The following is a 57671-nucleotide window of genomic DNA, read 5'->3' as shown; positions in this document are numbered from 1 at the left end:
GCGGGTAATACCGCGAAAAGTTTTGTTTGTCACTGGCGTTGTAGTCGTTGGGCAGGGCACTGAGCTGATAGGTTTTGGAACGACAGATCGTCCGGACCAGCCCTTTCAGATCGAAATCAGATTCGATGAATTGCTTCGCCAGTGCGTCCAGCAATTCCGGATTGGATGGTGGATTCGTTGCCCGCATATCGTCTTCGGGCTCTACGATGCCGCGATTAAAAAAGTGTTTCCAGTATCGATTGACCAGTGACTTTGCGAAAAACGGATTTCCGGGGTCGCTCATCCAGTCGGCCAGTTTCACGCGAGGGTCACTGTCTGCAGCGATGTCATAAGGTGCTTCAGCCCCAAGGCCAGTTGGCTTCAATGCCTTTCCGGATCGGGGATTCGAAGCGGTCGCGATGCCTTCGTTATGAAAGACGCGACGATCGCGCATGTTGCCCGCCGCGTTAGGAATCACTTTCTTGCCCACGCGGTTGTAGAACGCGGCCAGTCCGTAGTAATCGTCCTGGCTCCATTTTTCGAAGGGATGGTGATGACACCTTGCACACTGGATACGAATTCCCAGGAACAGTTGAGCAGTGTCTTCAACCTGTTCTTCGACACTGTCGACGTCGCGATACCAGACAACCGCCGGATTGATCATGGGATCGCCGGATGCCGATACAATCTCGCGCACAAGCTGATCATACGGCTTGTTGTCATACAGGCTGCTCCACAGCCACCGATGAAACAGCATTGTACCAGGTGTGTCTTCGCCACGTTCCTTCTTGTTTCTCAGGATAAAATTCCATTTGTTGGCGAAGTGGTCGGCATATTGGGGACTGTCGAGCAAACGATCAATCAGCCTGTCTCGTTTATCCGGAGAGGTGTCTGCAAGGAATTCCTTGACTTCAGCCTCTCCAGGAATATGGCCGGCGATATCCAGTGATGCTCGTCGCAGGAACGTCGCATCGTCGCAGATTTCTGAGGCTGGTATGCCCAGCAGGCGAAGTTTGTCGAAGACAGCAGCGTCCACGATATTTGTTGGTTCGGGCAGGGTTGAAGTATCTGCTCCCATGGGAATCGTTGCTCGGAAGGTCGCGACCTGCCCCTGATATCGCGCCATGATGGCCACTTCGCCCGCCAGATCGTTGGTGCGAATCAGTCCTGTGATGGAGGATTCGGCCATCTCAGCGTCGTTGGGCTCAAACAACGCCATGCGGGTCACATCTTCTTCGGTACCATTGCTGTAGGTTGCCAGCACCGCCACCTGCTGCTCGGTGTTGCGTTGCATCACACGAGCATCCGGCACGCAGCGAATTGAAGTCACATAAGGATCACTTTCCGTGCCGTACGGCATTCCCTGTTCGATCCAGCGAACAAGCAGGTCATATTCGTAACTGTTTTGCTCCATGCGTTTGCCGCCACCGTGAGGAGATCGGCCGATGGCCTTCTTCAGCAGAAGACTCTCACCGGGTACGCCAGGAAAGATCCGGCGGCCGCGCGATTCCTTCTTCAGGAACTCGTAATCGTCTTCCGGATAGAAGCCCAGCAGAGACAATTTGAAACCGTTCTGCCCGCCGGACTTACCGTGGCAACCGCCGCCGTTGCAGCTGAGTTTCGTAAAAACGGGAACCACCTGATTGCGGAAGTTGATGGGTAACGGATGAGCGAACCCGGTGATCACGACTCGAACTTCTGCTGACTTGCCGTTCAGCGTAGCAGTCACTGTGACATCACCATCCGCGACAGGGACTGCCAAACCCGTGTCATCGATCTTCAGGATGTTGTCAGCTGAAACAGAAATTCGGGCTTTGCGAGTGACATCCTCCTGTCTGCCATCATCATGAATTCCCGTCACTACCAGTTGCTGCCGGGCATCACGACTGAGAATGCGTATGGTTTGGTCTTCACCAGTTGGCGCGATCTCCAGTTTTGTGATTTCAGCGTTAACCGCCGTCGTCAGACTCAGGGCGAACATCGCTGCAACGATGCGTGCAGCAGGCAACAACCTGCGCGACGCGGGCATCCAGAGACGATTTGGGTTCAGCGACATAGAAGCTCTCCGATGCAATTGGCGCTGGCGTCGTGCCAGTGAAAGGCGGGAACCTCAGGAGATACCTGAAGCTGGTGGATGGTCGAACTCGCAGAAATTGTGACAGGCCAGGGAATCAGCGCCTGTACACTAAACGCAGACTAAACCGCAAACCGCTGGAGTCAAGTTCGGAATGCCACACTGGCAGATAATCCTGAGCGATGACCGCACGGGTGTGCAGTCCTACGGTGGAGCGGGCACGCAGGGCGACATCAGAATTCGCCGGGAGATTTTTGGGCTACGATCCCGGTCGAGTGCGATCGTGCCGGTGAGATCGGAAGTTTCTGAAGATTTGTCTGCCGCGGGAATGGAGCTGAATCCGCCTCACTTCTGCTGAGCCGAATTCCCGAGTTCGGGCTGAACGGTTTCGTTCGGGACAACAACGGTCCGTCTTCCATCTGTTTGAAGGACCAGGACGGGGTTGGAATCCTGAGTCAATGCGAGAATGGCTGCCGGATCGCCCTGGGTCGTGGTCGTGGACGTGGACGTCGACATGGAGTGCCCCGACTTTTCCGGATGCGCAAAGACGTGCACAGCGCGGGTATTTTCCGGTCACAGGACCGTCGGAGATACCCGTTTCTTCAATCGCTGGATTTGTGGGGGCGGGAACTGTGCCGTCTGCTGGAAAGGGGATGTTCAGAACGCAGGGGTTCAGCAGGCCTCAGGTAGAGCGAGACAGGAACACAGCGGCGGCCGGGTATCAGATGATCGAACGTCCCGTGTCTGCTGAGGTTTTGGTGGGCTGAACATCGATGATTTGGCACTTATGCCGGCTGAACTGGTAAGTGATGCCCCGCCAGGTAATTTGACGAATCAAGAGTGTGTTCAGCGTGGATGCGAGGTTCAGATGATTCGGCAGGAAAACGGCAACGGGAAACAGAAGCCATTGCTTCCAGGAGATTCGGGGCACTTCTTCGCCTCGGGCTCGCAGAGTCCTGCAGACTCGCACGTGTCCAATTGGAATTGCTGTCAACGAAAGCCCTGAAAGCAGCAGGTACGCCAGCCATACTTCTTTCCACCAGGGAAGCCATGGCATCGACATGGGGATCAGCATCAAAAGAATCGTGAGGTTCAGGGTGAGCATGTGGGCGGCAAGCAGCCACCATCGTGAGTTGTCGATGCGAACGGTCAGCAGCTGGCGGGTCGCGAACTGGTAGTAATCTTTCAGCGTGATCGTTTCTCGATTCAGCAACAGGGCCGAAGCGACGAGACGGGTGGTTCTGCCTGTGGATCGAACGTAGGTACAAATCGCGGAATCTTCGACGAAAGAATGGGTGAGCCGATTTCGGAATTCGGGGCATCGAAAGTCGGTGGCCCGAATTGCCATACATCCCCCCCACAGAATGCCCAGCATATTCATCGATGGGACAGCAAATGCATTCCAGAACATACGCGTGATTCCGGACAGGCTGGCTTCCGGTGGCAGGTACCAGCGATTCCCCGATACCGCGCCGATTCGGGGATCACGCAATCCGTTGGCGAGTTCTCGCAACGCTGAGCGGTGCAGCAGTGAATCGCCATCGATCCAGGCGATGACTTCACAGTCCTGCGGAATGGATTCCGTCGCCTCCAGAAGGCCGCTCACCTTTCCGCTGCAAGTGGTCAGGCGGTTCTGAAGAATGAATCGTTCTACCCTCGCGTCGTTGCGTTCGAGCAGAAAGGCGTCAACAACGTCCAGCGCAGGGTCTTCAGCGGAATCGATCACGATTCGAAAACGGGCGGCGGGATAGTCTGACTCCAGCATCCGTGCCAGGCTGTCTCGCAGAAACGGATCCGCTCCTCGCAGACATAATACGATCAGCATTGGTGGAAACGGATCATCGCCGAGTGGTTCATCCGCACTCCGGAGAGTGCGAACATAAACTGACAGCATCAGACCCTGAACAATGCACAGCACTAACATCCAGAGGATCAGGAGTGGACCAGAATAGGACATGACGGATCTTTAATGAACGTGTCGATCTGACCGGGAGTGTCGGCCTGACACATCGGTGGCACCGAATCGAATTGTCATCAGGACAGGGATTGCGTTTTTTCGAGATCTCTGACATTGAAATCGTCCGTCATGCGGTCTTGTCGCCAGTCGCCAGGACTCGTTCGTTCAACGTCGCAGGCTACGGACGGTCCAACAACACTGAACAACACAAATTCCGTGTCAGGACACTGCACTGCTGCATTGTCAGGATCACCGTTTGCGCAAACCCAGAGCCCGGGGGAGTCTGGCAATTAGGTTTTTCAGTGTCAAACAGAGTCCGGTGGATGGGGTGAATGGGAAAACATGAACTACTTCGTGCGGAAGTGCCGCAATGCGTTCAGACCCCGAGGCTTGCCAATCTGTCTGTTCGGCGGGATCATTTCGCGTCGCTGTCACTGAATCGTGTCAGACGCTCTTATGATCGCACAGGATCATGCCTGCAACTCGTCAAACGATTCGCACGAGTTTCGGACAGTTTCACTCTGTAAAAGCCAATCGCAAATGAGCAATCCTGAACACGAAGCAGAAATTACCCGGCAACTGGAAGAACTCCAGGATCAGGCCGGGGCTCTCATCAAGCCATGCCGATTTGCATCGTCATCACGACTCTATGGAGAACTGCGACGAAAATCGCGGTCCGAACAACGGGCCTATCATTATGTGATGGGGACATTCTTCCAGATGGACCAGGCCCAATACCTGCTCGACTTTCAGCTGATGCGGGAACGTGCCATCGAACTCATTGCACTGCTGGAAGATGAAGAACGGATTCGCCAGATTCAGGCGGACTTTCCCATTGAGCAGTACGAGAACCTTGTCTATTCAATGAGCTCCTGTGCGTATGAAAACCTGGCGGAAGCGACCGGTCATCTGGAGGGCTACAATTCCCAGGGAATGCACGCCTGCATCGCTGATGGCATTCAGATATGTCGCAGAACCGGGAAACTCGGCTGCATCGGCTGCTTTCGGGAATATGCCTGCGATGTCTATCTGGCGGCAGATGACGCCGAAATCGCGATGCATCAGTGTCGGCAGGTTACAGAACATGAAGGCGCGTGGTCTGACCGAGGCGATCGTCGCTGGGTCGCATCCGGCAAAGCCGCATGGCTGGACGCTCTGTATGGCCGATTCGATGAATCGATCGCTCAGTACGAGCAAGCTCTGGAATTTGCTCAGTCCGAACTGGTGAGCCTGAAAACCGAAGCCCGCATTCGTACGCTGCTTGAACTGGATAACGTGCTGATTGCTGCGGGCAGAGAACCTGTACTTGAAAAGGACAGCGTTTTCAGTGAGATGCCATCTGCTGATGAGTGTCCTTTCTTCGAACATTCGATGGATCTGAATCGAGCTTTGGCTGCAGTACAGCGGCACGAATGGTCAACTGCGACGGAGATACTGACTCGCTGGGACCAGCGTTTGCAAAAGTCCGGTGGAACACACCTCTGGTTTGAAACGCGTTTACGACTGGTTGCGGCCAAACGGCTGGAGGGACAGCAGAAGCAGGCCGAAGCATTGGCCAGACAACTGGAACAACGAGCCCGCGTAGCGAATGACTGGCTTACAATCCGGCGACTGGATGTGCTGATGTCATCCAGCAAGCCTTCACCCATTGCAATTCTTGTGGATCTGGAAAAACAGATTGCCGAAGCCAGCGATGCCACCGGTACACAAGCTCCAAAGATCAGCGAAACCCCTTCCGAGAGCATCAAGAATGATGGTTTCGGCGAATCGGAGGGTGCTGCTGTCGATCTGGAGTCCGGCGATGAAACGAGCCATGAAGCCGGCGATACTGAGAATGCGACGCCACTTGCAGCCGAACTGACGAAGCTTCGGGAGCAAATGAATGGACTGATGTCGGATCCGACGGAGGAAAGCTTTCAGGCTATCCGGGATGAGGTACTGGGCTACACCACCACACAGGCGACCCATTACGACGATGTCGCGGGTTTGATCCACATTATGGGCTGGCTGGTTGGTTCGGCGAGCGATGGAGACGAGATCTGGAGGTGGGCGAACTCCATCGCCGCGCCACACCGCGATCGTGGCATCGTTCTGTCGGTACTTGGGGCACTGGGCGACGCTCTTCGAAACAGCTCGAATAAGTCCATGGCTGAGAAAATCACGGCTGAACGAACGGAACAACTGCATTTGAAAGCGCTGGCGCTGGATGGCAATCGAGCCCGCAATCATATGCGCGCGGGTGACCACTATCTTCGGGAAAACAATTCAGGCGAAGCCGAGCGATGTTTTGCCAGAGCCTTCCGGCTGGACCGAACCTTGCCGGACGTCGTCGAACGGCTGGCAGACTTGTATACGGAAACAGACCGACCTCGAGACGCGCTTCACGTACTGGACCTGAGCCTTCGTGAAGGCGCAGACGACTATCGCATTGCATTTAATGCCGCCATGTTGTCATTTCGCCTGCAACAATTTGATTCGACGCTGACATACCTGGATCGTTTTGAAACTCTGGGAGGAGAAAATCGAGCCTGGGTTTGTTATTACCGGGCGGTCTGTCAGTACGAACTGCAACGATACGAAGAAAGCCTGATGCTGCTTGACCTTGCTGAAGAGGCAGCTCATGGAACTGGATGGCATCTTGAGGTGATGCGGGCTGTGACACTGGTTCAGATGGATCGAATTGAACGAGCGAAACCGCATATCAATTTTGTCATGCAGACTCCGCTTCATCAGGTTGATTTTCTAAGCGGCAATGGAATTGCGTCGCTGTTCGAACGGCTGTTAGACGTTGCGACAAACGTACTCCGGGATGCAGACCTGCAGAACAGGATTGAAGAGCGGCTGCTTCGGTCTGCCCTGATGCCGGACTGGTGGTTTCAGCCGCTGCGGGAAGACACGCCCCAGCAGGAAGGCGTGCATTTGTACCGATGTTTGCTCTATCAACCGGTAGATGATCAGTGGAACTCGGATCATGACCGGCTCGACGCCGAAGCGGACTGGACGGCCTATGGGATTGAATGGGGGATTCTGGCTACCAGCGAAGACGAAGCGGTTGAAACCGCGCTGCGCTGGCAGTCCCGCTGCCACAGCCTGCCGGCACAGGTGGAGGAAACGCTGATCAGCAACGAGTCCTACACCGATTCACCAGGCGCGGTCTGGCAGAGCGCGCGATTTCCGATTAGTGATGACGACGATGACCTGGAGCTTGATGATTCGGACTTCGATGATCTGGATGACGACAACATGGACGATTCCGACGAATTCGATGACCTGGATTCTGATGAGGATGACGAGTTTCATCCGGGCCACTAAGAATCAACGCCGAGTGGATTGAACTGCGCAGTCATGATTCAGCAGTCATAATCCAACAGTCATAATTCAGCAGACATCAGACTATGTTCCGGCTTCATCCGGAGCAGGATCGGAATCGGTATTTGCATCCGGAGCACTGGTCGCATCAGGTGCGTCTTCTGCCTCGGAGTCCTTTGTCTTTTGAGTAAACGGCGCAGGGCCCAGAATGGCCGTGATCTCATCCACCTCCAGGTTTTCCCGCTCCAGGAGCGCTTCTGCCAAAGCATCCAGCTGATCACGTCGTTCGGTCAGCATTTGCATGGCTGTTGCGTTGGCTTCGTGCATGATGCGTTGAACTTCGATGTCGATCAGGCGTGCTGTTTCCTCGCTGAATTCTCGGTATGAATGCATTTCTTTGCCGAGGAACGGGTGTTCTTCAGACTGTTTGAATGAAACAGGTCCAATCTCGTCAGACATACCCCAGCTGGCAACCATCTTCCGCGCCAACTGAGTTGCTCTTTCAATGTCGTTTTGCGCACCCACAGAGTATTCATCAACGATGAGTTTTTCTGCTGCACGCCCTCCCATCATCATGATCAGACGGGCACGCAGAGCTTTCTCGCCCACGTTGTGGAACTCTTTCTCCGGTGCAAACAGAGTAACGCCCAGTGCCCGACCGCGAGGAATAATGGAAACCTTGTGCACAGGATCCACGCCATCCTGAAACCAGCCCAGAATGGCATGTCCGGCTTCGTGAAACGCAGTCAGTCGTTTCTGCTCGTCATCCATCACTTCGTCCCGTGGCGCTCCCATGACGATCAGGTCATGAGCGAACAGAAAATCTTCCATTTCAACGGTGCGTTTTTCTTCTCTGGCTGCTTTGATGGCCGCTTCGTTGACGAGCTTTTCCAGTTCCGCTCCACTATAGCCAATGGTTGCCTTCGCCATCGCCTCCAAATCCACATCGCTGGACAAGGGCACTTTCCGCGTATGGACTTTCAGGATCCCCAGACGCCCGTCGCGTGCGGGGCGATCAACGGTTACGTGCCGATCGAAACGGCCGGGACGCAGTAACGCAGGGTCGAGAACATCGTTTCGGTTGGTTGCCGCCAGAACAATGACGGTGTCTGACTGCTGGAACCCGTCCATTTCGCTGAGGATCTGATTCAGCGTTTGTTCACGTTCGTCATGTCCACCACCGACGCCGGCACCGCGAACGCGACCGACGGCATCAATTTCGTCGATGAAGACAATGCAGGGCGCATTCTCTCGAGCGGTCTTGAACAAGTCTCGAACCCGCGTGGCCCCAACGCCAACGAACATCTGGATAAATTCGGATCCATTGATTGAAAAGAAAGGCACCCCCGCTTCGCCGGCGGTTGCCCGCGCCAATAATGTCTTGCCTGTCCCCGGAGGTCCCAGCAGCAGGACACCCTTTGGAATCTTTGCCCCCAGCCGAGTAAAACGTTTGGGGTTGCGAAGAAATTCCACAACTTCCTGCAAATCCTGCTTCGCGGTCTTCAGACCGGCCACATCATCAAAGCTGGCCGATTTATCGGACTTTTCGAACCGCTTCACCGGGCTTCGAATGAAGCCACCCATCATTCCGCCGCCACCGAACGGATCGGATGTACGCCGCATCATGAAAAACAAGACCAGCAGGAAAACCCCTGAGATCGCGAGCCAGACCATGATTTGCTGACCAACGGTCCAGTTCATTCGTTCCGCACTGATCCGGACATTGTGCTTCTTGAGTAACGGAAGCAGTTCTGTATCTTCTGCCGGGCGCATTGGCAGGGTGGTGTGAAACTCTGTGGTCAACTGGCCCTTGAAGCCCTCGGGCAATTCCGCGGGAATTTGTTTCCATTCGCCAGCCAGCACTTCTCCATACTGGCGGACCAGGACGACGTTTCCGGCTTCGACTTGTTTCACAAAGTAGCCGTACGGAACTTCAACGCCTTTGTTCATCCCGGAGCTGACCATGTAATACGCGGTCAGCAGAAACAACGCAATGATCACCAGGACCATTGGTCCCAGGGGACGTTGCGGGGACTCTTCCGGGCGCTGTGACGAGGGTGGTGAGCCTTCTGGCGACTTTTTTTCCGGTGACGACGGTGACTCGCCGTTTGGGTTTGTCATTTTGGCTGATGCACCTGCGAATAGTGAGATGCCCGGCATCTCAGATAACCATCAAATAAAAAACAGCTGCCCTTGAGACAGCCGGACAAGAGTATCCACCCCTGATCCCGAGTCGCCATTCGGGAAAGCCTGGCGGCTTCCGTCGATGGGCCCCCCGGAAGATACACAATCCTCGCGCATAATCCTGACCAGCTGCGGAAGGTAGCCAACTCTGCCGAAGTTCGCAATTGGCTTCTCAACCGGCGTTTTCCGCGATTTGGATCAGAATCTTGCCCCTGGCGGATTCTTCGCCGCTTCGTTCCGCCAGCATGACCGCATCTCTGACATCGCACAGGGGAACAACTTGCTGAATCGGTGAATCCAGCGTGCCCTCTCGGACCAGTCGAGCCAGTCGACGCACCAGCCCAAGCTTGAAGAACAAGCCCTTCGAGGCCATGAAGTTGCCGAGCCAGAACCCTTCCACGCGGCTGCCGGTATTCATCAGCGCTCGTGGAGAAAAATTCAGTGGCTGACCGCTCAGGGTACCATAGACCAGCAGATGCCCATTCGGCCCGAGACTTCGAACAATAGCCGATCCGGTCAACCCACCGACGGGGTCAATGGCGAAAGAAACGCCCCGCCCCTTCATGATGTCCGCGATTCCTGCCTGAAAATCGGCTTCATTTTCTTCGCGACCATCGAACACCACGACTTCTGTAGCGCCGATTTTCCTGAGAGCCGCGACCTGCGATTCGCGCCGGACGATACAAAGAGTCCTGAAGCCCAAAGCCACACCAAGGCGGATAATCATTGAACCCAGTGCAGAGGACGCTGCGCTGAGCAACAGCCATTCATTTGGCGGAATTCTCAGCACTTCCTGCGTCATGACCCATGCTGTCGCCGGATTGACGAAGAACGTGGCAGCCTGAGCGTTGGTCAGTCGACTGTCGAGCGGGATCACCTGGTCTGCAGGAGCGACGGCGTATTCGCCCCAGCTTCCAGCCTCTTTGCTGAGCACGGCGACTCGTTTTCCCGTGAAGATTCTGCCCCTCAGTCCTCCGCCGGATTGTTCGACAACACCGACGCCTTCAAAACCGGGTATCGCCGGGCACCGGGCCTGCACGGTGTACTGGCCGCGAATATACATCAGATCTGACGGATTGACCGGAGCCGTCAACATTCGCACCAGGACCTGACCATGAGCCGGAACCGGCTTCGGAACCTCTTCGAGCTGAAGAACCGATGAGGGCTCACCATGCGAGTGAAATCTGACAGCTCGCATTTTGGCGGAAGCGGACATGGGATGGTACAGTCATATTCTGGCAAGCAAGAGCTGAAGTGGGGCCGCTCGGACTTGAACCGAGAACCAACGGATTATGAGTCCGCTGCTCTAACCGATTGAGCTACGGCCCCCTGGTGCCGGAATATCTCGAACTCTTTCACCTGTTGCAAGCCGATGAACAAACCCCCGACAGAAATCCCTGAACCCGACACGTCAAAGGCGGATCGGTTCGCTCTCGACTTCCCCGGGAACTAATCGCGTGGTTAGACTGCTCAGGGAATTGAAATCGGCGTCATCTGATTGCAGATGAATTCTCTTACGCTCCTTAACGATCGCTGGTGAGGCCGTTCGGAACTTCAGGATGCTCTCAAAAATCATCAACGTATTCCCGATACCGGCCTGCATTACCGATTCTGAATCCAATGTCGTGGCCTGCAATGAGGCGTGGTTGCTCCTTGCCAGGCCGAATTCAGCGAACCTGCCTGAAAAGCTGAGTCTGCAGGTCGAATGGGTATCTGAATTCGACGGATCGAATTCTCAACAGACGACGCCACTTGCCATCACGACGATAAACGCGTTTCATTTGCAGTGTCTTGGTACTCGCAAAGCGAGGATTCGGAACAGCGATGCGACGTCTCCAGTGATTACTGGTCGCTGTTACGAAATCGTCTCACAGGATGCGGCACCCTCAGCACAACAGAGTTCCCATTCACGCCTCTGGATCTGGGACAGCGTCCCCGTCAGTGACAGTCCGGAAAGCCAGCAGCCGTGCTGGCAGACAGAAGCTTTGACACAACGTCGCAAACTGCAGACGATTCTGGACACGGTCCCGGCATCGATATTTGTGAAGGATGCAGACCATCGCTATCGTCGTGTCAACCGCGAAATGACCAGGTTGCTCGGACTCACAGCCGACCAGATCATCGGACACACGGATCAGGAACTGGGACTGACTCGAAGCCAGAATCCCAGTGCCGCGGAAATCACCGTAATGCGGCATGGTATTCAGGTCAACGGTTCGGTCGAAGCCGTTGAAACCGCGTCGGGATTGCGGTGGTTACAGATCAACCGCCTGCCATCGTATGAAAACGAGAGCATCGTCGGCGTCATCGGACTTGCCGTCGATGTTACCGACCGTATTCACGCGGAACAAGCAGTCAGACAGTCTGAATCCCGACTGATCGAAGCCCAGGAGATTGGCAACATGGGAAGCTTCCACTGGGATGCCTGCACCGATCGCGTTTCGTGGTCTGAAAGTTTGGTCCGGATTTTCGGTCTGAATGAGGATGAAGTCCCGAAGGACTTCGCGTCCTACTTAAATCTTATTCACCCGGAAGATCGGCAACTGGTAGCAAGTCGTCTTTCGGAATCCATGCGGGCGGGAACGCCTTTCGATCACATTTATCGAATCACCCGCAGGAATGGGGATACGCGATGGCTGCGAGCTCGTGGCCGAATCATCCATGGACACGACAAGAAGGTCGTCGCAGTTTCCGGCACATGTCAGGATGTCTCAGAACAACGCCTGATCGAAGATGCCCTTCGAGTGAGCGACGAAAGACATCGCGCGCTACTGAATGCCGTCCCGGATGCTGTCATTATTCATTCGAATGGCAGTGTCCGTTTCTGCAACAGCGCCGCACAAATTCTGATCAGAGCAGAGAAGCCTTCCCATGTTGTAGGGCTGCCGCTGGATTCCCTCATTCGAAGTCGAGCACCGCTTCCGGACTTCGACGTGCAACAGGATCGCAATCGATGGGTACTGAATTTACAGAATAATCGCGTCAGCAATGATATTGTGCTGCGTTGCCTGGATGGCACGACCAAGCCGGTCGAAATTACTGCGAGTGGACTGGTTTTTCAGGGTGAGCAGGTCACGCTGATCAGCATCCATGACCTGACTGAACGACGACGAATCGAAGCAGAGTTGCGGCATGCACAAAAGCTGGAAGCGGTTGGTCGACTCGCAGGAGGCATTGCGCATGATTTCAATAATCTGCTGACGGTCATTATGGGGTACAGTGAGCTGCTGCTGACATCATTGCCACCATCGGATCCGTCAGCGAAGCTGATCGCCGAAATCAGCAAAGCCGGCAATCGAGCCACTCAATTGACTCGTCAACTGCTCACCTTCAGCCGACGTCAGAATTTTGAACCTATCGAAACAGACATTAACTGGTGTCTGGTAAGCACGCTTCCCGTTCTGGAACGAATGCTTGGTGAGAATGTTCGGATTACCACGGACCTCTATCCGGAACCACTCCGAATTCGTATCGACCCCCTGCAGTTCGAACAGGTCGTGATCAATCTGTGTCTGAATTCACAGGATGCCATGCCCAAAGGCGGGCGAATTCTTCTTCGGACAATGCCGCCTGATGTCGGCTCCGTCGATAACACTCAGGACACCAGATTGTTTGCGCGATTACAGATTTGCGATTCGGGATCCGGCATTCCGGCAGGCATAAGAGACCGCGTCTTTGACCCATTCTTTACAACCAAAGAAGCGGGGCATGGAATTGGTCTTGGGTTGTCGGTCGTTCATGGAATCGTTGAGGAAGCGGGCGGAGACATCAGCATCGAAAGCTCTTCCACCGAAGGAACGACTGTGACAGTTCATTTGCCGCTTGCCCCGCAAAGTACAGTTGCTCACAGCCTTCCGGAATCATTTCGGGCACGACCAAACGAGACGATTCTGATTGTGGAAGACGACGATTCAGTCCGTGACCTTGCCGTCATTTCACTTCGCACCTGTGGATACAACGTACTCGCTGCCAGAAACGGTCAGGAAGCACTCGATGCCATTCACAATAATGCAACGGTCTTAAGTCTGGTTGCTACGGATGTTGTCCTGCCCGATATTGGTGCCGATGCAATCACCCAGGCCATTCGAGCCAGGGCACCGGGAATTCGGATCCTCTTGATGAGTGGTTATACGGAGGACGCGGTCAGTCTTTACGGAATCGATGCCACTGAGGCTGCCTTCATTCAAAAGCCATTTACGCCTGAGTCCTTCTGCCGCATCGTGCGAGCGATTCTGGATAACCGTGATGATACGGATTTATGACCAGCGGTACCGGCATCCGATCGTTCGGAAGAATTAGCTCAGAACAGCGTCGATCACATTGCCATGAACGTCCGTCAGTCGGAAGTCTCGACCCGCATAACGAAACGTTAGTTGTCGGTGGTCGAAACCAAGGCAATGCAGCATGGTCGCGTGCAGGTCATGAATGCTGACGGGGTTCTCTGCTGCCCGGAACCCCAGTTCGTCCGTCGTCCCGTAAACCGTACCGCCTTTAATACCGCCCCCTGCCAGCCAGACACTGAAGCCCCAGTGATTGTGGTCTCGACCATCCTGTGGCTTGCCGTCGCCCGACAGTTCAACTGTTGGTGTTCGGCCAAACTCTCCTCCCCAAAGGATGAGAGTGTCATCGAACATGCCTCGCTGTTTCAGATCCGTCAGCAATGCTGCAATCGGACCGTCAATTTGTGCCGCGAGATTTCGATGGGCTCCTTCGATACCAGCATGATTGTCCCACGGTTGTCCGGCGCCGTGCCAAAGCTGCACATATCGGACGCCTCTTTCCAGCAACCGTCTCGCAATCAGCGTTTGTCGACCATGGACTCCGTCGCCGTACATCTGCTGAATATGGGGAGGTTCACGAGTGATATCGAAGGCTTCGGCCGCATCTCGCTGCATTCGAAACGCCAGCTCAAACGACTGAATTCGTGCCTCCAGGCGCTCGTCGAGCCTTCCCTTTCGGTGACGAGCATTTATGCCGGCAAGCAGGTTCAGCTGACGACGCTGCGCTGGCGTCGCAATCTGCGGATGCTCGATGTTCTCAATCAAACGACTCAGTTCACGATGTTGCGAATCGATGTAAGTGCCCTGAAACGCTCCCGGCAGAAACGCCGACTGCCAGTTTTCAGAATCTTTGATTGGCAGACCGCCGGGGCACATTGCAATAAACCCCGGCAGATTCTGATTCTCTGTACCCAGACCATACATCACCCAGGAACCCATGCTGGGACGAGGCTGAACAGAGTCGCCACAATTCATCAGCATCAGGGACGGTTCATGGTTTGGCACCTGGGCATACATCGAACGAATCACCGCTATGTCATCGATATGAGCCGCCGTTTTTGAAAAAATCTCACTCACTTCAATTCCGGATTGGCCATACTTTCGAAAACGAAATGGTGATGGCAGGGCGGCACCCGTCTTTCGTTCTGTCAGTAGATTGTCCGAAACTGTCCGACTGACGAAGCGAGCCAGTTGTGGTTTGGGATCAAACGTATCGACATGTGACGGCCCGCCATTCAGAAAAAAATGGATGACTCTCTTGGCCTTGCCTGCAAAGTGAGGCGACCGCGAATGCTGGAGTCCCCCGACTGCTTCCGGGGCAGCTATCAATCTTCCTTCGTTGGCAAGCAGACTTGCCAGCCCCAGCGATCCAAGTCCGAGTGCCGATTGCTGCAGGACCCGGCGCCGGCTGAAGTTTTCATCTGACATTCGAATCATGCCCTCGATCCTCTATCGAATTCTCAGCGACCATTCCCCGAAGCAGACTTACTCCGATGGTTGAACCAGCTGATCGACTTCCCACCGCGACGGCATTGCTGGTTGAGCCCCCGCGCGTGATGCCGCCAGTCCTCCAGCCGCACACGCGAAACGAACAGCATCCGCGAATGTTGCCCCTTCGGCAAGCCGAATTCCCAGCGCACCGGCAAATGCGTCACCGGCAGCGGTCGTATCAACTGCCTGAACCGGAAACGCAGGGACATGGTGCCACTGATTCCGCTGTGCCTCACTGACAACACGCTCGCACCAAACTACTCCCTGATGTCCCATCGTCACCACCGCATACCTTGCGCCCATTCCGCATAGGCGGCTGGCTGCCAGTGCGGCATCTTCAGTGGATTTGATCGTGATACCGGTAAGTATCTCCGCCTCGGATTCGTTCGGGCAAATGACATCCGCCAGGAAAATCGCTTCAGGAAGCGATTGTTGCGCCGGGGCAGGATCGAAGATCACTGTTACCCCATGTTGCCGAGCGAGCTCTGAAGCAGCAGCGACCGCGGGTACAGGCACCTCCAGTTGCAGGAGAAGAACATCAGCTTCAGCGATCAATTCAACCGATTGCTGAATTTGTTCGGGAGTTACAAGACCGTTTGCCCCCGGAACAACCGTAATGCAGTTTTGACCACTGTCGTCCACACCAATCACCGCGACGCCGCTGTAACAATCTCGCTTTGTGGTGACAAACCGAACGTCTACGCCGCTCTTCTTCAGTCCGCTTCGTAATCGATCTGCAAAGGCATCTTCTCCCAAAGCGCCAATCATGGAAACCTGTGCACCGAGGCGTGAGGCTGCAACAGCCTGGTTCGCGCCTTTTCCTCCGGGAATTTCTTCAAAGGAACGTCCCATCAGTGTTTCACCCGGACGAGGCAAAGTCTGCGAACGAACCACCAGATCAAGATTGATGGAGCCAACGACGACGATACGGGCTGAATTTTTCTGATGGTCGGCCAACATCCTGACTCACAAACAAAGGACCCACAAAGGCGAAACAAAGGACCCACAAAGGCGAAACGAGGACCTCAAAGCGTATCGGGGACCATCGGCTATTGACAGCCAATCCGACTTCAGCAGTCGGGAATCGTCATCTGTCACCGTCAGGCCAGACTCAACAGAGCTTGACACAAAGCTGCACATGGTCCAAAGCGGCACATCGCGCAACATTCCGCACGAACCCACTGTGCATACAGGCGCAATCGTGCGAATCCGGGCTCTTCACCGACTCAGCCAACCCGAATTCCTGAAAACGCCTTCGGCGCTTTGTATTCCGCCGCGGCATATGAAACGCACACGAAATGCCATACCGGACCAGCAATGAACGCTTTCAATTGATTCCCTGATGGTTGCAGCACGCAAGCTGCCTCGGAACGTTACTGATCGTCTGATCCTCGGGCTCCGTATTCGGAACGATTTATGCTTCTCCATGGGATTGTGAACGGTATCTGTGAATTCTGCAGTGAATCGTTTTCAGGTGACGAAGCTTTTCAGGCGACTCTGTACGAAAGTAGTAGACAATGCGGAAGAATGATCCTATCTCCCACGTGATGACCAAAGACGTGACTACCCTCGATTTGAGTGATCCTCTTTCGAAGGCGCGCAAGCTGTTTGAAGAGAAACAGATTCATCACCTTCCTGTGGTCAGCGGGACCGAACTGGTCGGCATTCTGAGTTGGTCGGATTTTCTGCGAGTCAGTTTCGGTGAGTTTGGGAACCAGGATGCACGCGGACTCGATACGGTCCTTGATCACACTTACAAGCTTGCCGACGTCATGCAGAAATCCCCGGTTTCGATTGCATCTTCATCGACGGTACGTGATGCGGCCCAGCTATTGTCGACCAGTAGTTTCCATAGTCTGCCTGTTGTCGATGGGACACAGCTTGTCGGCCTCGTGACGTCCACCGATTTGATTCGATACCTGGTGGAACAGTATTGAGTGGTGGTGCTCTCAATTTCAGCCAGCCGGGATCATGGTGGGTCCATTGGATTCAAATGGATGAACCTTCTGCGTAACCGAATTCGTAAGAATTCGGTTGCGTGGAGAATTGTCGCAGATCCCGCTTCGGCTCAGTCGACTCCGGCTGAATTCTCTGGCCGCGCCGCGCAGACGGCCCGTTGCTGACGTTCCGCCGCCGTTAGGAGTTCAGGCTCCTGATCTCAGGCTCCTGATCTCAGGCATTTGATCGCTGCATGCTGCGGCTTCCCGAACGCGGAGAAGTCTTCATTCTACCGAGCCTGCCCTTCGGCAAATGCGTTGGTTACAATCCCGACTCTTCACAGCTACCTCCAATCGGGTCGGGTTCATTCATGCATTTCCAAACGAAAAGTGTCCACGGCGGCGTTCATAAAGATCAGCAGTACAACAGCGTCACAACGCCCATATATCCATCCTCAACATTTTACTGGACCGGATTGGAAACGAACTCCGGATACGACTACACGCGTTCGAGTAACCCAACACGGACGGCCTTGGAAGAGAATCTGGCGGCGCTGGAAGGAGGCGTGGGATGTGCGGCGACGTCGTCAGGCATGTCGGCGATCTACTGCGCGATTTCGCTGTTCTCCCCGGGTGATCATCTTGTTGTCCCGAAAGATGTCTACGGTGGCACATTTCGACTATTTGAAAAGTACCTTTCCGGCAAGGGACTTTCCTTCAGCTTTGTCGACATGACCAATCTGGATGAAACTCGCGAAGCGATCACGCCCAGCACAAAGTGCATCTGGATTGAAACACCAAGTAATCCGCTTCTTAAAGTCGTTGATCTTGCTGCGATTGTCGAACTGGCACAACAACACGGCGCCGTCACAATTGCGGACAACACGTTTCTTTCTCCTTACCTGCAACGTCCCCTGGAATACGGGGTTGATATCGTTATTCATTCCACGACGAAATACATCAACGGCCATTCTGACGTCATCGGCGGTTGTGTCATCAGCCGCACAGAATCTCATGCGCGCAGGATCGCCTGGCTTTGTAACGCGATGGGCTTAGCATGTTCTCCTTTTGATGCCTGGCTCGTACTTCGCGGTGTCAAGACACTGGCCGTTCGAATGGAGGCACAACAGGCCAGTGCGATGAAAATTGCAGAGTTTCTGGAAGGGCATCCCAAAGTCAGTCGAGTGCATTACCCGGGGCTGGAATCACATCCTCAGCACCAAATCGCTGCACGACAACAGAAAGGGTTTGGAGCTATGATGAGCTTCGAAGTGAATGGGGATCGCAGTCTGACCGAACAGGTTTGCGTCAGGACAAAGCTCTTTGACATGGCGATCAGTATTGGTGGCATCGAATCTCTGATTTCGTTCCCGACAACCATGAGCCACGCCGCAATGACTTCAAGAGCCCGTGCGGCCGCTGGAATCACCGATCAGCTTGTGCGAGTCTCCGTGGGACTCGAACATGCTGACGATCTCATCGAAGACCTGGACCAGGCGCTCAACGGGTAGCGGCCGTCATGTGTTTCATCGGATACGAAACCTGAGGTCAGCATTCGGCCAGTGTCCCGTTGGTCCTGCGGGGCGCGGCTACTGTGATACACGGAAGGTGTGACTCACAATTTTCAGTGCCGAACTCATCTCCCGTGCAGGTGTCGATCAGCAAATCCATGTGATCTTAAAGGAACTCTGACTTTCCTTCTTCGCTGAGCTTCGCCAGGACCTCTTTGATACGTTCGGATTGTTCAACGTCGGCAACCAGCGTTGCGTCAGGTGTATGGACAATGATCAGGTTCTTTGCGCCAAGCGTTGCAATCAGATGGTCGTCCGTTGATCGAACGATGCAGTTGTGTGTGTCGATCCCGCAGAAGGGTCCGTCGACCGCATTGCCGTGAGCATCCACTCCAATTAAACGAGGAACCGCAAGCCAGCTCCCGACGTCATCCCACTGGAACGGGGCCTCGATTACGGTTACGCCTTTCGCGCGTTCGAGAACCGCGTAATCGATGGAAATGCTTTTCATCTGAGGAAACTCATCAGCAATAACCTGCTCCGAGTTTCCATTCCTGAGTGACTCGGCAATTCGCTGAAGCCGGTCATGAACTTCCGGTTCGAACTCCGCCAGGCAATCGACAATCGTCTGGGCTTTCCAGCAGAAAATTCCGCAGTTCCAGTAGAAGGTGCCTGCCCGAAGGTAGTCTTCAGCAGTTTCCAGCTGCGGTTTTTCTCGGAAGGATTTGACATCAAAAACCGGAGGACTGGACCCTGGTATCATGGACGATCGTTCGATGTAACCGTATCCGGTCGATGGAAATGTCGGTGCTACTCCAAACAGGACCAGCCGATCCGGCTGTGATTCGACGATCTGAATGGCTTGTCTCGCCGCAGCGTCAAAGGCTTCTGCCGGTTGAATCACGTGATCTGCCGGCATCACGAACATGATGCCCTCAGGGTCGTTGTGCAGAATCTGAATGGCCGCCAGTCCTACGCATGGAGCTGTATTCCGTGCCGCAGGCTCGACCAGAATATTGCCAATCGGCAGTTCCGGAAGCTGCTCGGCCGTCTTCGCTGCCTGAAGGTGGTTGGTCACAATCCAGGTGCATTCGGGAGATGCCCAGCCGGTGCTGCGATCCACTGTCTGCTGGATCATCGTTCGATCCCCTGCAAGACGCAGCAGTTGCTTAGGCATCTGATGTCGACTCTGTGGCCAAAAACGTGTCCCGCTACCACCAGCCATCACCACTGCATGCAACATCGATCAGCCGTTCTGAATAAACCACGTGATTGGGTTTTGCGCAATTTGTCGCCGTCCGACCGCTCACCATCCAGCGGGCAGACCATTCTTCTCGCAACTGTAAGTCATGACGGGTAAATGAAAAACGCCCGAGTCCGGGACTCGGGCGCTTTTCGAAGTTTTCAGCGGATACTCGATTCAACCAGAACAGATGAGAGTGGTCAAATTCGAATGGTCCATTGGATCACAAAACAGATCACCAGACGTGGTCAGGAATATTGATATCACCGGAATGAGCTGGAAGTGGCACGGTTTGGGAACAGCATTCCCCACTCAAAACAGCCTCATGCACCACTCCGGAGTGGCTGATGACTTCAGAGTGAACTCCGAATCCTGGAGTCCCTTCAGGAACCGGGATCAGGCTGCCATTTGGCAGTGGTGCAGAATGCGAATGAGTCCGGGCTGACGGCCATTCAGAAACCTTCATTTTCGGAACGCCAGCGTCGATACATCGTGCCTTTCCAGCACCTGAACCAACCTGTCCGGAACCGCAACTTCCGTGACAGCCAACGGTCCCACAACCGCCACAGGGCGCAGAACTGCAGGATCCACAGCCAGCTCCACCACACGCTTCGCACGTGCTGCAGCCCGTAGAGATGACAGCTGTTTCGCAGCATGCACCGCCGACAATATCACCGTGGCATTTGTCCTTCTCTTCGCAATTGTGAAACGAAGATCCGGCAGTCCATGCGCAGCATTTTCCGTTTGTTGGGGGCTTGTAATGACCTGCGAACGAATAAGACTGGTCCAGAGAGCCTACTGCATTCCCGAGATCTCGCAATTCGGCATTGACAGATTTCTGAAGACAGCTGAGGCCGGTGATCAACCCGATCACCAGCACACTGCCAACAATGACGATTTCCGTCGACAGGATCACTCCGTATTCGTCCCGCCGAAGTTGCTTCAGCAGATTTAACATTTCATTCTCCAAATCACACTAAGAGGGAATTTGTTACCGCATCAGCGCGATGGGCCTTCAGGGCCAATCACTCCATGCGGCATCCGTTGGCAGACAAAACAGGTCTGCCAGCTGGTCCGATTCCAACAAACGCCGCTACGGCGCCAAAATGGCGTTGTCGAAGGGTCGCGCAGGTTCGCAGCGGTTCGACAGACGCAACTGAGATGTGTCTGCATTGATGTTCTGGACTGGAGGCAGGTGTCACCCGATGCGAGGAAGGGGCCTGCGAATGCGAGGTCTGCGAATTGCTTTCAGCCTGTCTCTCACGCAGGCTGCCGCAATACTCGAAGACATTCACACGCAGTTCGATACCCCTCCCCGCGTCGGACAAACAACGCTGTCAGGCAGGCTGCCAGCGGACGGTATGAAGAGACCGTCAACTCCCTCTCTCTCGCTATGAACCGAGCCCGGTTGTTGGCCTGAAGAATGTCTCTCTCGAATGTCGCTTCGCTGGCTCTTTGGAAATGCAGCCGAAACAACGCTCTCTCATTCGTCAAATCTGTAACAACCGTTTTCGTCACAACGCTCAGACTAACAGGCAAAGGTCGTGCCATCCGCGCAATTGCTACAATCGGCACAGGCTGACCCTGGTCGCAAGCGTATTGACAGCAAGGTGTTACGGAGAGAGCCGGCGATTTCCCTGGGTTGGGTCGCAACAGTTGCGCGCAAAGAAGTGTTTGCAACAATGTTAAGGGTTCTGCTAATTGCGCGAGTCATACCGGTCATGACGGCGAGTGTTGTGTTGCCCTTGTTCGGAAATCACGGGCTTGAAGGACAGGGCTGCGTCGAATCCGGTTCCATTCGGTGATATCGTCCGGGTTCCTGAAGAACGCCGACTCGATCGGCTCGACATTCAACACCTCCATCGTGGGAACATCGATTCATGGCGAAGTGCCTGGTCACCGGCGGCGCTGGGTTCATTGGTAGTCACCTGACTGAGCTACTGCTGAGTCAGGGGCATACCGTTGTGGTACTGGATAACCTGTCAACGGGGCGCGAGTGCAATCTCGAAGAAGTCAGACATAACAGTCGGCTGGAAATTCGAAATGGATCCATCACTGACCCAGTTGCGCTTGCCGAAGCGGTTCACGGTGTGGATGCCATCTACCACATGGCGGCAGCTGTTGGAGTCAAGCTGGTTGCAGATGACCCGGTACGCACGATCGAGACGAATATCTATCCCACGGACCATCTGCTTCGTCTGGCCGTTCAAAGTAACGTGAAAAAGTTCTTTCTTGCCTCGACCAGTGAAGTCTATGGAAAGCATCCCGGGGATGCGTGGGTCGAAGACGATGACCTGCACCTTGGCCCGACGAGTCGCCCGCGGTGGGCCTATGGCTGTTCGAAAGCCATCGACGAATTTCTCGCTCTGGCGTACCATCGCAAATACAAGCTTGGGGTCACCGTTGGCAGATTCTTTAACGTCGTTGGACCGCGACAGGTCGGCAATTACGGGATGGTGGTTCCACGTTTTGTGGAAGCAGCTTTGCGTGGCGGCCCTGTGGTCGTCTATGACGATGGTTCACAGGTACGATGCTTTGCGCATGTGCACGAGGTGACTCGGTGTCTTGTCCGGCTGATGGAGACGCCGGCAGCTGAAGGGCGAGTTTTCAATATCGGAAGCGACCAACCGGTTTCCATCCTGCAGCTCGCAGAACGAGTCATTGCCAAAACAGATCCTTCCGTCAAAATTGAATTCCTGCCCTACGCCAAGGCATACAGCGAAGACTTCGAAGATGTTCAGCGACGTGTGCCGAACGTCGATCGGCTGTTCCAGACAATTGCCACAAAACCTGTCATGACACTGGATGAAATTCTGGACGACATTGTCTCCTGGAAACGTGAATCACTGGCGGCACAGGAATAACAGGCAGTTCAAACAGAGTGTTCGTCGTTTTTGGAGACGCCACTGCCAACAGCCTTCAGGCAATTCCTGTCAGAGATGTGCGTCAAACAGAACAAAGGATGAGACATGAGGTCTCCTTTCCGTACTGCTAAACGTTTGCTTCAGGCGATTCGTCTGCGCGAACGGGTGATGACGGCAAGGACCCGCCTCTCTCTGGAATTACAAAAGAGCGTCCGGCTCGAACGAACCACAAACGGCGGTGGACAGGACCTGATTCTTTCCGCATTTGATGCCGACCGGGTGGCAGCAAAAAACCCCATCGCCAGCGTTCGCATCATTGACCACAAACGCCGCCCCATCCCTGATGAACCACAACTCCCACGACAACTCCTGAGTCCGCTCGATCGGCTTCAGACGGAAGTCGCTGCTTACCAACTGCTTTCGCCGGCAGCTGTTTGCCCAGGGATCATTTGCTACGAGAACCACTTCATTGCCAGTCACTGGATTCAGGGCCAGCGTCTCAGTGACAGCTTACGCACGCGATCGGACAGCCTTTGGGAATATCTGCCAGCCTGCCTTCGCGCGATACGGTGCATGCACAACCACAACATTGTTCATATGGACCTGAACTGCGGCAACTTTCTGATACCGTGGCCAATGGATGAGAATTCGGCGACGGAATCTTCAGGTGCTGTCATCATTGATTTCGAATTCGCTCCGGCACCGGAACTTCAGTCCCCGCAGCAGCGAGGATTCGACTACCTCAGATTTGCTCACAGTCTGCTGAAACCGCGGCGAGGTCTGGAGGCCGTTGTGAAGAACCCCGGGCACTTCGTCAGCCTGTTTGAGGAAGCGGTCTCCGGACTCTCTGTTTCCGTAGAAGGATTGCCGGAGTACTGCTACCTTCGCCTGAAGGAATTCCCCATGATCACTACCGGACTTCGAAGAGTACTGACAACACCATGAGCGAAAACCCAAGACAGTTTCTTTGTATGAACTGGGGCGACGCCTACGGAGCTGACTATGTGAATCGGTTGTATTCCATGGTCAGCCGACATGTTTCAAACCCATTTCGATTCGTCTGTTACACGGACAATCGGGAGGGAATTCGTGATGAAGTCGAGTGCTTCGATTGCCCGGAAGTGGACATCCCTTCTCCCAAGCGAAATCGAGGGTGGCGTAAGATTTCGTTGTGGGCTCGCGAACTCCCCGGACTATCCGGCACCGTTTTGTTTCTGGACCTGGACATTGTTGTCACCGGATCGCTTGATGACTTCTTTCTTTACAAACCTGAAAGCGAGTTTTGCGTCATTCACAACTGGACCCAGCCGGATCGAAGAATTGGCAACACATCAGCCTATCGATTTGAAGTCGGCAGTCACCCGGAAATCCTGCAGCGCCTGTTAACCAGTCATCAGACTGTTCTTGCTGAATTTCCGAACTCGCAGACGTACGTTTCGTCGTGCCTGGCGTCCAGCATTCAGTTCTGGCCGGAAACCTGGTGTCGCAGTTTCAAGCGGCACTGTGTGCCTAACAAGTTGCTTCGCTGGTGGATAGCGCCGCACTTGCCATCGGACGCGCGTCTGGTCGCCTTTCCCGGAAGGCCAAACCCCCACGAAGCTGCAGCAGGTATCTGGCCAGCGCCGTGGTACAAGAAAATCTACAAGCACATCAGGCCCGCAGTCTGGGTTCAGCAGCACTGGCGATAGGCACAGCAGCACTTGCCTGACGCGCATTCACCGGGTTGACTTACGTCACAAGGTGTCCCGCGCGTGAATTTTTTCCTGCTGGAATTTGCTATTAGAAAAAAATCGCCACATTTTTCGGAGGATGGCGGAGTGCGGCAACACACTTTCCGGCGGCTGCTTTTTGCCGCGAATGGAGTGAGGACGCTGATCAGTCTTTTTGCAGATTGGCAGACTTCGAACCATATTCATCAATTCAGGAAAGGACTACGCCATGATTATCCGAAACTGGCTCATTGCTGCCGGCGGTTCCCTGTGCCTGCTTGGAATGGGCGCCTTGTTCACACTTTCACCTTCTTCGTCAGCACATGCTGCATTCTCTGAAAGCGACACACTACCGGCTGAGGCCGTTGCAAGAGTGGATGAACTTTCAAACGTATTCCGGAGCGTCAGCAGAAAGACTTTGCCCGCCGTCGTTTCGATCGAGACATCGGGAAGAATGCCAACACGCCGAATGGTCCAGTTTGGAGGCGATCCGGACGGCACTGACCCTTTTGATGATCCATTCTTTCGGCGCTTCTTCGGCGACATTCGGCCCAATGTGCCACGAGGGGACAACAGCGGCTCAGAAGAACGAAGATCATTAGGGCAGGGTTCAGGCTTCATTATTGATCCGTCAGGTATCATCATGACCAATGCACACGTGGTGGATGGTGCTGATGAAGTCATCGTTCAACTCAGCGACGGACGTAAGTTCAAGGCCAGAGACGTCCGCAAGGACGCAAGAGCAGACGTTGCGATTCTTCAGATCGATGTTCCTGAGAAGTTGCCGGCACTCAGTATCGGCGACGACAAGAAAATGGAGATTGGCGACTGGGTACTCGCTTTCGGCAGCCCGTTCGGACTGCACCGCACTGTGACGCAGGGAATCATTAGTGCGAAGGCTCGCGGGCTGAACGACCCACGAATGCGGCAGGAACTGCTTCAGACAGACGCTGCCATTAATCCCGGAAACAGTGGCGGACCACTCGTTAACCTGCGAGGCGAAGTGATAGGCATCAACACGGCCATCTCCACAAGCAGCGGTGGTTATGATGGCGTCGGCTTTGCTGTTCCGGTCAGTCTTGCAAAATGGGTTGGTGACCAACTGATCAAAGATGGTCGCGTGCGCCGGGCGTACCTGGGAGTCGTGCCTCAGGATATCGACGCTGATATTGCGGAAGCGCTGCACCTGAGCACACCGCACGGAGTGCTTATCGCCGAAGTCACGGAAGGGAGTCCCGCGGATCAGGCAGGTCTTCAGATTCAGGATGCGATTCTGGAAGTCGACGGGCAGAAAATCACCAATGCTCGCAAGCTGATGGCCATTGCTGAAAAGCTGACCATCGGGCAAACATACCCCGTCGTGATCCTGCGCGATGGCAAAGAAAAGGAGCTAAGCATCAAAGTGGCTGAGTTTCCTCAGGAGATCGCACTTTCCGCCCGGGAACAATCAACAGCCGACGTCGATGGAAAGGGCATCATGATCGACGAGCTGGGAGTTGAAGTACAGTGGGTCCAGCAGGACACCGCAAATCAACTGGGACTGGATATCGGTGCAGGTCTTGTGGTAACAAATGTTCAGAAGGGTGGGCTCGGCGCTCGAATTGGGCTCCAGCCGGGAACAGCCATCCTTCGAATCGGAAGTACTGAACTGAGAACAGGTTCCGACCTGGAAAAGGCCTTGCAGGAAGCCCGAAAACAACAACAGGTTCTGTTATTTCTGAAAACGCCCAACGGCACACAGTTCATCAGCGTACCTTTCAACAGCAGAGACTGACGAACTCTGCAACCTCCTGAAAGACGAGAACGGACAGGCAGATTTGAGTAACGGCAGGTCTGCTTACAAAATCGGGCCGGTGGTTTACCACCGGCCCTTTTTGTTTTTGTTGTCCCGGCGAAAAGGGGACACGTTCAGTTCAGGCTGGCAGCCTTATTTACTGTCCGTAGAATCTGCAGGCGCTGCATCCACCGCCTCGCTACCTTTGGGGGGGCGAATCAGTGTTACGGATTCGCGAGTAAATGAATTCTCAAGCGCTCCTGGTCGACAAACAGACAACTGTTGATCAACGAAGTCGAGTTTTCCGACAATGCGACCCACGGATGGCAGGAGTCCCGCAATGTCCTGAACAACGCTGAGATCGGGTCCATTCGGTTGGCCGCCTGCCATGCCGATGAACATAGGCAGCATCATTCCCGCCTGCTGCAGACCGGAGGACATCTGACGAATGGACTCACCCACATTCTTGTAAGTCACAGAATGGACAGGACCATCTACTGCGAGGTTGAAGGCCGCGTAAGCCTCCGAATCCGCAAATGACCCGGTTTCACCATTCTGCACCGCCAGCGCGGCGCGAACGGAGTCCGGACTCGTCGCGACGACCATCCAGCCGTTATGGAAGCCAAAGACCGGACGAGCACCCGTCATGGCAAGCAGATTGGCTGAGACCTCCTGGAATCCTTCCATTCCTGCCACTGGTTTCAGAGATAATCCCTGAGCACGAACCTGAGGGATTTCTGTGAGAGTGTTGAATCCTCGATCGATCAACTCCTGAATTCGTTCCGGCTTGTTGCATCGGGCAAACAGGACTCCATCTGACGATTGCCCCATGCCGGTCCTTCGACCAGGAAAAGACAGCGAAACGAATTCTCCGCCGAACCCCTGCAGAATGTCCTCATCCAGATACAGGTCATGTTCCTGCTGCAGCGCATCGAAACGATCCAAACCGCGTTGCATTTCAGGAAAGATCTTTGGCATTTCGGTTACGATCCACGCGTACAGGGGATGCAGATTACATCCGTCCGTCATGCTGAACCCAACGACATTTTCAGGAACCCACTTCTTCCAGTCCTCAAATTTCTGTTGGTTTTGTACCATCTGCCCGAGCACTTTTTCGCCCATGCCCGACTGGTACCGACCGAACGAGGCGCTGCGATTCTGGAAGCCTTCTGTGTATTCCACCGTCACTTCGTAGTCGACTCCGTCCATCTCATAAATCAGCTGTTCCACCATCGCGGCAACTTGATTGGCCTTTTCATTTCCGCCAGCAGTGTTGCGAATGAAGGAGCCAAACTGGCTCATCTGCTGCATCATTTGACGGCCATCATAAAAGACAAGCGTGTCTTCTGCCTCAGGCAAATGTTCCAAAGCTTCGCGGCAACGTTCGTTGTCGAACGCTGAGATGCTGTCGGGATTCTGCAACAGCTCTAGGCCGCTCTTTGCAAAATCACGCGACGTAGAAAACACAAACAGGTCGTCGGACGCCCCCACGATCAGTTGCAGGGGTACCTGAGGTGGCAGATTCAGCACCGACACTTCAACGCCACCGAGTGTCTCCGTGGTGACGGTCAACTTTCCTTTTGAGGCCTGCACGGCCAGGTCCAGCAGATTCTGAATTCCCTGCTTCAGAGACGCAGCGCCGCCATCAGGAATTCGAGCCAGCACCAATTGCTGAGAGGTTGGAATGTTCATGCGCTGTGCGAACAGGAATTCCTGTACGTCCATCAGCTTCTCCCATTCCACCGGCGCAAATGCGTTGGTCAGGGTGTCCCGGATTTCAATGAACTTCTGAGCATCTGCCTCTCCCGCTCGACTTTGAACGATCTGAAGGATGCGGTCCATGATTTTTGTTTGCTGGACGGTTTCCCAAACTTCCTTGTAGTACTGCTTTTGGTAGTCTCGTTCCGGATTGTGCTTTGCGTAGACGGAGATAAAGGAATCCGGAGGCGCGGCCTCTTTCAGGTCTGCGGCGTGTATTCCCGTTACTGACCCGCCGAGAAACGCAACCCCGGCTGACAACGCGACAAATTTTCTACAACACCAATTCTTCATGATCCACTCCCAAATAGAAAAACAGGCCCAATAACCTCCGGCAACAGCCCGCATCGCCTGTGCACTCCGGGAACTGCGATTGAAGGGACTATCATGACCGGAGGCGCATTCAAATGAAACCGTGGGCTGTATGGCTCTGGCAATAATGCTCGCTGGCAGCCCTTCATTCGGCTGAACGCCCAAAATGTTGGCGCTGATCAGTCGAAAAGGTGATTTCTTTGGCCGTCGCGAAAAACATGAAGGCCAGCGTCTGCGAAGAGGCGACCCGATGAAGACATCGCGCCTGCGAATGACCGCCTGGTGGAAACGTCGCAACGTTTGGTTTTGAATAGAGTTAAGGCTAATTGCCTGCCAGAAGTTTCCACCCGATAATGGCGACAACCAGACTGGCCACAACGCACCCAATTACGGGCACGAGGTCGTTCAGCAAGAACCAGACCGGCACAGCGGCGAGCAATATGAGGAGTGCCAGGCCGTAGAAAATAAGCTGAGCTTTCGATGCTTTGACCGTTCGAGAGGCTGCCACGATTTGCTGAAGCGTGTCGTCTTTGGCACTTTGGTGTTCAGAAATCACAAGCTGGGTCGCAGGATCAACTTCTGCAATGGCCTGCAGCCGCTGATATTGCAGAGCCGCGTCGCGAACGCCTGTTGTTTCAGCCTCTTTCCGAAGTTCATTCATCTTTGCGAGACACCAGTTCGTGACAATCGAACGATGTGAGAAAACTCTCGGCACAACGGCCCCTGATGCTGACGCACTATCTGATTCAACGGTATCCCAAAGCGTTCGGTAGCGACGTTTACCGATGGAGTAAACGACACTCCGAGTTGAATGTTGTTCCAGATCGATTTTCCATGCGGTGGTCCGTTTTCGCGATTCCGCCCCGAGTGCTGTTCTGAGGAGACCGTCATTCAGAAACGTCTTCGCTGATGCAGCCAGTCCCTCAGATTCCACTGCGGATTCATCCAGAGACGATGCAAGGCGATCCGTTCCAGCTCCCCCCCAATGATGCAACTGCTGATGTCCAATGGTGAATGGCTTTTGACAAGAGCGGGATAACATTTCCTGCGAATAGCTTCCGACCAGTTCTGTGGAGACGCTTTCGACTTCGAAGACACGTTTCACTTCCAGATAGGTGACCAGTATCTTGCTGCCCTGGCATTGTCGACACTGTTTCGCTCCGCGACCGCTGCAGTCCCGGCAGGCCATTGCCCGTTTTCCTCGACAGACCGGGCATACCGCTTTGCCAGTGTTCTTACAGGCGTCGCAGGCAACTGCAAAGTTCTGATTCTCGACAAAGCTCTCGCGACCTGATCCCGCGCACTTGGCACAGGTGCGTGTCTTCGGAGCGCCCTCGGGATCGTCTGCCGGTATATACTGCTGAGTTCCAGCTCCGCCGCACGTTGTGCATCGTCGAGATCCCCGGACTTTCTGCACTCGGGTTTTCTGACCAGTCCCCGCGCATTCCATGCATGATGTCACGCCTGTCATCGTACACGCAGAACATCCCAGCTTCCCTTTTCCCTGACACTTTTTGCAACTGGTCTCGCCCGTCTGAGCGCAGCGAGTGCAACCATGGAGTTCCTGTGAATCCGATACGATCTTGGTTTCTTCTTCAGTTGAAGGCTCTTTCGGTGGCTTCCAACTGATATCCCACGCTCGAGTATTTGTTTCGTCTCGCTTCTTCTCGGGGACGCTCCAGCCCTTGTAGGCAACGGTTCGCTTGACCAGCGATCGCTTTTCGTGAAAAACGTTTAATGTCAGTCGGCCCGACTGCAAATCGATGATTTTGTCGATAGCCGCCTTGTCTGCTTTGCTGGCCAGATTGTGATTGGGCAACCCATCAAAATAGGTTCTGAGGGCCGTGCGGAAGTCCGCTTCGTCTTCACTCACATGCGAGATCGCACTGGTTTCGCTGTTCAGCAACTCGAATAACTCGCCGAGCGGATTCTTTGACTTTGGCTTCGCACCCGACTTGGCAGCGCGCGCGACGGCGGCCGCAGCGACGGCAGGGGGAATAATGCTGGAACGCGGAGAGGTCGCCACCGGTGGTGCGACATCCTCCGGAGCATCTTCGAGCGACTCGAAGAAGAACATCAGGTCGCCGCCAATCACCGTGTCTGCATCCGCAGGTGGTGCGTCCGTTTCGACGACCGGATCATCGCCTGTCAGTTCAGATTCATGATTCACACCTGTTTCGGCCGCAATCGTTTCTGGTGATTCGTGTACAGCGTCGCCGGCGTCTGTTAGCAACGGAGACTGCGACTGGACAGGAATCGGAAATCCATCCTGTGCGGACGGCCCCGTGAGTGCATCCTGCCGCAGGTTCCGGTCCGAAGCAGACATTTCTGACTCGGTCCCCGACGGTACAGAAGGGCGTTCAGGTGCAGACTTCGCCGATGTGCTTTCGTCAGGATCCAACCTGTCCGACATGGACTCGACGGCACTTGTCGTATCCTTCAGGGAATGTTTTGCATCGGTCACATTCAAATCAAAGTCGCCGATCTCCGAATCAGACGGTTCTGCTTCAGTTGGACTTTGACTGAGCTCATGGTCAGACGGCTCAGCACCTGAACTGTCAATCCCACCTGGTGCTGACAAAGGCAACGACGAAAACACCGGAGTAGGCAGGGTGGGTGTCGGCAGAAGTGGTTCTGGCCGTGGCAGTGACTCATCCAGCGATGAAACCGGTGTTACCAACGGAGATTCGGGAACCACACCTGAATGGTCCGGGATGTCGAGTTCCGGGGCAGGCGGCCCCGGGGCAATGTCGTCTGCAAGCTCAAAGTCTGCTTCCGGCTGAGAACTCTCCGCTGGCAGATGAGTCGGTATGGGATCGACAGAGGCTCGAGTGCTTCCCTCAGGAGCAGTCGAATCCTCCAGTTCGAAGTCTGCCTCATCGCTCGCGTAGGGTTCAGCGTCTTCCAGTCCGGAAAGATCCAGATCGAGGTCAGCCATGCCACCTGCGGGAATCACGCTGAGCGTGCCACAGTTGTCGCAGTGCACCACGTTGCTCTCATCAGAAAGGTCTGCTATCAGCGGCGCATTGCAGCCCAAACACCGGATTTCAGTTTGTCCAGACATAACAGAAACCACCGACCAACTGTGTCATCAGACAAGATTTACGTATAACGCGACTCTGGCTTAACCTGAGAATATTAACCTATTCAAAAACAGAACGATTCGCCTGCTTGCTCTGCCTCACATCATTTTCCGCATTCGTGCGTCGAGTGCCATTCAGAACGAATATCGTGCCGGATTCAGCGCTGACTTGGCCGAGGCGGCCATGCGAAGTAATAAAACCATACCAATCGACACGAGCGTCAACATCCTTTCTTTCGGGATCACTTATCATTTCCACCCCTAAATAGCCATCGCAGGGACTTCCGATGTCACCTCAACCCATTCATTCCGTTCGTGAAAAAGATCTGCTGTGTCGGGGACGGCGGAATCGCAGACTGTCAGAATTCCTGTTCGTGAGTTTAGCCGTTTTACTAACGTTGGAAGTGAGCGCTGCCGCCACCCCCGCAGGCAGGCAAGCTCCGGGATGGTTTGAGGAAAACATTGCACCTCTGCTCGTGCGGCGATGTATCGAATGCCATAAGCCTCCCGCCGCCGCTGGCGGTCTGGATTTGACCACACGCGAAGGATTGCTGTCGGGTGGCGACAGTGGGGACGCCATCAACGAATTCGCTCCGTCCGAGAGCTACTTTCTTGAGCGAATCCGTTCCGGAGAAATGCCTCCACCAGTTAAAGGCGTTCCACACCCTCTCAATGAAACGGAGACGTTGACGCTTTCGAAATGGATTCAGCAGGGAGCCAACTGGCCCGACGGTCGGACGCTCGACCTGTTCGAGCGGACAACATCGTCGCGTGCTGGTCGCGACTGGTGGTCGCTGCAGCCAATTCGTCGATTCGAATGGTCACCTGCAGCAAAGAACCCCATTGATGCCTTCATCCAGCGAGGCCTTGAAGACAACAAACTAACATCTGCCCGGGCAGCGGATCCCGCAACGATTCTTCGTCGCATGTCGATCGACACAACGGGACTCCTGCCCAATGCCGATCAGATCGCTCAATTCGCTGACGCATACACCGCTGGTGACGGCGGTTCAGCAGACCGCGACCCGGCAGATGAGGCGGTCCGTGAGGCTGCCGATCGATTGCTTCAGTCTCCGAAGTTTGGTGAGCGCTGGGCGAGGCACTGGCTGAATGTTGTTCGATTTGCCGAAACCAGCGGATATGAAAGAGACCAGCCAAAGCCTTTCGCATGGAAATACAGAGACTGGGTTGTCGACGCCTTGAACAGCGATTTGCCCTATGACCAGTTTGTGCTGCAGCAACTGGCCGGTGACGAGATTGAGGATCGAACGGAACGGTCTGTCATTGCAACGGGCTTCCTTCGACTTGGGACATGGAATGATGAACCCAATGATCCGGAAGATTACGTTTACGATCGACTCGAAGATCTTGTTCATAGTACGTCAACCGCATTCCTTGGGATCACCGTCAAATGCGCTCGGTGCCATGACCACAAGTTCGATCCAATTCCGCAGACAGACTATTACCGGATGGCTTCCGCGTTCTGGCCCGGTCCGATTGCCGCACGAGACCGGAATCTTCTCGGCGGACCGGGTGAGAAGGAACTGGGATATGCCGATGTGCTCGGATGGACCGACGTGACAGCTGATCCTGAGCCGCTTTATGTGCTCAGAAACGGCGAACGACACAGCCCACTTTTTCCTGTAAAGCCGGCTTCGCTCAGCGTGCGTCCGGATTTGTTTCGTGAATTTAAAACGCAGTCCATCGCTACACAGCACCACTCAGTGACTGGTCGCAGAAGGCAACTGGCCGAATGGATGATCAGTCCGGATAACCCGCTGGTTGCTCGAGTCATCGTCAATCGCATCTGGCAACATTATTTTGGTGAAGGCCTGGTTCGTTCACCCGACAACTTTGGATTTACCGGCGAACGACCCACGCACCCGGAGCTACTTGACTGGCTGGCCAGCGAACTTATCCGCAACGACTGGCACATGAAGCCCATTCATCGCCTCATCCTGAATTCACGTACCTATCGGCAGTCTTCTATCCATGATCGCGATGAGGAATTCAGCCTGATTGATGCCGCCAATCGATATCTCTGGCGAGCCAACAGGCGGCGAATGGATGCTGAATCTCTTCGTGACAACATTCTGCTGAGCAGCGGATCGCTGGATACTCGAATGGGCGGGCCGGGATTCTTTCCTGCCGTCAGTCCTGAGGCGCTTGAAGGCCTTTCCCGCAAAGCGGCTGCGTGGACAGCATCGGCAGAATCAGAACAGCTCCGACGCAGTCTTTATATGTTCAGCCAGCGCAGTCTGCTGCCGCCAATGATGACGACGTTCGATTTCTGCGACACAACGCTGCCGTGTGGGCAACGCGATGTTTCGATCGTTGCGCCCCAGGCACTCACTCTGCTGAACAATCAGTTCCTGCATCAACAGGCGGAACATCTGGCTTGCCGAATTGTTTCGGAGGCAGGAACACCTGAAGACCGGGCAATAAAGATATGGCAATCTATCCTGAAGCGAACCCCGAAGAACGATGAACTCATGTTCTCTGTTCAACATGTACAACGCCAAATGCGGCGACTATTGATTCACGAGACCAACTCTGAAAGTCGTAACGGCGTGCAGGATACGTCTGTCGGACGAGACGACGTTTCGCTGAATGAATCGCTTCAGGCGGCCATCCAAAAAACAGAATCCTGTGTTTTGTTCCTTTCTGCAGAAAACAATGTGATCACGGGTGAGCAAGGCCGGGTTGTCCAGTGGGAGAACGCTGTTGATACGACGTCAATCGCTATCAGAAGGGCAACCCACAAGGCAATTCAGCCAGTCAGCGAACACCAGCCCATGCTGGTGCCCGATGCGATGAACGGCTGGCCCGTGATTCGTTTTGATGGGCAGCGTCGGTTCATGCATCTGCGTCCAGGTCGTTCAGCAGATCGATTGCTTGTCACCGACGAATTCACGTTGATGATCGTCGCGTCTGACAACCACCCGCAGAAGTCAGAAGCGGGGCACCGCGAATTGATTTCCAACTGGAGTGGTCGCGATGGCAACTACGGCACATCCGTATTTCTGGGACTGACGGACAACCACCGAATTCGATTCACGGATGCATTGGTAACCACGGAAAGTCTGATGCAGCCCGTTTTGCCCTTTCTGTTGACCGCGACAAATGGAAACCGTGGGGCTGGTCTCTGGCAGCAGCGCCGTGCCATCATCCATCAGGAATCGGCACTCCCGTCTCGACGCCTGGACACAGATTGGGTCATTGGACAGCAGGGCAATATCGACGGTGAATTCTGGCACGGTGATATCGCAACGATCCTTGTTTTCGACAAACAGCTCGAAGATTCTGATCTCCGGCAGATACAGTCCCTCCTGCGGCGGAAGTACCAACTGCAACAAATGCCTGACGCAGACATTCCGGAGTCGCTCCGGACACCGGAAGAACTTGCCTGGGCCTCGTTATGCCTCGTTCTGTTCAACAGCAATGAATTCATCTTTATTGATTGATTGATGGCTGTATGACGGGATGGCTGCGCAGCTTGTCTGAGTCACATCTGCCGATGGACTACCAGCACGGCAGTCAGCAGGTAATACCTCTGCATGTCGCCGAATCAGGTAGACAGCGGCCGGGCAGGAAGTCGTTTGGTCGCCGGAAGAGCTATTTCCCCGTTTTTGTGCAGGAATGGATATCTGTAATCGCGTTTCATCATTTTTCTCAGGAATCTTTTTGAGGTTCGGGCTCGGATTGAGTCTATGAGGATGTTCTGGCAACGAATGTCAGACGCCGAGGAGTTCGCGGTGCCGGAATCTGATCAACCAATCGATTGGGAGATGCTCTTCCGGCAACATATTCCTGATGTCCTTAAGCTGGCAACTCGACTGACCGGAAATCTGCATGATGCGGAGGATGTCGCGCAGGAGGCGTTGCTGAGAGCGGCTCGAAGCAGGAGCACATTTCGAGGCGACTCCACATTCAGGACATGGTTGAATCGAATTGTTGTGAATGTGTTTCGCACCTGGATGAGGAATCGCAGAACAGCTGGGCCGCTGGAAGAAGAAACTATTGATCCGCTGAAGAACACGGACGCCGAACAGGCGGAGACGGCAGAGCTTGTGGCACAGCATGTCTCAAATCTGCCCGAACGACAGCGAGAAGTACTCGTTCTGTGCATTTACGAAAATATGAGCGCGGCTGAAGTGGCAGAAGCGCTGGGGCTCACTGTGCAAAATGTTTATTCGACTCTGAACGTTGCGAGGAACCGGCTCAAACAGTCCCTTGCCTCACAACTCAGTCGGGAGTCACTCAATTGAACCGTCCTGACGAAGAAGACGACTTCACAAGTCAAACGGAACAGAAACTGGATTCTCTGCTGCGACAAGCAGCGTGGCCGGATGCCGATCCCTCAACGATCAGTCGAATGCACGAATCGGTCATGCGGGAGCTGCATGCCGTTGTTCAGCCTGAGGGGGGTGTCGATCCATTGGACAGCCAGTGCAATCAAACAGACGCAATTGGCCTGCCCGCTTTGGATGTTCCGATTCCTGGACAGAGCAGCGATCGTCGCAGACAATTTCCGTACAGCATCGCTGTCTCCGCATTGATGATTCTGGTCGCTTTTGCAGCAGGGCGCTGGTCGGCTTCCGGACGGTCCTCTTCAGTCCCGTCGGGCGAGGATCCTCAGTTAGCCGAATCGGCTCAGCACGATGCATCGCAGACCGTTCCTGCGTTGAAAGAGCCTCCCAAAGATCTGGACCCTGATCATCTGGTTGCAAAGAACGGCGTGGGCAGTGCGAAAGACGCAACCACAGAACCGAATAAACAGGAATCGTTGCAGAAACCGGCGTCCGACTCGACTCAAATGATCGAGCCCCGACCAGAACTTGCCACTGGTCGAAAACAACGCCTGACGCCGCGCGAAAGAATGAAGTTGCAGCTTGAGGACGTATTGGTATGTCTGTCGGAGAAAGATGACACTGATGGTTCCTGCTGTCGGACCCTACTGCCCCGGCGCGCAGAATTTGAGTTCATGCTGGGGGAAGTCATTCGAAATGCAACCGGGCAACGTCAGCTTGCCGCTGTCACTGCCATGGGCTTCGTGGGAACGGATACAGCTGTCCCGGTTTTACTTGGGACAACACGTTCTGAAAGTCTGCGCGAAAAATCGATCGCTGCCCTGAAACAGTGTTGCAGTGAACAGATGCTGGCTGGCCTGGTTCTGCAGCCGGGTGATGAAACTTTGCAGCGTGAGTTTCTGACAGAACTGGCTCATCGCAGCACACCCAATGCCGTACTGGCCTGGTTACACCTGATGCGCACTCAGCGGTCACGAATTCTTTGTCAGCAAGCTGCCAGCGACTTATCACCGTTTCTTGTAGATGCCATGTTCAGGGAACTGGATGCTCCACTGATGGACGATCGGATCTCAGCGATTTTGTCCCTTGGCCGACGAACTGACAAGCCGACTCAGGATCGCATCATGCAGCTCATTCAACAGTTTCCCAATCGATGGGAGCCCGTGGCGATCCTGATGTGCAGCGGATCAGAAGCTGCGGTCCGGACACTCACAAAACTGCAGAAGAACCCCGAGCGTTTCGCGGTTCTGCAAACCGCTTCCATTCAACTTCAGGCCAGCGTCACTTTGCCTGATCGATAGCATGGTTCGACATCAGGAAATTGTCAGTTCAAAAGTATGCGATCGACTGACACAGGAAGATCCACCCCCCGACTCCGAAAGGAAAACTTATGAAACGAATCTCCGAGATCCTATTTGTCTTGTTCGTGATGCAGGTCTGTCTCTCTCCAGCGGTCGCTCAGAACGATCCGTTTGCTGCCGGGCCACCACCGAAAAACGCAGTGAAGGAACGCCCGTTGCTGATTAAGTTCTATGACATCACTCCACTGGTCACAGAACGGCAGCACTATGCATTCCACGACGGCACTGCAGCGTTGGAGTATTCCAGAATCGGAGTCAATGCTGGCATGCCTGGAGGTATGGGAGGAGGAGGAGGAGCCATGGGTGGCGGAGGCGCGGGTGGAGGTCAGGGTTTTTTCTGTGTTCCATCAGCCCCACAATTCGGGGGAGGAGGAATGGGGGGAATGGGAGGGGCCGATGTTTCGGGCGTTGGAGATTCCAATTCGGAACCCAGTCTTCAGGAATGGCTCGAGATGCAGGGAGATTCAATAGAAGAACTGATTGAAAACAGTGTCGATCCGGATTCCTGGGAATCGATGGGTGGCCCCGGGACAATTCGAGATCTCGGCAACACACTGATGATTCGCCAGACCGAAGAGGTCCACGCTGAAATTACAACATTTCTCAGGGAACTCTCCATCGCCGTCGTCGGTAAAGGAACTTATCAATTAGAAGCGTGGTGGATTCCGGTCGTTGAGGAGACTGCCAGTGGTCTTCAGGAGATTCTCGCAGATCAGTCCGACGCAAACGTGTCCTGTCAGAAACTGACTTCACTGAGTCAGGAGTGGGGTGGTTATCACGCGATGATGCTCTGCCGCGAACACGTCACAACTCACGCCGTTTCTGGTAGCCAGGTTCCAATTGTTGTGGGTTCAACACCTGTCGTCGGTACGGGAAATGCCAGCGATCAACCAATCGTACGAACTCTGCTTCTTGGATTATTGATGGAGGCGAAGATTTCGTCGGTGCCCGAATACAGCACGTCGTCAGCCGAAATGGAGGCGGGTGATCAACTGAACTTGTCGTTTCGTTCGATGGTCTCTAACTCCGACGCGAACATCCAGGACTTCGGAGCAGGAGGGGGCAAAATTGACCGCTATTCGCTGGGTAAGCACGTCTCCGAAGGGACCTGTACTGTCAGGCAGGACAGGCTGACCAGGATCGCATCACTGAGTCAGCTTTCGACCAATCAGAGCGGGCAGCCACCAGAAATGCAGCTGATCGTCCGTATCACACTCCACGGAGGATAAATCGCAGCTGACCGTCACCAGGCCATGCCAAACATCATTTCAAAACCTGTTGCCAACGTCCTGAGATTCGCTGAAACTTGCAGGCATGGCGCTGCAGAAGGCAACACCTTTTTCAGAATTGAAATGACCTGGAGAGAGACGGGACGGCTGAACATTATCGAAAACGGGACTGGCCCGACCAGGAGACATTCAAACACGATCGTTTCCAGTCGTCCTGGGTGCCTGTCCCGGTTTTTCAACGGACAGCCAAGCCAAGGATCAGTGTCCATGGATCAGTGTCGCAGAGACAGCAAGAATGCCAGCAGATCATGAAACTGCTGGTCGTTCAGAATCTCTGCAACGTTGGCCGGCATGGGAGACAACGCCGATTGAATGCGTTCCTCTGCTTCCGAAACAGGTAACAATGTCTCCCGGCCCTGGCTATCTGTGATGCTCAGGCGATCGCCTTCCAGTTCGCGTACGAGCCCTGTCAATGCCCGGCCGTCCACAGTGACAACGGTCGATGTGCGAAAAGCAACATCAACGTTTCGGTTGGGAGCAAGAACGTCTTCGACCACGCGGTCGAGACCACGATTTCCGATCCCATCCAGGTTGGGACCCACTTTTCTGCCTTCACCGGCAACCTGATGACAAACAGCACAGTTCTTCCGGAAGATTTCTGCTCCCGCAGCGACACTCGCCGAAGCTGAAGCATGGTCCTTTCGACGTTTCGCGATCAGCTTCTCGATGGCAGCATTCTCATCCGGCAGCGACGCGGTCAGATTCCTGATTCGATCCTGCAAAACAGTGTTTGCGACCAACAATCGTTGAGAAACCGTGGGCCGCGTCAGTAGCCTGGCCGACATTTTCCCGGCTTCGATCAGTGCCACCAGCACCTCGGATCCATGCTGATCCACAGTTAGCTGTTCTGCTATTTGAAGCTGTTCGGCTGACGTCGCAAACACAGCGGCTCGCGCGAGGACTTCCCTGGCTTCCTCAACACGGCGATTAACGATGAGTTCAATCGCGGCCTGAACCACTTCGGATGGGGTTCCGGCAATCGAAGGAATGAGTGATACGGCTGACAGACGTGAATCCGGTTGGAGACGAATCAGGGCAGAAGCCATTGCCCGAATTTCACTTCGTGACAAACCATCACGCTGAATCAGGTGCTGGATTGCAGGCTCAAGAGATCTCAATTCATAAAGTGCGATCAACTGACAGGCCTGCTCGCGCTTCTGCGGTCCGCGGTCAGGATTGAGCCGTTCGTCAGAAAAACGACCGACCGACATCCAGGCGTAGGCCCCCGAACTGTCCCCGTCGACCAGTTCAACGACTGCCATCCTGCCCCGCCACTTTGACGTCTCCCATTCGACTCGCTGCGCGACATCATTGCGACGAGGCGGTGTCTCCAGAAACAGCTCATTCGTGTTTGCATCCCGAAGCCGAATGTAGTTATTGCCCTTCAATGGCATACTCGGAATTCCATCGTGCCCGGCCACGTAGAAACTCAGTTTCTCCGTCAGTTCAAATGGCGAAGAACGGTAAATGCCGGTCCGCTGTTCTCCATTCTCGAAGCTGCTGTGGAGCGGTGTGTTCTGCATGCCGTCTGATGACCGTCGCGAATACGAAACCGTCCATGCATCCTGTTCGTCCGGGAAACTGGGATGTTTCAGGTTTTGCCACGGCAACGCCTGCACAACGTGCAGTGATTCCAGGTCATTGGGGGAGGTCATTCCGAGTAGCGACAACACCCGATGTTCGGCCCAGCGATTCACCGCCGCGGGGGCTGTCATCCCACGCTGCTGCAGGCCAGCCGCCATGGATGTCAGAAGACTCAGCTGTAGCGATTCGTTTTCCGGAAATTCTTTTTGCACAGTTTCGGCTACAAGTTCCGCCGATATCGGAGACACATAAGCGGCCGCAAATTGCACCATTTCTGACAGCTGCCCGGGATTCGATTTTGCAAGGCTGGCAAGGTTGGAGGCGATGAATTCACCGGCAGCAGGAGTCTTCAGTGCCAGACACAGATCCGCTACGACGCCCGACTCGAAATCGGTGAGGGGTCCGCTCGTCAGATCCCGGAACCAGTCTTCATTTCGAAGATGATCTCGGAGCGTCATTCGTGTGGCGTGTCGCAAGTGCACATCGTCCGTGGGAATGCTGGCCAACAGCTTCAGCAATAGCGGAATGCTGGAGCGACGGGTGTGGCGTGCCGCAGCGATCACCGCCGCCCGCCGGACCAGAGGACTTGAATCGGAAAAGCCTTTCTGAAGCAGGTCCTGGACGGCCATGGCCGTAAGCCCGGACACGCTTTCCGGCGAGGCCGTGTTGAGCGCGCGAAATGCATGCAGCCGAACCAGTTCGTCAGTGTCGGTGGCAGCCTCTTTCAGCTCTGTGAAGTTCAGTTGCCCCATTCGCTGCAGTATGCGCAGCGACCGTTGACGCTTCACCGGCGACGTTTCTTTCAGCGCCTTTTTCAGGTCGAGGACGGTTTGTTTTCTGTCTGCTGAATCGAGCCCCATTTCATCTGTGATGTGGTCCGCGATCATGCGAGCGGTCTGGTAGTTGGCCGTTGCCAGTCGTTCAACAAGCACTGATGGAGAAAGTCTTGTCACGTCTGTCGATTGCACTTCGCCCGTCGATCCATCGCCGACATAGCTGATCTTCCAGATTCGGCCCCGGTGACGGTCACGGCCCGGGTGATACAAATCCACTTCATAGTGCCCGATGATGCGGTTATAGAAATCGGCGACGTACAGGCTTCCATCGGGCCCCGCAATCATATCGACAGGACGGAACCAGGGATCAGAGGTCGACATCAGGTCCGGCTGTTCAATCGCCTTCACGGTCGATCCCACATGTTCCAGCGTATTGCGATTAATGCGGGACGTCATCACGTTACCACCGAAACTACTGCGCTGAAACTCCGAGGGAAAGGAGGTGTGCTGTCCGAGGGCGATGCCGCCAATGGCAGTTGATCCGTGCAGATGCTCCATCACATTGGGAACATAGCCAAGCCCGTCATGCGGCTTTCCAAAACTCTCGTAGTAACCTCCCTGAATCAGCAGAGTGACAGGCTTGGTGTGGCAGTCGGCGGTCAGAATATCATCGAACTGATCGATGGCCATTCCGAACGGATTGACCTGGCCATGCGTGAAATGCTCAATGCGAGAACCGTCAGGCTGAAAGCGATAGGTATTGCCTGACGACATTGAAACGACGTTTCCATCGCGTCCTTTGACTTCTGACCGATTATTAAATCCATGGCACGCGTAAATCCATCCATCGGATCCGCGACGGAAAGAGTTGTTCATACCGTGCGTGTCACGAGTCGTATCGAATGGACCATAAAGCACTTCCCGAACGTCGCAAATATCATCTCCATCCGTGTCACGCAGAAACATGATGTTTGGAATGCTGAAGCAGATGACTCCATCTCTGTAAGGGTACAAACCAATCGGAATGTTCAGCTTGTCTGCAAACGTCGTGACTTTGTCTGTTCGACCATCGCCATCTGTGTCTTCAAGGATCCGGATTGTGTCCCGCGGAACGGAGTCGGATTTCGCTGCGAATGGATACTCTTCCGAGCTGCTCACCCACAGCCGTCCTCGCGTATCAAAAGCCAGATTCATGGGTTTTGCGATTTGCGGCTCAGACGCGACCAACTCTACTCGAAATCCCGGAGGCAAACGGAAGGTCGTCAATTCCTGCTCGGCCGTCAGTGGCTCTGTCTCCCGGACTCCCAGAGCGAATGGATTCTTTTCCTGTGCAGGAACGGACCACGATTGCATCAGCAGGACGACAAGTGCCAGCAGCCAGCGGCGAGAAGTTGTCAGACGGCTGAATGAATCAGGAGAGGTTGGCATGGAACATGCTTTCAGGCGGGATCTAAGGTCGGCTGGAATCTCAGGCAGCGCGGGACATCCGGAATTGCTGTCTGAGTCACGCTATAATAATTACTGCTCAGACAGATTGCACCGATTGACTCACACCTGGCCATCACACCCGGGATCTTTCTGCCCCTCAATGTTTGCATCGAATCGACAGATCTGTCGCTATGGACGGCGAGACCAACCGGGGATCTCCGGCGTGAGCCATTCGGGACACGAACATTCAATGGCCGTCAAAAAAAGCAAAACGAAAGGCAACTCGAAAAGGGCATTTTCACAGGTCTGCAAGGTTCAGCCATCCCTCACTGCGGTGTCGGGTTGTTTTTCAACAGGCTGACAACGGAACGAATCGTGACGGGCCACCGGTCGACGGGCTCAGGGCTTGCAACGCATCAGATGCTTGCCGACGGAAACTGCTCCCGTCGGATTAACGATGGGTGATCCTTTTCCTGGTCTCTGTGATTCTGCGGTCGATCAGATCTTTCCGAGCGAAGTGGCCAGCGATGATGTGCTGTCGATAGACTGCGGATGATTTCAAGCAACAAGGTGCTGTCCGACACAAAGAAAGACGAGAGTTGAACGAGGCTGACAAGAAACGGAAACGACATGTGGTGATCGTTGGTGGTGGGTTTGGTGGCCTGGAAACTGCCCGGCGCCTGCGAAAGGCCGATGTTCGGATTTCACTGGTTGATCGCCATAACTATCACCTTTTTCAGCCGCTGCTGTACCAGGTCGCAACTGGTGGACTTTCTCCGGCCAACATTGCAACACCCCTGCGAAATATTCTGCGTAAACAGTCGAACTGCGAAATCCTGCTGGCCGAAGTCGTCGACGTTGATATCAATAAGAAGCGTTTGATCTTCGCTGATGGCGAAATTCATTTCGACGATCTGGTGGTTGCAGCCGGGGCAACTCACAGTTACTTCGGGCGCGAAGACTGGGCATTGAACGCACCGGGACTGAAGTCCATTGACGATGCGACCAACATCAGGCGACGCATTTTTCTGGCATTTGAAGCGGCAGAACGCGAAGCAGATCCGGATATTCGCAGGGCCCTGATGACGTTTGTTATTGTTGGGGGTGGACCAACAGGCGTCGAACTTGCCGGAGCGTTGTCCGAGATCGCTCAACATACCCTGAAACACGACTTCAGGCACATTCATCCTGAAGATGCTCGAATTCTGTTGGTTGAAGCGAGCGAACATGTTTTGGCGCACTATCCCGAAGATCTTTGTCGGCGAGCAGCTGATAAAATCCGTTCGCGCGGGATCGAAATTCATGTCCACACGAAAGTCACGGAATTAACGGAAGGCCACGTGAAGTTGACGAGCGCTGATGGTGAGTCAATTGTGCAAACAAGAACGGTACTCTGGGCGGCAGGGGTCCGGGCCAATCCGCTCGGGAAGATCGTCGCTACGGCGTGTGGCGTCGAGACGGATCGGGCAGGTCGTGTCCCCGTGACACCGCAGTTAAATGTCGATGGACACGAACATATTTTCGTCATTGGGGACATCGCGATGTGCCTGAACGAAGCTGGAAAGCCTCTTCCCGGGCTGGCTCCTGTGGCCATGAAACAGGGTGAGTTTGTCGCCAGAAGAATTACTGACCGAATTGCTGGTCGGAAGGACGCCACGTCGTTTCGGTATGTGGACCGTGGCACAATGGCGACGATTGGTCGCGCGGCCGCGGTGGCACAGATTGGCCAGAAACAGTTTTGCGGTTTTTTTGCCTGGTTGCTGTGGCTTGTTGTTCATTTGCTGCAGATCGTGCAATATCAGAACCGGGTTCTGATATTGTGCCAGTGGGCGTGGAGCTATCTGACCTTCAACCGCAGCTCGCGCTTAATTACCGGGGAAACGTCAGTGGTCATCCAGAGTGCTCAACAGCAGCCTCAGGTCAAATCCGGCAAGTCAGCATCTTAAACTGGTCCGATTGGCATCGTTAGGTGGCACCAGAGAATCCATGACAAATAACCATAAGACGACATGCAGTGTCTGCGGTAAACTTTTTTCACTGTCGGATCTGACTCCCGGTCGATTTGTTCGTCCGTTGATGTTTGATCGAATTCTGACAGAACATCCGGGCTGGAACGCGGATGCGTATATCTGCCATGAGGACCTGAATCATTATCGGAGTTTGTATGTTCAGGATGTGCTGGAGCAGGAACGTGGCGAATTGTCGACACTGGAACGTGAAGTTGTTGAAAGTCTGCGTCAGCACGATGTGCTGACGCAGAATCTCAATGATGAAGCTGATGAAGCGATGACCTTTGGGCAGCAGTTGGCTGACAAAGTTGCCACCTTTGGTGGTAGCTGGACGTTCATTTTGATTTTTACCGGCGTGCTGATTGTCTGGATCACGATCAATTCACTGGCTCTGTTCCGCAGGCCATTCGATCCGTTTCCGTTTATTCTGCTGAACCTGGTCTTGTCGTGTCTTGCCGCTATTCAGGCACCAATCATCATGATGAGCCAGAATCGACAGAACGAAAAAGATCGACTGAAAGCGGATAACGATTATCGCGTGAATCTGAAGGCAGAACTTGAGATTCGCCATTTACATTCCAAGATGGATCTGCTGCTTACACACCAATGGCAGCGGCTTCTCGAAATTCAGCAGGTACAAACGGATTTGCTGGAAGAAATCGGCAAACGTCATTGATTGACCTGGCCTCTTTCAGACAAGGTTTCGGCAATCCGGATTGCGACAAGAGTCGACCCAAAACAGACTGCCTCCACACCACAAACCTGACTGCATTCTTTCCGTGTGGTAGCATTCGGGCGAGATGTGAGCGTGTAACCAGTATCAGATTACACCGAATCTCAAACTGCCCACAGCAAAGAAACCAAACGAAACACACATGACGGGTACTCCCAACAAAACGATTCTTGACGAAGCCGACGCTGCCGGGAAATGGTTTCACGCAAAGAAGATGCGACCAATTTGGGCAAAGAAACTGGTGTTGGCTCAGACAGTGAAGACTCTGGAAGGCGAAGAACAGGTTGAAGCCGGTCATTTTCTTTGTCGAGGCGAAGCGGGAGATATCTGGCCGCAGACTGAGGACGATCTGAATCGCCGCTATACGGCAACACATGAAATCGACGCCGAAGGTTGGCAAAAGTATCAGCCTGAACTCAACGCTAAAGGAGTCATGGCCACGCAAATTGATCATCCGTTCTCAATTGAATCTTCATGGGGCAGACTATCGGGTAAGGCCGGTGATTTTCTGCTCAAGAATTTCGAGGACCGCGACACTGCTTATCCTGCCGACGTTTGGATTGTGGACCAGATCCTGTTTGGGCGAACGTATACCGCCATTCAGTAAGACGGTTAACCTGGCAGCCTGTTGAAGAACGGGACTGGCACGAGCGGGAGACCTGAAAATACGACGTTTTACAGCTGTTCAGCGTGCCTGTCCTGATTCTTCGACGGACCGCTGAAAGCGTATTGTCTGTATTCTGTGTGGCCGGGCATTCTCAGAATGGCCATCACCAGTTCCACGAGACATCGATTCGTACCGGGGAACATTCACCGCTGCGCGGCGGCTTTAGCTGAGCGGCAAGTCTGCTTGCCGAACGGTAGGCTCCAGAAAGAAGAAATCAGCATGACACAAGCTCCCGTGATGAAAGTTGCTGTCGTTGTCTTCGATGGTTTCACGGCTCTGGATGCATATGGTCCGGTAGAAGCATTCTGGGCATGTTCCCCCGGACAGCCCGTAAAGTGTTTCGAATGCTTCACAGTGGGCACCAGCGCCGGGGCGGCTATGAGTGGTGAAGGAATTGCAACCGTTGCTCAATATGCATTCACTGATGCCCCTGCCTGGGACATCCTTCTGGTGCCAGGTGGCCTCGGAACGCGCAAACTTGTCGATGACCAGGTGTTCCTCAATCAACTCGCAGCGGCCAGCGAACGCTCGAAGATCACCGCGACCGTCTGCACCGGCGCTGCTTTATTGGCACGAACAGGATTACTGGATGGGCGGAGGGCGACATCAAACAAACTTGCCTGGGACTGGGTCATCCAGCAGGGCCCGAAGGTGCTCTGGCAAAGACACGCACGCTGGGTTGACGATCAGAGCATCATCACGTCGTCCGGTGTTTCTTCCGGCATCGACATGGCACTGGGACTCATTGAGCGACTCTGCGGCAAACACACTGCAACCGAGGCCGCCCGGAAAATGGAATATGTATGGAACCAGGATCCTGATGATGATCCGTTTTCACCAGCCGTATGATCCGAACCATTGAGATCCTTCTGACCGGAACCAAAGCGCACTGAGGGCCGGTCTGCCCGTTGGAATGCTCTTTGTTATGCCTCGAGACAGACGTTCGGCGTTTCTTCCACAGGCATGGAGGCTGCGAGTCGGAGGATTCCGCTGACATAGTGACCCTCGGTCGCAGGATCCTTCACAGCTGCAACATATGGCCAATGACGGCTTCCGCGCTTTTCAGCTCACTACCGTGATTGACCTGCTCAAAATATTTATGCCATCCGATCTTCTCCGTTCCGTCTTCGATCTTTGCAATGTGTGATCGATCGGTCGCCTGCCAGACGGCAGCATACTGATAGCCACCGTGCAACTGAGTGTCTTCGTCCGTTATAACGCAACCCAGCAGTTTCAGGTCGTCACTGAATAACGTGTCGAGCAGAGCCTTGACGCTGGTTGCGAAGGCAAGCCGACCTTCTTCGTCAAGGTCCAGCCAGGCCTGCTTTGCCCGCCACGTTTCCATGTACCAATACATTCTCAATGCATCCTGTGAATGAGGGCGATTGATCGTTTGTTCCGGGAGTATGACTCAAGGCAGACTCTGTCGATCACGTTTTCAGAAGTCCTGACTTTGTGTGTCCCCAATCATATCGTTCATTTGGGGAATAGAAACCGTCAGTCGAAGAACGCTCGCAGGAATGGTGTTGGTGTTTCGCCCACTCCTGCTGATGACAGCTGCAGTTGTTCGGAACGATTTGATGCGGGCCGTGCTGCATCTGTCGGTATCAACTTCAACAGCACAGTCAGCTAGAGCGACATCAAAGCGCCAACAAGTTCGTCTGCGGTCAGCTGGTTTCCGCCAATGTTCACCTGGTCAAAGTAGTCGTAAAAACCAACAGCAGCCGTACCGTCTGCAATTGCCTTGACGCAGGATTTATCCCTGACTTTCCAGACAACCAGATAGGCATATCCGGCTCTGGGCATGGTGTCGCCATCATTAACGCAGCAGCCATAGACTTCGGCATCTTCAGGCTTGATCGTTGCAAGAAATGCATCCACTTTCTTCATGAATGCCTCTCGCTGACCCTGCGGCAGTCCGAGCCATGATGGTTTGGCGTTCCACATTTCAACATACAGATACATGCTGCTTCCTTCTCTTGTTTGAAGTAATGGACATCATCGCAGGATTACGGTGAATCAATCTGAAACGTCAGCGAGGCCCATCGACTTTCCCAGTCAACGAGATTGTCATTGTCAACCTGAACCATCTGAATACAGGAAATCAGCCACTGCCCGTGCTCCGGAAGACAGAATCGGACGCGGCCCTCTTCATCGGTGCGTGCGGAAACAGGCTGATCCGGTGTGTTCATGTTTCGTGCGAATACCAGTGCATCGCCCTGAGGCTGTTTGTCATGCAGTAACCGGAGGCTCATGATATGCCCGGGCTGTATGGTATGAGGGTTGGTTTCCGGGATCAGTTCGAGTGTCAGGCCAAGGATGCGATCGAAGCCATCGGAGTTCTCTTTTCCGGCCAGAACCATCGCCTTTGCACAACGGATAAATCGTTCGCGACCGAGTGTTTCAGACTGTCCGCGTTCCCTGCGGATACGGATCACCGAATCCAGACCAGCTTCCTGCAGATAGGCCTGAAATCGTTCTGCATTCATCATCAGTTTTGTGGGATGACTTTGGTAGCTCAGGACGTGCAGGCCGGGCGATGGCAGCAGCACAAATCCGGCCGGTTCATCGCCTGGATTTCCCTGGATCTCGCTGACTCCATCATCAAACGTCGTTCTGAACGACTGAATTGCTGTTGGGTTTCGGCGAAGCGAAGCGCCATCAAAGTCCTGCCCGACCTTTAGACGAACGAAGATCAGTTCGCTACTGGCCGCGCGAAACGTAGAAGGTTCGATCCAGAAATCATGCGCTGAGATTTCAGGGGTGAACTGAATGAAGACAGCCATGCTGATCGCCGCAGATAACCATTGCGTCCTGCTGGTTTGTTGACAGACTCTCGACGCACAGCTGTTCAGAGCCTCGCTTTGATCAGTCCTTGTCATTCGGCTGACCAATGGAAAGGTACTCGCGAACCCGAGAGATGCGGCTGTTTGTAATTTCCCAGCAATGCACACAGTTGAATTCGACTGGCTCTTTCGTAGCTTTCTCAATTCCTGTTTGCCGAACAATGGCAGTCACAAAACTACCTTCAGTGACATAACGATCCACCGTTACAGACTTAATGTCATAGATCGCCTGCAGCTGTCTGAAATGGTCATCTATCCCTTCTTTGCCCGCAAAGGTACCGGAATAAGGTGCCCCCGAAGGCCCGAAGCACGACCATTCCACGGTGGGGGAGCATTGCGAAGGGATGCCGCTGAAGTTGCCTCGCTGCATTCCTTCGTATAAGTCCGAGACGATTTTGACCATATACTCGTTAGGAGGTTCAGCGGGAGGTGCGACTGGCGGTGCGGCAAAAGGGAATTCCGGCAACAGGTTCTGTGGATTTTTCTCCGGAAGTGTGAACTGGAACGGATTGACGTGTTTGATCGTCCAGAACACAGAGTCGTCATACAGATTTCTTCCGTTGGGATACTCGTCGGGTAGATGGGGATCATATTGCAGGATGTCCGGCAGATAGAAATCTGCCAGGTTTTCATCTGCCTCCAGCACGTCTAGTGTATGCCGGAACATCGCACCATAGTTGGCCCGGTCATCAACGGGTCGCGTGGTGTTATATTTTTGTTTGTTTTCTCCACCGTATGGATAATCGGCCGGGTTGCGGCCTGTGGGTGTATTCGGCAGAAAGACGGCCGTGACAGACGCGCGGCCGCAGCGATCAATTTGTTTTCCATCGAGGGATGTTGTTCCCCACATCCCGAATTTTCTGCCGCGCATCTCCTCGACTTCCAGCATCAGCATGGTGACGTTGGTCGGGCCAAAAGTATTCTGCCAGCTACCGTCGCTGGGAAGTCCGTCGGCACCCAGCGCATATTGCAGCGCGAGCGCGACGGGCGACTGAACGCCCTTGAAGTTAAAGAAAAACGGATCCTGTCGGGGCCCGCAAAACAGGCGGAATCCTTTGCCTCTGGCGATTTCAACTTTCCCGCGTGTACTGGATACGCCTTCCAGAACAACGTCACCGGCTGCGCGGTTTGAAATGGCATCCACACCTTCGGCTCGACGAACTGTCAGTTTTTGTTTCTGCCCCAGACCGGACACCGAGATCTTGTAGGCCAGATCGGCCACACCGTCACTGTCCATGTCGAACTTAAATTCATATAAGACATCCTGATCCAGTTTCATCTGGTCGATCAGCAAGGGATCGGAAAGCGGATTGAAACTGGCTGCGAAGACGACGCCATTTTTCGTCGGGAACGCCCAGGTATCCCCGATGTCGGCTTGCGGATGCTCGTCGATGTAGGGTGAATCCAGATGATCCGACGCCCACAGATGTCGTGGCTGAAGAGTTGTTGTGGCTAATACGGCAACGACGATTGTCATTCGTAAAGTGATATGCATGCCAGTGGCCCTGTCATTCCGCAAAGAAAAATCGACACACGAATACAGGCGTGAGCCTTCGCGCTGGCCTCACTGGTCAGCATAGGTTTTGACGACAGAATTGCCGGCCGTCAGGATTTCTGAGGCTTTGCTGCCATCTCCGCTGTGCGACGAAGCACATCAAAGATGACATCAAAGAAATTCCCGTTGCCTTTTCCAGATGGGGTACTGTCAATCCAGGGGTCCATGACAACGGAACGATTCACATAGATCTGGCAGTTGCCCGGTTCAGGACGTGTGATCTTCATGCGATCCAGATAGGACTGGATAAAAGCATCGCCATAATCGCTGACACTCATTTCAGTCTGAGTGATCAGCAGATCGTACTGGTTGACGTCCCTGCCCTCCTGAACATGCAAGGCATCGTAGATCTTTGCGTTCATGCTGTTCATGTCAGCGAGACACTTGTTGAGCGTTCCATCACCACGGCGGAAATTAAACGTGTAGTCAACAATCTGCTGGTCCGGCCCCAGTTCGTTGAAGAATCGAAGGTCGGCAGCGGTTGCTGAGTTCAAAAACTCACGAATGCCCCGCGACCGAACGATGACCTGAATTTTCCTGAGCTGCTCCATGGCATCGCTTCCTTCCGTTGCTCTGGGCAATGGAGCAAGCGGCGTTACAACAAAGCAGTCTTCAGGTCTTGCCATTAACCAGAGTCGCATTGTGAACAGTTTGGCGTTTAGCAAAGCAGCATTCAGCAACTTTCCGTAGCCGGAGACCGACGGGCGAATCACGGCGTGACTAAGCCACACGGCTGCGGCAGCCGCGCCAGGTTTACTGCCTTCCAGTCCGAACTGTCCGACAGACGGTGCTGACCCTGCGACGCCGATCACAGGAGCCCCAAATGTGACCAGATTCTTCAGATCCGTGTTGCGATACAGGATCGCCCCGGCAGGATACTGAATATAACCACACTTATGAGGATCCACTGTGACAGAGTCGCAGTACCTGATGCACTTCATGTTTGTTTTCGTGTGAGCACTCAGATGCACGGAACTGTCATCAGACAGGAAGGGCTCCAGCGGCACTGGGGGAGTAACTTCGTCCATTTCACTGAACTGAAATGTCGGTTCATCGAAATCCTTGCGGAGCGTTGAAATCAGGTAGCCACCCCATGCCGCATCACCGTGAATGTTGAATTCCAGCCCTTTTGCTCGAAATTCCTCGCGGATCTCCAGAATCCGTTTCAGCGGATCGACCGCACTCTCTTCTGTGCTGCCCATCACTGCCACCGTCAGAATGACCGGGGTCCTGCTGTTCAGGCAGCTATTGAGGGTCTGACGAAGTCGGTCGAGGTCCATTCGGGCCATCGGATCGACCCAGATGTCAATGACTGAGTTCTCGTCGCAGCCCAGGCCGGTGACCGCCGCCGCCTTCGGCCAGGAGTAGTGTTTGGTCGATGGAACGATAATGACGGGTGATGCCCGAAAGCCATCCATGTAGTCTTCGTAGAATCTGAACCATCCGACTGTATTGATCGAGTACTTATGAAGCAGGTCCTGCCAGATGTCGGCTGGATCGCGATTCAGGATTTCAGCAATTTGCCCCGGCAGGATGAGAATATCATCCATCTTCAGATTCATCAGCGACCAAGTCGTCTGTTTCACCAGAGCTTTGCGGCTACCGTCCAGAAGCGTCACTTCAAGGCCACCCGCATCGTGATACGCGGGATCATTGATCAGCGCGTAGCGAATGGAGATCGGCAGGAACTTCAATTCACGACTGGCCCAGGTGGCTTCAATATTTGCGAGCGAGCCATCAGCAGTAATGTGTCCCCATGGCTGAAGAGCCTGGCTGTCGAAGCCAATCATTTCGCAAAGGTCTTCACCGACAACCATTCCAAGAAAGGTAGTAAGCGTCGAAGCCTGAACGGTGACGTTGTTCGGGTTGTGAAGCATCGTTGCAAAATAGCCGAGCATCGCTGGCAGCGTGGTATCCCAGAGCATGTGGCCCTGATAGCGAAGGCTCGTGTAAGGAGTCGCGAACTCATTCAGTTTCTGCAGAAGGATATTGAACTGATACTTGAGCTTTCCGACGCTCTCCAGATACTCAGGGGCTGCTCTGGCTGTTTCAGAAATGGACGGATGATCTTCCGGGTGGAAATACCGCCGATAGTTAACCGCGGCATTGATTGCTTCCTGCACCAGCGAAGAGAAGAGTTCCGCGTTTTCACCTTTCGGCCCCAGGAACCACGCATCAATCGAGTCGGAACCGCCTGTTCGAACATCTGGTAGCCCGGAATAATCTCCCCATCCTACCTGGCCACCCGAACGGCTCAAATCCCCGTAAGCAGGCGTTGCGTGAAAGCGTTTATTCATGGTGGCCCCTGTCGATTGGTGTGTATCTCCGCCTGCACGTTACTCTCACCCTGTCGTAAGGGTAACCCCGACTTCATTCACGCACATGGTTACCAGCTGTTGATTGCAAAAACAACCTGTTTCGAGTGAAATTAGTGACTCCTTCCAGAAGCTTTCGATTTGGGCTGTGCAGTGTGATTCAGGCCCGGGTTACATCCGCCTCTGTTTGTCGCGGTGCGCTTACCATCCCGATATACCAACCGTAGGGCCATCATGTCTCGACCACTAACTGATGATGAGTCGATATGGATTCGGAACCACAGTCGATTGCAACGACAGGACGGATGGATCCACCTGAAAACCTCCGGGGAGCCGTTTGAACGAGGCTTTCAGCACGGATATCACCTGGCACACGAACTGCAGGCCGCTCTGCGGTCAAATCGTTACTGGGCTCGATGGCTCACCGCTCAGGACTTCGACTATTTCATCGATGCTGCTCGGCGTCTCTACTTTCACTTTATTGACGACGAGTTGAAAGCAGAGATGGAAGGTATTGCACAGGGAGCTCAGGCTCAGGGTGTCGAAACATCCTTTGATGAAATTCTGGCCTGGAACAGCTTTGTCGACCTTGTTTATTCGTGGTGGCCAACTCAGAAAAACAAACAGCATCCCGAACGGCCGGCACGACACCGGGAAGTTGGACACCGATGCAGCGCGTTTATCGCGACCGGTGATGCCACCAGCGATGGCAGCATCGTGATGGCCCATAATACGTGGGATGCGTTTCTTCAGGCGCAGCATTTCAATGTCATCATCGACCTGCAGCCCGTACAGGGCCAACGTATTGTGATGCAAACGGCCCCCGGATGGATTGCCAGCATGATGGACTTCACAATCAATGGCGCGGGCCTGATGATTACCGAAACGACGATCGATGGCTATAGCGGGTTTGACGAAACGCAGATCCCTGAATTCTATCGGTCGCGCAGGGCATGTCAGTATTCGACCACCATTGACGAGTGGGTTGACACCATGACCAGTGGTCGTAACGGAGGATATGCCAACAGCTGGTTACTGGGAGACTCCAGAACAGGAGAGATCGCTCGGTATGAATTGGGACTCACCTGTCAAAGCCCCGTTGAGCGAACAAAGAACGGCTTCTTCTGCGGTCAGAATATTGCGTCGGATCTGAGACTTCGAGTGCTTGAGACGAGCGATCCCGGAGCCTGGAGTGATATCGCCGGCAGTGGTGCGCGACGTGTTCGCTGGAAAAAACTCATGCGAGAGAATTATGGCAAAATTGACGCCTCGATCGCAAAGCAGATGATCGCCGATCACTACGACGAATATCTGGGAGAGATTCGGGCGAGTTCGCGGTCCCTTTGTGGCCACATTGATGAAGACAATGCGCATGTTGGCAATGCTCATGGTCACCCACCATTTTATCCCTGGGGAGCGGTCGACGGTAAAGTTGCGGATACCCGCTCTGCCGAACGAATGGGTCTTCATGGTCGCTGGGGACGAGCTTGTGGTGAGCGCTTTGACGCCGATCAGTACCTGGAGATGCATCCACAGTACGACTGGCTGGAAGGGTATCTTATTTCTCGCCCGTCTCAGCCGTGGTCAACATTTGGAGATTGATAAACCAGCATTCGTTCTGATGTCTTTGAAAGATGCCAGATTTCACTCGCATTCGCCTGTTCAGGTTGGCTGGTCGCGAAGCAGCGAGCCCCGGACCAATTTATGCCTTCAATATGCCCGCAGTGTGGAACTCCCTTCGAGTCATCGTCTGATGATTTCGCTGCCCGCTGTCTGCAGTGTGGCTTCGTGCAGGGCGAATCCGATTCCACGATCATCGCAGACCTGGTTGCCGGTGCAGAAACGGTGTCCGTCTCAACGAATGGTCCGGAAATGGGGGCAACGAATGAAATGGAACTCATTCGGATTCCGCCACCGGAGCAGGTTGGCAGGTATCAGATCCGCAAGCCATTAGGACAGGGGTCGTTCGGTACTGTTTACATGGCATTCGATCCGGAATTACAGCGCCTGGTGGCGATTAAGATGCCTCGACACGGGCGACGTTTTACAGCTGGTGAGGCTGACGCCTTTGTTGCTGAAGCCAGAATGCTAGCACGACTCGATCACCCGAACATCGTGCCTGTGCATGACGTCGGTCGCGATGAACTGGGTCAGTGCTACATGGTCTCAAAGTATATCCAGGGGCGCGATCTGGCGGATCTGATTGCATCGGGGACGGAAGCAGAGTCTTTAATTCACATCATAGTCATGGTTGCAGACGCACTGGACTACATGCATCAGACGGGTGTGATCCACCGTGACATCAAACCCGCCAATATTCTTCTGGATGACGAAGAGAATGCCTACGTCACAGACTTTGGGCTCGCACTTGAGGAAGAAGCGGCCCTGAGCGGTGAAGCTGGAATGAGCGGCACTCCCGCTTACATGAGCCCAGAGCAGCTTCGCGGTGAAGGGCATCGGGTTGACGCCCGAACGGATATTTACAGCCTCGGTGTGGTTCTTTATGTCGTGTTGACTGGTCAACGCCCATTCAAGTCCACAAAGGTTCGGAAGCTCGTCCAGGAGATTCTCACCTGCGATCCACCTTCTCCCTGTGATCTTCGGGCCTCAGTCCCTGTTGAACTGCAGCGCATTTGCCAGCGAGCCATGAGTCGCAGGGCCGTGGATCGGTACCAGACTGCCCATGATATGGCAGAAGACCTGCGGTGCTGGCTGTACTCGACGGTACCCGGGGATACAGTTTCGAACCCCGGTGCTGACCGGGGCAATCTCACAACTCGTTCACAATCCGGGTCCAGGAACTGGAATGAGCAGAGAGAGCCGTCATCTCACCGTGTTCAAACAGCGGTCAGGCCAAAGGGGCTCAAGTCGTTTGATGCCAACGATGCCGAGTTCTTCCTGCAGTTGTTACCCGGTCCAACCGACCGAAACGGACTCCCTGACAGCATTCGATTCTGGAAGACGCGGGTCGAAGAAACGCAAACCAACGGAACGTTCTCTGTTGGTCTGATCTACGGACCATCGGGTTGTGGAAAGTCGTCTCTGGTCAAAGCAGGCCTGATCCCGCGACTCAGTAATCATGTACGCGTCGTCTACTTCGAAGCGACCCCGGATGATACAGAGCAGCGATTGCTTCGTGGTCTGGGAGAAGTCGTACCGGGAATCGGCCAGCAGAATGACATGACCCAGGCCCTCTCCCTGGTTCGTCGCAGTGTTAACCTGCTTCCACCGGGCCAGAAGGTGCTGATTATCATCGACCAGTTCGAACAATGGCTGCATGCGCACCGGGTTTCGGAAAACTCTGAACTCGTCAAGGCAATTCGACAGGCCGATGGCGAACGCGTTCAGGTGATCGTCATGGTTCGGGATGACTTCTGGCGAATGGCCACACGGTTCATGCACGACCTCGAGGTTCCTCTGGTCGAAGGCGGAAACAGTGCCATGGTGGACCTGTTTTCAAAACGCCATGCACGGAAGGTGCTTGCCATTTTTGGTCGAGCACTGGGCTGCTTACCCGCCAGTCCCGGGAACACCACACCGTATCAGGATCTGTTTCTGAATCGGGCTGTCGAAGGACTATCGGTGGACGGCTCTGTCATCTCAGTACGGCTGAGCCTGTTCTCGGAAATGTTTCGAAACAAAGAATGGTCGCCCGAGACCCTGTCCCGTGTGGGCGGCACAGAGGGCACGGGGATCGTCTTTCTTGAGGAGCAATTCGGAGCCGGGGCGCGGGAAGAATTCCGAGAGTATCAGGAGGAGATTCGGGCAGTGCTGAACGCACTTCTGCCGGATCCCGGTGCAGATACCGACATCAAAGGGGAGGCACAGTCGTATTGTCAGTTGTTTGCTGTTTCGGAATGTTCGGACAGGGAATCGTTTGATCGAATTATCTCCATCCTGAATGCCGAGCTCCGACTCATTACCCCTACCGAATCGCCCAATCAGGCTGATGATGACGCACCGTCAGATCTGAAGTTCTACCAGCTTACTCATGACTATCTTGTTCCGGCCCTGCGAGCCTGGCTGACTCAGAAGCAACGCGAAACGATGCGGGGCCGTGCAGAGCTCAGGCTTGCCGACCGCTCTGCTTCATGGAATTGCAAGCCCGAATCAAGGCAGCTTCCGGCGGTGTGGGAGTGGATGAATATTTCGTTACTCACCCGGCGCAGCAACTGGACCGCCCCTGAGCAGCGAATGATGAATGCCGCGAATAAGTTCCATGCAATCCGAGGGACAATCGGCGCTGCCATCGCGTCTGTTCTATTGATAACGGGCCTGCAGATTCGCCACAACATTCGCTATGAAAATAATCGTCGTCATGCCGATGCTCTCGTGGCTCGACTTGTGGATGCAGAACCATCGCAGGTTCCGGTGATTGTTCAGGAAATGTCGGAATACCGGACCTGGACAGACCCGGGACTCCAGGAGATGCTCGCATCCGATGAGACAAACAACAAGACAAAAATTCACGCCAGCCTGGCACTGCTTCCTGTCGACAAGTCTCAGGTTGACTTTCTGACAGCTGAACTGCTGGATGGAAACCTGCAAACACTCGACCGCTTTCCAGTCATTCGCGACAGTCTGCAGAGTTCGCAGCGCGAAATCGAATCGAAGCTCTGGGACGTGCTCCATTCGGACAATGAAACACCCGAACGAAGATTTCGTGCCGGAATGGTGCTGGCCGAATATGCGCCATCGGATCTGAAATGGTCCGCGTACGACGCAGACATGCTCGCCGACCAGCTTGTGGCATCCAGCCCTGAATATCAGCGCGAATTGCGGGAGTTCCTTCGGCCACTGGCAGAGCGGCTGCTGGATCCGATCGAAGTCATTTTCCGAGACCCTTCACGCGGAGAAACAGAACGAGTGGCGTCGGCGAGTGCTCTAGCCGACTACGCTGCAGATGACCACGTGCGACTGTGTGAGCTGGTTTCAGTTGCAGATTCCATCCAGCACGAAATCATTCTCAATGCGCTGCTTTCTGAGCAACAGAATGCTTCGCAGATTCTGCAGACACTTTCGGACATCGTCCAGCAGTTGCCTGACGCCGAATTGACTCCGGCTGAGCGAGTATCCCTCGGCCAGCGGCGAGCCGGTGCGGCAGTGACTCTGTTGCGTCTGGGGAATCATCAGGCTGCACTTCCGGCATTCACCACGACCAGCGATCCCGAATCAATGACTCAGACAATTCATCGCCTGAAAGACCGTAAGGTTCAGGTCGATGCTGTTCGGGCCTGCCTGAATGACGCCTCTTCTGACAGTCAGAGATTTGCTGCAATCCTGGCGCTCGGCGAATTCGGGCCGGACGAATTCGCGGCTTCGGATTTCGATTCG

At 54.3% G+C, this 57671-nt stretch carries 36 protein-coding genes and 1 tRNA gene (2 of these 37 only partly in view); 19 read left to right on the top strand and 18 right to left on the bottom strand.

Going from position 1 to position 57671, the window contains the following annotated elements; translation table 11 throughout:
• From R3C20_14615 to R3C20_14605, 3 genes are all read right to left on the bottom strand, one after another.
• Positions 1–2035 carry the 5' portion of a DUF1553 domain-containing protein gene (locus tag R3C20_14615; protein MEZ6041736.1) on the bottom strand. 470 nt of this gene lie to the left of the window's left edge, so the window shows 2035 of its 2505 coding nt (coding positions 1–2035); it begins with the start codon at positions 2033–2035; the stop codon falls past the left edge of the window.
• A gap of 363 nt (positions 2036–2398) precedes the next feature.
• The gene (locus R3C20_14610; protein ID MEZ6041735.1) at positions 2399–2569 is read right to left on the bottom strand and encodes a hypothetical protein; all 171 of its coding nucleotides are present in this window, start codon (positions 2567–2569) and stop codon (positions 2399–2401) included.
• A gap of 205 nt (positions 2570–2774) precedes the next feature.
• The gene (locus R3C20_14605; GenBank protein ID MEZ6041734.1) at positions 2775–4010 is read right to left on the bottom strand and encodes a glycosyltransferase; all 1236 of its coding nucleotides are present in this window, start codon (positions 4008–4010) and stop codon (positions 2775–2777) included.
• A gap of 540 nt (positions 4011–4550) precedes the next feature.
• Here R3C20_14605 and R3C20_14600 point away from each other — a divergent pair.
• Positions 4551–7322, top strand: coding sequence for a hypothetical protein (locus R3C20_14600; protein ID MEZ6041733.1), 2772 nt, complete (start codon positions 4551–4553; stop codon positions 7320–7322).
• Between the two features lie 81 nt (positions 7323–7403).
• Here the strand turns inward: R3C20_14600 and ftsH are convergent, their stop codons facing one another.
• The 3 genes from ftsH to R3C20_14585 form a co-directional block, all read right to left on the bottom strand.
• The gene (gene ftsH, locus R3C20_14595) at positions 7404–9479 is read right to left on the bottom strand and encodes an ATP-dependent zinc metalloprotease FtsH (GenBank protein MEZ6041732.1); all 2076 of its coding nucleotides are present in this window, start codon (positions 9477–9479) and stop codon (positions 7404–7406) included.
• Positions 9480–9675: 196 nt separating this feature from the next.
• Positions 9676–10719 carry a zinc-dependent alcohol dehydrogenase family protein gene (locus tag R3C20_14590; protein ID MEZ6041731.1) on the bottom strand — a complete coding sequence of 348 codons (1044 nt, stop codon included), beginning with the start codon at positions 10717–10719 and terminating at the stop codon, positions 9676–9678.
• Positions 10720–10758: 39 nt separating this feature from the next.
• Positions 10759–10832, bottom strand: a tRNA-Ile gene (locus R3C20_14585).
• 230 nt (positions 10833–11062) lie between these two features.
• Between R3C20_14585 and R3C20_14580 the strand changes: the two genes are divergently transcribed.
• Positions 11063–13765 (top strand): PAS domain S-box protein, encoded by a 2703-nt coding sequence (locus R3C20_14580; GenBank protein MEZ6041730.1) that lies wholly within the window; start codon positions 11063–11065, stop codon positions 13763–13765.
• Positions 13766–13798: 33 nt separating this feature from the next.
• Here R3C20_14580 and R3C20_14575 read toward each other — a convergent pair whose 3' ends face one another.
• Positions 13799–15211 carry a DUF1501 domain-containing protein gene (locus R3C20_14575; protein MEZ6041729.1) on the bottom strand — a complete coding sequence of 471 codons (1413 nt, stop codon included), beginning with the start codon at positions 15209–15211 and terminating at the stop codon, positions 13799–13801.
• A 57-nt stretch (positions 15212–15268) separates the two neighbouring features.
• Positions 15269–16234, bottom strand: coding sequence for a ribokinase (gene rbsK, locus R3C20_14570; protein MEZ6041728.1), 966 nt, complete (start codon positions 16232–16234; stop codon positions 15269–15271).
• Between the two features lie 557 nt (positions 16235–16791).
• Here rbsK and R3C20_14565 point away from each other — a divergent pair.
• Complete coding sequence (locus R3C20_14565; protein ID MEZ6041727.1) at positions 16792–17211, top strand: CBS domain-containing protein; 420 nt, start codon at positions 16792–16794, stop codon at positions 17209–17211.
• 371 nt (positions 17212–17582) lie between these two features.
• Positions 17583–18722, top strand: coding sequence for a PLP-dependent aspartate aminotransferase family protein (locus R3C20_14560; protein ID MEZ6041726.1), 1140 nt, complete (start codon positions 17583–17585; stop codon positions 18720–18722).
• A gap of 166 nt (positions 18723–18888) precedes the next feature.
• On the opposite strand, the gene R3C20_14555 is transcribed toward R3C20_14560, so the two are convergent.
• Together R3C20_14555 and R3C20_14550 are read right to left on the bottom strand one after the other, a co-directional pair.
• Positions 18889–19947, bottom strand: a complete 1059-nt coding sequence (locus tag R3C20_14555) for a mannose-1-phosphate guanylyltransferase (GenBank protein ID MEZ6041725.1) — start codon at positions 19945–19947, stop codon at positions 18889–18891.
• 253 nt (positions 19948–20200) lie between these two features.
• A complete protein-coding gene (locus R3C20_14550; GenBank protein MEZ6041724.1) occupies positions 20201–20923 on the bottom strand; it encodes a hypothetical protein in 723 nt (240 codons plus the stop codon).
• Between the two features lie 268 nt (positions 20924–21191).
• On the opposite strand from R3C20_14550, the gene R3C20_14545 reads away from it, so the two are divergent.
• The 5 genes from R3C20_14545 (at position 21192) to R3C20_14525 (ending at position 26312) form a co-directional block, all read left to right on the top strand.
• Positions 21192–21362 (top strand): hypothetical protein, encoded by a 171-nt coding sequence (locus tag R3C20_14545; GenBank protein ID MEZ6041723.1) that lies wholly within the window; start codon positions 21192–21194, stop codon positions 21360–21362.
• Between the two features lie 483 nt (positions 21363–21845).
• Positions 21846–22829 carry an NAD-dependent epimerase/dehydratase family protein gene (locus R3C20_14540; GenBank protein ID MEZ6041722.1) on the top strand — a complete coding sequence of 328 codons (984 nt, stop codon included), beginning with the start codon at positions 21846–21848 and terminating at the stop codon, positions 22827–22829.
• Between the two features lie 105 nt (positions 22830–22934).
• Entirely contained in the window at positions 22935–23774 is an 840-nt protein-coding gene (locus tag R3C20_14535; GenBank protein ID MEZ6041721.1) for a hypothetical protein, read from the top strand.
• A complete protein-coding gene (locus tag R3C20_14530; GenBank protein MEZ6041720.1) occupies positions 23771–24517 on the top strand; it encodes a hypothetical protein in 747 nt (248 codons plus the stop codon). Before R3C20_14535 ends, R3C20_14530 begins: the two co-directional genes overlap by 4 nt.
• A gap of 250 nt (positions 24518–24767) precedes the next feature.
• Complete coding sequence (locus R3C20_14525) at positions 24768–26312, top strand: Do family serine endopeptidase (protein MEZ6041719.1); 1545 nt, start codon at positions 24768–24770, stop codon at positions 26310–26312.
• A 153-nt stretch (positions 26313–26465) separates the two neighbouring features.
• Here the strand turns inward: R3C20_14525 and R3C20_14520 are convergent, their stop codons facing one another.
• Together R3C20_14520 and R3C20_14515 are read right to left on the bottom strand one after the other, a co-directional pair.
• Positions 26466–28364, bottom strand: coding sequence for a hypothetical protein (locus R3C20_14520; protein MEZ6041718.1), 1899 nt, complete (start codon positions 28362–28364; stop codon positions 26466–26468).
• A gap of 340 nt (positions 28365–28704) precedes the next feature.
• Positions 28705–31368, bottom strand: a complete 2664-nt coding sequence (locus R3C20_14515) for a hypothetical protein (protein MEZ6041717.1) — start codon at positions 31366–31368, stop codon at positions 28705–28707.
• A gap of 470 nt (positions 31369–31838) precedes the next feature.
• Between R3C20_14515 and R3C20_14510 the strand changes: the two genes are divergently transcribed.
• The 4 genes from R3C20_14510 (at position 31839) to R3C20_14495 (ending at position 38364) form a co-directional block, all read left to right on the top strand.
• Positions 31839–34928, top strand: coding sequence for a PSD1 and planctomycete cytochrome C domain-containing protein (locus tag R3C20_14510; protein MEZ6041716.1), 3090 nt, complete (start codon positions 31839–31841; stop codon positions 34926–34928).
• Positions 34929–35219: 291 nt separating this feature from the next.
• Positions 35220–35732, top strand: coding sequence for an RNA polymerase sigma factor (locus tag R3C20_14505; protein MEZ6041715.1), 513 nt, complete (start codon positions 35220–35222; stop codon positions 35730–35732).
• Positions 35729–37075 carry a hypothetical protein gene (locus tag R3C20_14500; protein MEZ6041714.1) on the top strand — a complete coding sequence of 449 codons (1347 nt, stop codon included), beginning with the start codon at positions 35729–35731 and terminating at the stop codon, positions 37073–37075. The genes R3C20_14505 and R3C20_14500 overlap by 4 nt, the downstream gene beginning before the upstream one ends.
• A gap of 89 nt (positions 37076–37164) precedes the next feature.
• Entirely contained in the window at positions 37165–38364 is a 1200-nt protein-coding gene (locus R3C20_14495) for a hypothetical protein (GenBank protein ID MEZ6041713.1), read from the top strand.
• Positions 38365–38636: 272 nt separating this feature from the next.
• On the opposite strand, the gene R3C20_14490 is transcribed toward R3C20_14495, so the two are convergent.
• Positions 38637–42212 (bottom strand): c-type cytochrome, encoded by a 3576-nt coding sequence (locus tag R3C20_14490; protein ID MEZ6041712.1) that lies wholly within the window; start codon positions 42210–42212, stop codon positions 38637–38639.
• Positions 42213–42811: 599 nt separating this feature from the next.
• On the opposite strand from R3C20_14490, the gene R3C20_14485 reads away from it, so the two are divergent.
• The 4 genes from R3C20_14485 to R3C20_14470 all read left to right on the top strand — a co-directional run bounded on the left by R3C20_14485 (position 42812) and on the right by R3C20_14470 (position 46470).
• Positions 42812–44158 (top strand): NAD(P)/FAD-dependent oxidoreductase, encoded by a 1347-nt coding sequence (locus R3C20_14485; protein MEZ6041711.1) that lies wholly within the window; start codon positions 42812–42814, stop codon positions 44156–44158.
• Positions 44159–44198: 40 nt separating this feature from the next.
• A complete protein-coding gene (locus R3C20_14480; protein MEZ6041710.1) occupies positions 44199–44897 on the top strand; it encodes a DUF1003 domain-containing protein in 699 nt (232 codons plus the stop codon).
• Positions 44898–45096: 199 nt separating this feature from the next.
• Positions 45097–45561, top strand: coding sequence for a hypothetical protein (locus R3C20_14475; protein MEZ6041709.1), 465 nt, complete (start codon positions 45097–45099; stop codon positions 45559–45561).
• Between the two features lie 279 nt (positions 45562–45840).
• Positions 45841–46470 carry a DJ-1/PfpI family protein gene (locus tag R3C20_14470; protein MEZ6041708.1) on the top strand — a complete coding sequence of 210 codons (630 nt, stop codon included), beginning with the start codon at positions 45841–45843 and terminating at the stop codon, positions 46468–46470.
• A 172-nt stretch (positions 46471–46642) separates the two neighbouring features.
• Here the strand turns inward: R3C20_14470 and R3C20_14465 are convergent, their stop codons facing one another.
• From R3C20_14465 to R3C20_14445, 5 genes are all read right to left on the bottom strand, one after another.
• On the bottom strand, positions 46643–46978 hold the full coding sequence (locus R3C20_14465) for a DUF6616 family protein (GenBank protein ID MEZ6041707.1): 336 nt from the start codon (positions 46976–46978) through the stop codon (positions 46643–46645).
• Positions 46979–47250: 272 nt separating this feature from the next.
• Positions 47251–47586, bottom strand: coding sequence for a DUF6616 family protein (locus R3C20_14460; protein MEZ6041706.1), 336 nt, complete (start codon positions 47584–47586; stop codon positions 47251–47253).
• Between the two features lie 44 nt (positions 47587–47630).
• Positions 47631–48407, bottom strand: coding sequence for a DUF4198 domain-containing protein (locus R3C20_14455; protein MEZ6041705.1), 777 nt, complete (start codon positions 48405–48407; stop codon positions 47631–47633).
• Positions 48408–48489: 82 nt separating this feature from the next.
• A complete protein-coding gene (locus R3C20_14450) occupies positions 48490–49962 on the bottom strand; it encodes a DUF4331 family protein (protein MEZ6041704.1) in 1473 nt (490 codons plus the stop codon).
• Positions 49963–50072: 110 nt separating this feature from the next.
• Positions 50073–52319 carry a pyridoxal-dependent decarboxylase gene (locus R3C20_14445; GenBank protein ID MEZ6041703.1) on the bottom strand — a complete coding sequence of 749 codons (2247 nt, stop codon included), beginning with the start codon at positions 52317–52319 and terminating at the stop codon, positions 50073–50075.
• 252 nt (positions 52320–52571) lie between these two features.
• Here R3C20_14445 and R3C20_14440 point away from each other — a divergent pair, with 252 nt between their 5' ends.
• Together R3C20_14440 and R3C20_14435 are read left to right on the top strand one after the other, a co-directional pair.
• Entirely contained in the window at positions 52572–53939 is a 1368-nt protein-coding gene (locus R3C20_14440; GenBank protein ID MEZ6041702.1) for a C45 family peptidase, read from the top strand.
• A 186-nt stretch (positions 53940–54125) separates the two neighbouring features.
• Positions 54126–57671, top strand: the 5' portion of a protein-coding gene (locus tag R3C20_14435; protein MEZ6041701.1) for an SUMF1/EgtB/PvdO family nonheme iron enzyme. The gene runs 993 nt beyond the window's last position; the window shows 3546 of its 4539 coding nt (coding positions 1–3546); its start codon is at positions 54126–54128; its stop codon lies off the right edge, out of view.

The sequence above is a fragment of the Planctomycetaceae bacterium genome, assembly GCA_041398825.1.
GTDB lineage: Bacteria > Planctomycetota > Planctomycetia > Planctomycetales > Planctomycetaceae > F1-80-MAGs062.
This window is presented reverse-complemented; position numbering and strand designations above follow the sequence as displayed.

What these genes read in the sequence shown, in the direction of transcription:
- ftsH (MEZ6041732.1), bottom strand. Translation starts at nt 9,479, where the DNA reads ATGCCGGGCATCTCACTATTCGCAGGTGCATCAGCCAAAATGACAAAC.
- R3C20_14525 (MEZ6041719.1), top strand. Translation starts at nt 24,768, where the DNA reads ATGATTATCCGAAACTGGCTCATTGCTGCCGGCGGTTCCCTGTGCCTG.
- R3C20_14530 (MEZ6041720.1), top strand. Translation starts at nt 23,771, where the DNA reads ATGAGCGAAAACCCAAGACAGTTTCTTTGTATGAACTGGGGCGACGCC.
- rbsK (MEZ6041728.1), bottom strand. Translation starts at nt 16,234, where the DNA reads ATGTTGGCCGACCATCAGAAAAATTCAGCCCGTATCGTCGTCGTTGGC.
- R3C20_14540 (MEZ6041722.1), top strand. Translation starts at nt 21,846, where the DNA reads ATGGCGAAGTGCCTGGTCACCGGCGGCGCTGGGTTCATTGGTAGTCAC.
- R3C20_14495 (MEZ6041713.1), top strand. Translation starts at nt 37,165, where the DNA reads ATGAAACGAATCTCCGAGATCCTATTTGTCTTGTTCGTGATGCAGGTC.
- R3C20_14575 (MEZ6041729.1), bottom strand. Translation starts at nt 15,211, where the DNA reads ATGTCAGATGAAAACTTCAGCCGGCGCCGGGTCCTGCAGCAATCGGCA.
- R3C20_14465 (MEZ6041707.1), bottom strand. Translation starts at nt 46,978, where the DNA reads ATGTATTGGTACATGGAAACGTGGCGGGCAAAGCAGGCCTGGCTGGAC.
- R3C20_14555 (MEZ6041725.1), bottom strand. Translation starts at nt 19,947, where the DNA reads ATGGCTGGTGGTAGCGGGACACGTTTTTGGCCACAGAGTCGACATCAG.
- R3C20_14460 (MEZ6041706.1), bottom strand. Translation starts at nt 47,586, where the DNA reads ATGTATCTGTATGTTGAAATGTGGAACGCCAAACCATCATGGCTCGGA.
- R3C20_14580 (MEZ6041730.1), top strand. Translation starts at nt 11,063, where the DNA reads ATGCTCTCAAAAATCATCAACGTATTCCCGATACCGGCCTGCATTACC.
- R3C20_14455 (MEZ6041705.1), bottom strand. Translation starts at nt 48,407, where the DNA reads ATGGCTGTCTTCATTCAGTTCACCCCTGAAATCTCAGCGCATGATTTC.
- R3C20_14560 (MEZ6041726.1), top strand. Translation starts at nt 17,583, where the DNA reads ATGCATTTCCAAACGAAAAGTGTCCACGGCGGCGTTCATAAAGATCAG.
- R3C20_14605 (MEZ6041734.1), bottom strand. Translation starts at nt 4,010, where the DNA reads ATGTCCTATTCTGGTCCACTCCTGATCCTCTGGATGTTAGTGCTGTGC.
- R3C20_14545 (MEZ6041723.1), top strand. Translation starts at nt 21,192, where the DNA reads ATGCGAGGTCTGCGAATTGCTTTCAGCCTGTCTCTCACGCAGGCTGCC.
- R3C20_14480 (MEZ6041710.1), top strand. Translation starts at nt 44,199, where the DNA reads ATGACAAATAACCATAAGACGACATGCAGTGTCTGCGGTAAACTTTTT.
- R3C20_14490 (MEZ6041712.1), bottom strand. Translation starts at nt 42,212, where the DNA reads ATGCCAACCTCTCCTGATTCATTCAGCCGTCTGACAACTTCTCGCCGC.
- R3C20_14550 (MEZ6041724.1), bottom strand. Translation starts at nt 20,923, where the DNA reads ATGTTAAATCTGCTGAAGCAACTTCGGCGGGACGAATACGGAGTGATC.
- R3C20_14475 (MEZ6041709.1), top strand. Translation starts at nt 45,097, where the DNA reads ATGACGGGTACTCCCAACAAAACGATTCTTGACGAAGCCGACGCTGCC.
- R3C20_14535 (MEZ6041721.1), top strand. Translation starts at nt 22,935, where the DNA reads ATGAGGTCTCCTTTCCGTACTGCTAAACGTTTGCTTCAGGCGATTCGT.
- R3C20_14590 (MEZ6041731.1), bottom strand. Translation starts at nt 10,719, where the DNA reads ATGTCCGCTTCCGCCAAAATGCGAGCTGTCAGATTTCACTCGCATGGT.
- R3C20_14440 (MEZ6041702.1), top strand. Translation starts at nt 52,572, where the DNA reads ATGTCTCGACCACTAACTGATGATGAGTCGATATGGATTCGGAACCAC.
- R3C20_14520 (MEZ6041718.1), bottom strand. Translation starts at nt 28,364, where the DNA reads ATGAAGAATTGGTGTTGTAGAAAATTTGTCGCGTTGTCAGCCGGGGTT.
- R3C20_14600 (MEZ6041733.1), top strand. Translation starts at nt 4,551, where the DNA reads ATGAGCAATCCTGAACACGAAGCAGAAATTACCCGGCAACTGGAAGAA.
- R3C20_14445 (MEZ6041703.1), bottom strand. Translation starts at nt 52,319, where the DNA reads ATGAATAAACGCTTTCACGCAACGCCTGCTTACGGGGATTTGAGCCGT.
- R3C20_14565 (MEZ6041727.1), top strand. Translation starts at nt 16,792, where the DNA reads ATGCGGAAGAATGATCCTATCTCCCACGTGATGACCAAAGACGTGACT.
- R3C20_14610 (MEZ6041735.1), bottom strand. Translation starts at nt 2,569, where the DNA reads ATGTCGACGTCCACGTCCACGACCACGACCCAGGGCGATCCGGCAGCC.
- R3C20_14470 (MEZ6041708.1), top strand. Translation starts at nt 45,841, where the DNA reads ATGACACAAGCTCCCGTGATGAAAGTTGCTGTCGTTGTCTTCGATGGT.
- R3C20_14450 (MEZ6041704.1), bottom strand. Translation starts at nt 49,962, where the DNA reads ATGCATATCACTTTACGAATGACAATCGTCGTTGCCGTATTAGCCACA.